Annotated in this window: 54 protein-coding genes and 1 riboswitch (2 of these 55 cut by a window edge); of the genes, 36 read left to right on the top strand and 18 right to left on the bottom strand. The window is 67.4% G+C overall.

Features of this window, described 5'->3' with window-relative positions; all coding sequences use genetic code 11:
- Positions 1-476, bottom strand: the 5' portion of a protein-coding gene (locus LDB29_RS13060) for a cytochrome c family protein (RefSeq protein WP_025548643.1). Its footprint begins 154 nt before the window's first position; the window shows 476 of its 630 coding nt (coding positions 1-476); the start codon lies at positions 474-476; the stop codon falls past the left edge of the window.
- A gap of 186 nt (positions 477-662) precedes the next feature.
- Between LDB29_RS13060 and LDB29_RS13055 the strand changes: the two genes are divergently transcribed.
- From LDB29_RS13055 to LDB29_RS13025, 7 genes are all read left to right on the top strand, one after another.
- Positions 663-1,553, top strand: a complete 891-nt coding sequence (locus LDB29_RS13055) for a prephenate dehydratase (RefSeq protein WP_025548642.1) — start codon at positions 663-665, stop codon at positions 1,551-1,553.
- A gap of 46 nt (positions 1,554-1,599) precedes the next feature.
- Positions 1,600-2,313 carry a sterol desaturase family protein gene (locus LDB29_RS13050; RefSeq protein WP_037482224.1) on the top strand — a complete coding sequence of 238 codons (714 nt, stop codon included), beginning with the start codon at positions 1,600-1,602 and terminating at the stop codon, positions 2,311-2,313.
- A gap of 33 nt (positions 2,314-2,346) precedes the next feature.
- On the top strand, positions 2,347-2,760 hold the full coding sequence (locus tag LDB29_RS13045) for a DUF2141 domain-containing protein (RefSeq protein ID WP_371873074.1): 414 nt from the start codon (positions 2,347-2,349) through the stop codon (positions 2,758-2,760).
- Positions 2,761-2,831: 71 nt separating this feature from the next.
- Positions 2,832-3,677, top strand: coding sequence for a MipA/OmpV family protein (locus LDB29_RS13040; RefSeq protein ID WP_037482221.1), 846 nt, complete (start codon positions 2,832-2,834; stop codon positions 3,675-3,677).
- 110 nt (positions 3,678-3,787) lie between these two features.
- Positions 3,788-4,699, top strand: coding sequence for a tetratricopeptide repeat protein (locus tag LDB29_RS13035; protein WP_025548637.1), 912 nt, complete (start codon positions 3,788-3,790; stop codon positions 4,697-4,699).
- 14 nt (positions 4,700-4,713) lie between these two features.
- The gene (locus tag LDB29_RS13030) at positions 4,714-5,322 is read left to right on the top strand and encodes an LON peptidase substrate-binding domain-containing protein (RefSeq protein WP_025548636.1); all 609 of its coding nucleotides are present in this window, start codon (positions 4,714-4,716) and stop codon (positions 5,320-5,322) included.
- Complete coding sequence (locus LDB29_RS13025) at positions 5,319-5,498, top strand: Trm112 family protein (RefSeq protein WP_025548634.1); 180 nt, start codon at positions 5,319-5,321, stop codon at positions 5,496-5,498. The genes LDB29_RS13030 and LDB29_RS13025 overlap by 4 nt, the downstream gene beginning before the upstream one ends.
- A 38-nt stretch (positions 5,499-5,536) precedes the next feature.
- Here LDB29_RS13025 and phoB read toward each other — a convergent pair whose 3' ends face one another.
- The 7 genes from phoB to LDB29_RS12990 all read right to left on the bottom strand — a co-directional run bounded on the left by phoB (position 5,537) and on the right by LDB29_RS12990 (position 12,872).
- Positions 5,537-6,238 (bottom strand): phosphate regulon transcriptional regulator PhoB, encoded by a 702-nt coding sequence (gene phoB / locus LDB29_RS13020; protein WP_025548632.1) that lies wholly within the window; start codon positions 6,236-6,238, stop codon positions 5,537-5,539.
- A gap of 2 nt (positions 6,239-6,240) precedes the next feature.
- On the bottom strand, positions 6,241-6,933 hold the full coding sequence (gene phoU / locus LDB29_RS13015; protein WP_025548630.1) for a phosphate signaling complex protein PhoU: 693 nt from the start codon (positions 6,931-6,933) through the stop codon (positions 6,241-6,243).
- A gap of 17 nt (positions 6,934-6,950) precedes the next feature.
- Entirely contained in the window at positions 6,951-7,751 is an 801-nt protein-coding gene (gene pstB / locus LDB29_RS13010; protein ID WP_302621753.1) for a phosphate ABC transporter ATP-binding protein PstB, read from the bottom strand.
- Positions 7,752-7,756: 5 nt separating this feature from the next.
- Positions 7,757-9,001, bottom strand: a complete 1,245-nt coding sequence (gene pstA / locus LDB29_RS13005) for a phosphate ABC transporter permease PstA (RefSeq protein ID WP_025548627.1) — start codon at positions 8,999-9,001, stop codon at positions 7,757-7,759.
- Complete coding sequence (gene pstC / locus LDB29_RS13000; protein ID WP_099186138.1) at positions 9,001-10,395, bottom strand: phosphate ABC transporter permease subunit PstC; 1,395 nt, start codon at positions 10,393-10,395, stop codon at positions 9,001-9,003. The genes pstA and pstC overlap by 1 nt, the downstream gene beginning before the upstream one ends.
- A 10-nt stretch (positions 10,396-10,405) precedes the next feature.
- Entirely contained in the window at positions 10,406-11,461 is a 1,056-nt protein-coding gene (locus LDB29_RS12995) for a substrate-binding domain-containing protein (RefSeq protein ID WP_025548626.1), read from the bottom strand.
- 154 nt (positions 11,462-11,615) lie between these two features.
- Positions 11,616-12,872, bottom strand: a complete 1,257-nt coding sequence (locus tag LDB29_RS12990; RefSeq protein WP_025548624.1) for an ATP-binding protein — start codon at positions 12,870-12,872, stop codon at positions 11,616-11,618.
- Positions 12,873-12,971: 99 nt separating this feature from the next.
- On the opposite strand from LDB29_RS12990, the gene LDB29_RS12985 reads away from it, so the two are divergent.
- The 10 genes from LDB29_RS12985 to LDB29_RS12940 all read left to right on the top strand — a co-directional run bounded on the left by LDB29_RS12985 (position 12,972) and on the right by LDB29_RS12940 (position 20,662).
- On the top strand, positions 12,972-13,388 hold the full coding sequence (locus LDB29_RS12985; RefSeq protein WP_025548622.1) for a hypothetical protein: 417 nt from the start codon (positions 12,972-12,974) through the stop codon (positions 13,386-13,388).
- A 96-nt stretch (positions 13,389-13,484) separates the two neighbouring features.
- A complete protein-coding gene (locus LDB29_RS12980; RefSeq protein ID WP_025548620.1) occupies positions 13,485-14,669 on the top strand; it encodes a glycosyltransferase in 1,185 nt (394 codons plus the stop codon).
- A 67-nt stretch (positions 14,670-14,736) separates the two neighbouring features.
- Complete coding sequence (locus LDB29_RS12975) at positions 14,737-15,018, top strand: HPr-rel-A system PqqD family peptide chaperone (RefSeq protein WP_025548619.1); 282 nt, start codon at positions 14,737-14,739, stop codon at positions 15,016-15,018.
- Complete coding sequence (locus tag LDB29_RS12970) at positions 15,015-15,878, top strand: HprK-related kinase A (protein WP_025548617.1); 864 nt, start codon at positions 15,015-15,017, stop codon at positions 15,876-15,878. Before LDB29_RS12975 ends, LDB29_RS12970 begins: the two co-directional genes overlap by 4 nt.
- Positions 15,875-16,876 (top strand): nucleotidyltransferase family protein, encoded by a 1,002-nt coding sequence (locus LDB29_RS12965; protein WP_025548616.1) that lies wholly within the window; start codon positions 15,875-15,877, stop codon positions 16,874-16,876. The genes LDB29_RS12970 and LDB29_RS12965 overlap by 4 nt, the downstream gene beginning before the upstream one ends.
- 80 nt (positions 16,877-16,956) lie before the next feature.
- Positions 16,957-18,306, top strand: coding sequence for a S41 family peptidase (locus tag LDB29_RS12960; RefSeq protein ID WP_025548614.1), 1,350 nt, complete (start codon positions 16,957-16,959; stop codon positions 18,304-18,306).
- A gap of 240 nt (positions 18,307-18,546) precedes the next feature.
- A complete protein-coding gene (locus tag LDB29_RS12955) occupies positions 18,547-19,032 on the top strand; it encodes a disulfide bond formation protein B (protein WP_025548613.1) in 486 nt (161 codons plus the stop codon).
- A complete protein-coding gene (locus LDB29_RS12950; RefSeq protein ID WP_025548611.1) occupies positions 19,029-19,580 on the top strand; it encodes a demethoxyubiquinone hydroxylase family protein in 552 nt (183 codons plus the stop codon). Before LDB29_RS12955 ends, LDB29_RS12950 begins: the two co-directional genes overlap by 4 nt.
- Before the next feature lie 8 nt (positions 19,581-19,588).
- Positions 19,589-20,173: a hypothetical protein gene (locus tag LDB29_RS12945; RefSeq protein ID WP_025548609.1), complete on the top strand. Its 585-nt coding sequence runs from the start codon at positions 19,589-19,591 to the stop codon at positions 20,171-20,173.
- A 93-nt stretch (positions 20,174-20,266) separates the two neighbouring features.
- A complete protein-coding gene (locus LDB29_RS12940) occupies positions 20,267-20,662 on the top strand; it encodes a hypothetical protein (protein ID WP_025548608.1) in 396 nt (131 codons plus the stop codon).
- A 275-nt stretch (positions 20,663-20,937) separates the two neighbouring features.
- On the opposite strand, the gene LDB29_RS12935 is transcribed toward LDB29_RS12940, so the two are convergent.
- The 3 genes from LDB29_RS12935 to LDB29_RS12925 form a co-directional block, all read right to left on the bottom strand.
- Positions 20,938-21,339, bottom strand: a complete 402-nt coding sequence (locus LDB29_RS12935) for a RidA family protein (RefSeq protein WP_025547061.1) — start codon at positions 21,337-21,339, stop codon at positions 20,938-20,940.
- A 65-nt stretch (positions 21,340-21,404) separates the two neighbouring features.
- Complete coding sequence (locus LDB29_RS12930; RefSeq protein ID WP_025547059.1) at positions 21,405-24,029, bottom strand: TonB-dependent siderophore receptor; 2,625 nt, start codon at positions 24,027-24,029, stop codon at positions 21,405-21,407.
- A gap of 305 nt (positions 24,030-24,334) precedes the next feature.
- The gene (locus LDB29_RS12925) at positions 24,335-24,910 is read right to left on the bottom strand and encodes a TlpA disulfide reductase family protein (protein WP_025547057.1); all 576 of its coding nucleotides are present in this window, start codon (positions 24,908-24,910) and stop codon (positions 24,335-24,337) included.
- Between the two features lie 43 nt (positions 24,911-24,953).
- Here LDB29_RS12925 and argH point away from each other — a divergent pair, with 43 nt between their 5' ends.
- Genes argH through LDB29_RS12900 form a run of 5 tightly spaced genes read left to right on the top strand, consistent with a single transcriptional unit; the run spans position 24,954 to position 29,622 of the window.
- A complete protein-coding gene (gene argH / locus LDB29_RS12920) occupies positions 24,954-26,333 on the top strand; it encodes an argininosuccinate lyase (protein WP_025547055.1) in 1,380 nt (459 codons plus the stop codon).
- Entirely contained in the window at positions 26,333-26,596 is a 264-nt protein-coding gene (locus tag LDB29_RS12915) for a hypothetical protein (protein WP_025547053.1), read from the top strand. Before argH ends, LDB29_RS12915 begins: the two co-directional genes overlap by 1 nt.
- Positions 26,597-26,627: 31 nt before the next feature.
- Complete coding sequence (lysA, locus tag LDB29_RS12910) at positions 26,628-27,908, top strand: diaminopimelate decarboxylase (RefSeq protein WP_025547052.1); 1,281 nt, start codon at positions 26,628-26,630, stop codon at positions 27,906-27,908.
- On the top strand, positions 27,908-28,672 hold the full coding sequence (locus LDB29_RS12905) for a bifunctional precorrin-2 dehydrogenase/sirohydrochlorin ferrochelatase (RefSeq protein ID WP_099186136.1): 765 nt from the start codon (positions 27,908-27,910) through the stop codon (positions 28,670-28,672). The genes lysA and LDB29_RS12905 overlap by 1 nt, the downstream gene beginning before the upstream one ends.
- Positions 28,669-29,622 (top strand): zinc transporter ZntB, encoded by a 954-nt coding sequence (locus tag LDB29_RS12900; protein WP_025547063.1) that lies wholly within the window; start codon positions 28,669-28,671, stop codon positions 29,620-29,622. Before LDB29_RS12905 ends, LDB29_RS12900 begins: the two co-directional genes overlap by 4 nt.
- 46 nt (positions 29,623-29,668) lie before the next feature.
- Here LDB29_RS12900 and LDB29_RS12895 read toward each other — a convergent pair whose 3' ends face one another.
- Together LDB29_RS12895 and LDB29_RS12890 are read right to left on the bottom strand one after the other, a co-directional pair.
- Positions 29,669-30,292, bottom strand: coding sequence for a response regulator transcription factor (locus tag LDB29_RS12895; RefSeq protein ID WP_025547051.1), 624 nt, complete (start codon positions 30,290-30,292; stop codon positions 29,669-29,671).
- A 53-nt stretch (positions 30,293-30,345) separates the two neighbouring features.
- A complete protein-coding gene (locus LDB29_RS12890) occupies positions 30,346-30,987 on the bottom strand; it encodes a TetR/AcrR family transcriptional regulator (RefSeq protein ID WP_025547049.1) in 642 nt (213 codons plus the stop codon).
- Between the two features lie 87 nt (positions 30,988-31,074).
- Between LDB29_RS12890 and LDB29_RS12885 the strand changes: the two genes are divergently transcribed.
- The 3 genes from LDB29_RS12885 to LDB29_RS12875 are packed head-to-tail and all read left to right on the top strand — an operon-like array spanning position 31,075 to position 35,316.
- Positions 31,075-32,619: an efflux transporter outer membrane subunit gene (locus tag LDB29_RS12885; protein WP_025547047.1), complete on the top strand. Its 1,545-nt coding sequence runs from the start codon at positions 31,075-31,077 to the stop codon at positions 32,617-32,619.
- Entirely contained in the window at positions 32,612-33,775 is a 1,164-nt protein-coding gene (locus LDB29_RS12880; protein WP_257554325.1) for an EmrA/EmrK family multidrug efflux transporter periplasmic adaptor subunit, read from the top strand. The genes LDB29_RS12885 and LDB29_RS12880 overlap by 8 nt, the downstream gene beginning before the upstream one ends.
- An 11-nt stretch (positions 33,776-33,786) precedes the next feature.
- Positions 33,787-35,316 carry a DHA2 family efflux MFS transporter permease subunit gene (locus LDB29_RS12875; protein ID WP_257554323.1) on the top strand — a complete coding sequence of 510 codons (1,530 nt, stop codon included), beginning with the start codon at positions 33,787-33,789 and terminating at the stop codon, positions 35,314-35,316.
- A 9-nt stretch (positions 35,317-35,325) separates the two neighbouring features.
- On the opposite strand, the gene LDB29_RS12870 is transcribed toward LDB29_RS12875, so the two are convergent.
- On the bottom strand, positions 35,326-36,903 hold the full coding sequence (locus tag LDB29_RS12870) for an ABC-F family ATP-binding cassette domain-containing protein (protein ID WP_025547042.1): 1,578 nt from the start codon (positions 36,901-36,903) through the stop codon (positions 35,326-35,328).
- A 187-nt stretch (positions 36,904-37,090) separates the two neighbouring features.
- Between LDB29_RS12870 and LDB29_RS12865 the strand changes: the two genes are divergently transcribed.
- The 7 genes from LDB29_RS12865 to cobA all read left to right on the top strand — a co-directional run bounded on the left by LDB29_RS12865 (position 37,091) and on the right by cobA (position 46,995).
- The gene (locus LDB29_RS12865; protein ID WP_025547041.1) at positions 37,091-37,669 is read left to right on the top strand and encodes an ANTAR domain-containing response regulator; all 579 of its coding nucleotides are present in this window, start codon (positions 37,091-37,093) and stop codon (positions 37,667-37,669) included.
- Positions 37,669-38,871 (top strand): ABC transporter substrate-binding protein, encoded by a 1,203-nt coding sequence (locus tag LDB29_RS12860; protein ID WP_025547039.1) that lies wholly within the window; start codon positions 37,669-37,671, stop codon positions 38,869-38,871. The genes LDB29_RS12865 and LDB29_RS12860 overlap by 1 nt, the downstream gene beginning before the upstream one ends.
- Positions 38,872-39,097: 226 nt before the next feature.
- Positions 39,098-40,354, top strand: a complete 1,257-nt coding sequence (locus tag LDB29_RS12855; RefSeq protein WP_025547037.1) for a NarK/NasA family nitrate transporter — start codon at positions 39,098-39,100, stop codon at positions 40,352-40,354.
- Between the two features lie 297 nt (positions 40,355-40,651).
- Positions 40,652-43,183: a nitrite reductase large subunit NirB gene (gene nirB, locus LDB29_RS12850; RefSeq protein WP_257554319.1), complete on the top strand. Its 2,532-nt coding sequence runs from the start codon at positions 40,652-40,654 to the stop codon at positions 43,181-43,183.
- Positions 43,184-43,188: 5 nt separating this feature from the next.
- Entirely contained in the window at positions 43,189-43,524 is a 336-nt protein-coding gene (gene nirD / locus LDB29_RS12845; protein ID WP_044662769.1) for a nitrite reductase small subunit NirD, read from the top strand.
- Between the two features lie 80 nt (positions 43,525-43,604).
- Positions 43,605-46,226, top strand: coding sequence for a nitrate reductase (locus LDB29_RS12840; RefSeq protein WP_257554316.1), 2,622 nt, complete (start codon positions 43,605-43,607; stop codon positions 46,224-46,226).
- Complete coding sequence (gene cobA / locus LDB29_RS12835) at positions 46,213-46,995, top strand: uroporphyrinogen-III C-methyltransferase (protein WP_099186131.1); 783 nt, start codon at positions 46,213-46,215, stop codon at positions 46,993-46,995. Before LDB29_RS12840 ends, cobA begins: the two co-directional genes overlap by 14 nt.
- Here cobA and LDB29_RS12830 read toward each other — a convergent pair.
- On the bottom strand, positions 46,986-47,537 hold the full coding sequence (locus tag LDB29_RS12830; RefSeq protein ID WP_082166005.1) for a molybdenum cofactor guanylyltransferase: 552 nt from the start codon (positions 47,535-47,537) through the stop codon (positions 46,986-46,988). The genes cobA and LDB29_RS12830 overlap by 10 nt on opposite strands.
- A complete protein-coding gene (locus LDB29_RS12825; protein WP_025547028.1) occupies positions 47,537-48,520 on the bottom strand; it encodes a threonine/serine dehydratase in 984 nt (327 codons plus the stop codon). The genes LDB29_RS12830 and LDB29_RS12825 overlap by 1 nt, the downstream gene beginning before the upstream one ends.
- Before the next feature lie 85 nt (positions 48,521-48,605).
- A riboswitch (cobalamin riboswitch) is annotated at positions 48,606-48,821 on the top strand.
- 169 nt (positions 48,822-48,990) lie between these two features.
- Here LDB29_RS12825 and LDB29_RS12820 point away from each other — a divergent pair.
- A complete protein-coding gene (locus LDB29_RS12820) occupies positions 48,991-50,829 on the top strand; it encodes a TonB-dependent siderophore receptor (protein ID WP_099186130.1) in 1,839 nt (612 codons plus the stop codon).
- A gap of 7 nt (positions 50,830-50,836) precedes the next feature.
- Here LDB29_RS12820 and LDB29_RS12815 read toward each other — a convergent pair whose 3' ends face one another.
- The gene (locus LDB29_RS12815) at positions 50,837-51,718 is read right to left on the bottom strand and encodes an ABC transporter substrate-binding protein (protein WP_373886266.1); all 882 of its coding nucleotides are present in this window, start codon (positions 51,716-51,718) and stop codon (positions 50,837-50,839) included.
- A gap of 107 nt (positions 51,719-51,825) precedes the next feature.
- Between LDB29_RS12815 and LDB29_RS12810 the strand changes: the two genes are divergently transcribed.
- Together LDB29_RS12810 and LDB29_RS12805 are read left to right on the top strand one after the other, a co-directional pair.
- On the top strand, positions 51,826-52,821 hold the full coding sequence (locus tag LDB29_RS12810; RefSeq protein WP_099186128.1) for an iron ABC transporter permease: 996 nt from the start codon (positions 51,826-51,828) through the stop codon (positions 52,819-52,821).
- On the top strand, positions 52,815-53,594 hold the full coding sequence (locus LDB29_RS12805) for an ABC transporter ATP-binding protein (RefSeq protein WP_099186127.1): 780 nt from the start codon (positions 52,815-52,817) through the stop codon (positions 53,592-53,594). The genes LDB29_RS12810 and LDB29_RS12805 overlap by 7 nt, the downstream gene beginning before the upstream one ends.
- A 46-nt stretch (positions 53,595-53,640) precedes the next feature.
- Here LDB29_RS12805 and LDB29_RS12800 read toward each other — a convergent pair whose 3' ends face one another.
- The gene (locus LDB29_RS12800) at positions 53,641-54,843 is read right to left on the bottom strand and encodes a penicillin-binding protein activator (RefSeq protein ID WP_025547021.1); all 1,203 of its coding nucleotides are present in this window, start codon (positions 54,841-54,843) and stop codon (positions 53,641-53,643) included.
- An 11-nt stretch (positions 54,844-54,854) separates the two neighbouring features.
- On the opposite strand from LDB29_RS12800, the gene rsmI reads away from it, so the two are divergent.
- A protein-coding gene (gene rsmI / locus LDB29_RS12795; protein ID WP_025547019.1) for a 16S rRNA (cytidine(1402)-2'-O)-methyltransferase crosses the window boundary here: on the top strand, positions 54,855-55,415 show its 5' portion. Its footprint extends 282 nt past the window's final position; the window shows 561 of its 843 coding nt (coding positions 1-561); the start codon lies at positions 54,855-54,857; the stop codon falls past the right edge of the window.

Here is a 55,415-nt window from a genome sequence, read left to right as displayed (position 1 = left end):
AGGTTCGCGCGGTCGGCCGGGTTGCCGAGACCGGCGAAGGTCATCTTGGTGCCGGGCGCGAATTCACGCGGGGAAGTCAGCCAGTGATCGAGATTCTCGAAGGTCCAGTTGCCGCCCTTGCTCTTGAGCGCGTCGGAGAAGGCGAAGCCGCCCTTGCCCTGGCCGATCGGTTCCCCGACCGTGGCGTAGAGATTCGGGCCGATGCCGTTGGCGCCGCCCTGGTTGACGGTGTGGCAGGCCGCGCACTTGGCGAACACCTTCTCGCCCGCCGCGACGTCCGCGCTGGCGAGCAGGGTGTTGAGGCCGGGGCCGCTGGCCGCGCCGCCTTCGCCTTCCGCTTCGACGCCCTCAATGGCGTAGCCCATTTTCTCGGGCCGTTCCTCATGGAAGAATTTGGAACTGACGATGGCACCGCCCAGTGCGATGATACCCGCGAACAAAGCCCAACCGGCAGCGGTGTTGAAACGATCGCCCATTCGCTCGGATTCCCCTGGATTTCTGTTCTGGCCGCTTGGTTCGCGTCCCCTCTAGCGCGCTGCCATAATGGCGCAAGCGCGAACGTGCAAGCGGCCTTGAACGGGATCGCGCACGCTTTTCATGGCTTTGCGGCCGGAGAGGATGCTTGCGCGGGCGCGATGAAGTGAATAAGCGCGCAGGCGCCCATGGAAAACTATCCCGCCCCCGCCCGCGATCTGGTCGCGGACCTCGCCGCGAAGGCTGCCGTCGATCCCGTTCGCGCCGTCGCCTTCCAGGGCGCGCCGGGCGCCAATTCGCATCTGGCGGCGCTGGATTATGCGCCCGATTGCGTTCCCTTGCCCTGTTTCGCGTTCGAGGATGCGATCGATGCGGTTCGGGAAGGGCGCGCCGCGCGGGCGATCATTCCGATCGAGAACAGCCTGCATGGCCGCGTGGCCGACATGCATTTCCTGCTGCCCGAATCCGGGCTGCATATCGTCGACGAATATTTCCTGCGCATCCGGCACTGCCTGATGGCGGTCGACAGCACCCCCGTCAAAAGCGCGGTCAGCCACCCGCAGGCGCTGGGCCAGTGCCGCCATTATCTGCGGGAACGCGGCATCCAGCCGGTCAGCTATGCCGACACGGCGGGCGCGGCCGCGCTGGTCGCTGAAACCCGGGTGGCCGGGGAAGGGGCCATCGCCCCCTATCTGGCGGCGGAACTCTACGGCCTGCGGCTGGTGGCGGAGAATATCGAGGACAGCGCCGACAATATGACGCGCTTCCTGGTGCTCTCGCGTGAGCCGAAGATGCCGGCGGCGGGGGTGGGCCCGGTGATGACCACCTTCCTGTTCGAGGTGAAGAACATCCCGGCCGCGCTCTACAAGGCGATGGGCGGCTTCGCCACCAATGGCGTCAACATGACGAAGCTGGAAAGCTATCAGCGCGGCGCCAGCTTCGCCGCGACGGAATTCTACTGCGACATAGAGGGGATGCCGGGCGATCCGGCCATCGACCGGGCATTGGCGGAGCTGGAATTCCACACCAAATGGGTGCGGATACTCGGCAGCTACCGGCAGGCGCGGCCGCGCACCTGAGCGCCCGGGCGTGACGGCGGGCTCCAGACCGCTTATGGTCGGGGCGATGTTCACCGCGATCCTTCTGTCGGCCCTTGCCATGAGCGTGATCGTGGGCGTGCGCTATCTGTTGGCGAGCGGCGCCTTCGCGCTGGCGACCCGTTATCGCAGGCCGGGCCTCTATGCCGGGCTGGACCGGCAGGTCAGGCGGGAAATCGCCTGGTCGCTGGCCTCCGCGCTGATCTACGGCGTGCCGGCGGGCATCGTCGCCTGGGGGTGGCAGGCGCATGGCTGGACGCGGGTCTATGCCGACGTCCATGCCTTTCCCCTCTGGTATCTGCCGCTGTCCGTGCTGCTTTACCTTGCGGCCCATGACGCCTGGTTCTACTGGACCCACCGCTGGATGCACCGGCCCCGGCTGTTCCGGATCGCCCACGCCGTGCATCATGCCAGCCGCCCGCCGACGGCCTGGGCCGCGATGAGCTTCCATCCATGGGAGGCGGTGACCGGCGCGGTGGTGATCCCGGCGCTGGTCTTCCTGATTCCGATCCATGTCGGCGCGCTGGGCGTGGTGCTGACGATCATGACGGTGATGGGCGTCAGCAACCATATGGGATGGGAAATGTTTCCGCGCTGGATGGTGCAGGGCCGGGCCGGCCGCTGGCTGATCACCGCCAGCCATCACCAGCGGCATCATGAACAATATGCGTGCAATTACGGCCTGTATTTCCGCATCTGGGACCGGCTGTGCGGGACCGACAGGGGATTGGGCCATTTTTAGGGAAGGATGGGCGTGAAGGGCAGGGCAGCGATGATGGCGGCGGTCCCGCTGGTCATGGGCGCGGCGGTGGCCGACCAGGCGCAGCCGCTCAGCATGGACGTGCAGGGCCTGCGGTCCTCCAGGGGCAATTTCCTGATCTGCGTGACGCGGCAGGCGGACCATTTCCCCGACTGCCGGGGCGATCCGGACGGGCGGCATTTCACCGTCCCCGCGACCGCCGGCATCGTGCCCCTCGGCCGGATGGAGCCGGGAACCTATGCGATCGCCATCATTCATGACGAGAATGGCAATGGCAAGCTGGACACGCTGGCCGGCATCCCGCGCGAGGGGGTGGGCTTTTCGCGCAATCCGGCGATCCGCTTCGGCGCGCCCAGCTTCCGCTCGGCGCAGTTCGCCATGGCGGGGGCGGCGGTGCGGCAGGACATCAGGGTCAAATATTTCCTCTGAATGTCGCGGTGCGGAACGGTAATGGCGTAAAAACATTATCTTGCCCGACAATCTCTTTGAACAGGCTCATCATGCATCATCGCTGTCGCCTTTCCGCGGCGTTCGCCGTCGCGGCCCTTTGCCTTGCGCCATCGGCCTTCGCCCAGCAGGATGATCGCAGCAGCCTGACCATCGGCGTGGGCGTGGCCGCCGTGCCGAGCTATGAAGGGTCCGACGACTATCGCGTCCTGCCCATCCCGCAGCTTCGCGGCAAGGTGAAGGACTTCGCCTTCTGGACGCGCGGTCCGGGCCTTTATGTCGACGCGATCCCCAACAGCGATCCCGACGGCGTCGACTTCGAACTGGGCCCGGTGGTCAACGTCCGCTTCGACCGGTCGAGCCGCAGGAACATCAAGGACGATGCCGTGCGCCTGCTGGGCAAGCGCGACATCGCGGTGGAGGTCGGCGGCTTCGTCGGCATCGGCAAGACCGGGGTGATCACCAGCGCCTATGACAATCTGTCGGCGCGCGTCGCCGTGACCAGGGATGTGGCGGGCGCGCATGGCAGCTATGTCATCACGCCCGCGGTGGAATATATGACGCCGCTGTCGCAGACGGCCTTCGTCGGGCTGGGCGTGTCGGCGGACTATGTCGGCAGGAAATATGGCCGCTATTATTATGACGTCGATCCGGCGGGCGCCGCCGCATCGGGGCTGCCGGCCTATGGCGGGGCAGGCGATGGTTCGGGGTTCAAGAAGGTGAATTTCAGCCTGGCGGGCGGCAAGTCGCTGTCGGGCGACCTGCGCCATGGCTGGGCGATCTTCGCCGCGGCCAGCTATTCGCGGATTCTGGGCGACTATGCCGCCTCGCCCATCGTGTCCGTCGCGGGCTCCCGGAATCAGTGGATCGGCGCGATCGGCATCGGCTACACCTTTTGATCTCCGGTTGATCCCCGGCCGATCTCCCTTGTTCCTATGGGGTGACGCCCCACATAAGGCGCTGTATGAGGGCGGCTTGGCAACCGCGTTTGCAGCAGGAGATAAGAGAAGTGGCGACCCTTGGACTGAGCGAGGCCGACAAGGCATCGGTGGAGGCTTTCCGCCGCGATGTGGTGGATCCTTCGCGCACCCAGTTGGTGATCGTCGATTTCTGGGCCGAATGGTGCGGCCCCTGCAAGCAGCTCGCGCCCGTGATAGAGAAGGTCTGCGCCGACTATGCGGCCAAGGGCGTCAAGCTGGTCAAGATCAACGTCGATGAGGACAAATTCATCGCCGCCCAGTTCCGCGTCCAGTCGATCCCCACCGTCTATGCCGTGTTCCAGGGCCAGCCGGTGGCCGACCTCAGCCAGGCGCGGACCGAGGGGCAGTTCAAGCAATATCTCGACCAGTTGCTGGGCCAGTTGCCGATCGAATCGGAGGAGAAGGCGCAGCTGGAGGAGATTGCGCCCCTGATCGCCATGGGCGAGGAATTGCTGGCCGGGGGCGAAGCGGAGCGGGCGCTGTCCGTGTTCCGGCAGATCGATCAGATGCTGCCCGACAATGCCGATGTGGCTTCGGGCGCGGCGCGGGCGCTGGTGGCGCTGGGACAGTTCGACGAAGCCGAAGCGGCGTTGGCCGCTCTGCCCGCCGATGTGGCCAGGGACCAGGCGGTGGAGCGCGCACGCGCCGCCATTGCGCTGGCGCGCGATGCCCGGCCGGTGGCTGACCTGTCGGGTGTGGAGGCGAAGGTCGCCGCCGATCCGGACGATCATGAGGCGCGCTTCGAACTGGCGAACGGCCTGATGGCCAATGGCGACCGCGATGGAGCGGCGGAGCAGTTGCTGGAACTGGTGCGGCGCGACCGGGCGTGGAATGACGGCGCGGCGCGGGCGCAGCTCCTCAAGCTTTTCGAGGCGACGGGGCTGGAAGATCCCTGGGTCGCGGGGCAGCGGCGCAAGCTTTCCCAGATCCTGTTTTCCTAACCGGCGCAGGCGTCATGTCGCGCGTCTCGATCTTTCCCCTGCCGGGCGCGCTGCTGCTGCCGGGCATGGAACTGCCGCTCCATATCTTCGAGCCGCGCTATCAGGCGATGATCCATGACGCCATGGCGCGGGACCGGCGCATCGGCATGATCCAGCCGCGGGAGGAAGGAACCAAGCCCGCGCTGTTCGATGTGGGCTGCCTGGGCCACATCACCCATATCGAGGCGTTGGAGGGCGGCCGGTACAACATCCTGCTGAAGGGGCTTGCGCGCTTTCGTGTGGTACGGGAACTGGACGTCCCCACCGCCTTTCGCCAGATCGAGGCGGATGTGGAGCCCATTGCGCAAGAGGATGAAATCCTCTCCGCCGTGGAGCGGGCGGCGCTGGAGCAGGAATCGCGGCGCTTTGCCGATGCGCTGGGCTATGTGGTCGACTGGACGGCGGTGTCGCGGCTCGACGACATGGCGCTGGTGAACGGGATCGCGCAGATCGTGCCGTTCGATCCGGCGGCCAAGCAGACCCTGCTGGAGGCGGATACGCTGGGCGAACGGGCCGACCGGATCATCCAGCTGATGCAGATCGTCGGGCGGATCGAACGCGACGGCGGGGCGACGATGCAATGAGCGGCAGGATCGATCCGGCGCTGCTCGCGAAGCTGGTCTGCCCGGTGACGCGCACGCCCCTGCGCTGGGATGCGGAACAGGGCGAATTGCTGTCCGAGGCGGCGCGGCTCGCCTTTCCGGTGCGCGACGGCGTCCCGGTGCTGGTCGTGCGGGAGGCGCGGTCCATAGCGGGGTGACGAACCGCTACCGGACCCTGTCTGTCCGCGACGGCCTTTTACGCGACCCCGTCCGTATCCAGCGCATAGCCCGCTGAACGCACCGTGCGGATGATGTCGTGATAGCGGCCGTCCGCATTGATCGCCTTGCGCAGGCGGCGGATATGCACGTCGACCGTGCGCAGTTCGATGTCGCTGTCCTGCCCCCATACGCTGTCCAGCAGCCGCTCGCGGGAGAAGACCCAGCCCGGATGCTCCAGGAAATGCTTGAGCAGGCGGAATTCCGTGGGGCCGAGCGGGATCACCTGGCCGCCGCGACGGACCTTGTGCCCCACCGTGTCCATCTCCACATCCGCGAAGGTCAGCGTCTCGCCCGCCAGCGCCGGGCGCACGCGCCGCAGCACCGCGCCGACGCGCGCCACCAGTTCGCGGGGCGAGAAGGGCTTGGTCACATAATCGTCCGCGCCCGTTTCCAGCCCGCGCACGCGATCCTCCTCCTCGCCGCGTGCCGTCAGCATGATGATCGGCACGTTGGCCGTGCCGTTCATGCGGCGCAGTCGGCGGCAGACCTCTATGCCCGACAGGCTTTCCACCATCCAGTCGAGCAGCACGATGTCGGGCACATTCTCCTGTGCCAGCAGCAGCGCTTCCTCGCCGTCGACCGTGTGCGCGACCTCGAAATCCTCGCGCTTGAAGTGCCAGATGAGCAGTTCGGCCAGCGCCGCGTCATCCTCCACCAGCAGCATCCTGGCCCGCGCCATGCTCAGCCCTCCGCCGCCGCGCCGCCGCGTTCGCGGTCGGGCAGGGTCTGGCCGGTCGCGGCATAATAGACCATCTCCGCCACATTGGTGGCATGGTCGCCGATCCGCTCAATATTCTTGGCGATGAACAGCAGATGGGCGCATTCGCTGATCGTCTTGGGATTTTCGACCATGAAGGTGACGAGCGTGCGGAAGACGCTATTGTAGAAATCGTCGACCACCGTATCGCGCTCCACCACCGCGACGGCCAGGTCGGCATCCCGCGCGGCAAAGGCGTTCAGCGCATCCTGCACCATCTCGCCCGCGACCTGGCCCATGGAGGGAAGAAGCGCGATCGGCTCCTGCGTCCGCTGGTTGGCGGCGATCAGCGGCACGCGCTTGGCGATGTTCTTGGCATAATCGCCGATCCGCTCCACCACGCCGACGATCTTCAGCGCGGCGATCACGTCGCGCAGGTCGTTGGCCATCGGGGCGCGCAGGGCGATGATCTCGATGGCGAGCTTCTCGACCTCCGCCTCGATCGCGTCGATGCGCTTGTCCTCCGCCACGACCTCCGCCGCCAGCACCTTGTCATGGCGTTGCAGCGCGAGCATCGCCTTCTCAATGGCGGATTCAGCGCGACCGCCCATTTCCGCGATCAGACCGCGGAGCTTGTCCATTTCCTGGTCGAACGCCTTGATCGTATGTTCTGCCATGTCTTTCCTCCCCCGGATCAGCCGTAGCGTCCGGTGATGTAATCCTTTGTCCGTTCCTGACGGGGATTGGTGAAGATGTCCGACGTCACGCCATATTCGACCAGCTCGCCCAGATGGAAAAAGGCGGTCCGCTGCGACACGCGGGCAGCCTGCTGCATATTGTGGGTCACGATCACGATGGCGTAGCGGCCGCGCAGTTCGTGGATCAGCTCCTCGATCTTCGCCGTCGCGATGGGGTCCAGCGCCGAGCAGGGCTCGTCCATCAGGATCACTTCCGGTTCGACGGCGATGGCGCGGCCGATGCACAGGCGCTGCTGCTGCCCGCCCGAAAGCGCGGTGCCGCTGTCATGCAGGCGGTCCTTCACCTCGTCCCACAGGCCGGCGCGGCGCAGCGATTTCTCGACGATCACGTCCAGGTCCGCCTTCGCATGGGCCAGGCCATGGATGCGCGGGCCATAGGCGATATTCTCGTAGATCGACTTGGGGAAGGGATTGGGCTTCTGGAACACCATGCCGACGCGGGCGCGCAGTTGCACCACGTCCATGCTGGGGGCGTAGATGTCCTCGCCGTCCAGCGTGATCGTGCCTTCCACCCGCGCGGAGGCGACCGTATCGTTCATGCGATTGAGCGTCCGCAGGAAGGTCGACTTGCCGCAGCCCGACGGGCCGATGAAGGCGGTGACATTGTCCATGTCGACATCGATCGACACGCCCTTGATCGCCTGCTTCTCGCCATAGAAGACCTTGACGTCCCGGGCCGTCATCTTGGTTTCGACCGCAGGGGTCAGCGTCTGTTGTTCATGCATCATGGCTGTCATCGCGGTCACCACCGCCTTTCGAACTTGTTGCGCAGGTAGATGGCGATGCCGTTCATCGCGAGCAGGAAGACCAGCAGGACGATGATGGCGGCGGAAGTCTTTTCGACGAAGCCCCTGGAGACTTCGTCGGACCAGAGGAAAATCTGCACCGGCAGCACGGTCGCCGGATCGGTGATCCCCCCCGGCGGCGTGGCGATGAAGGCGCGCATGCCGATCATCAGCAGCGGGGCGGTCTCGCCCAGCGCGCGGGCCATGCCGATGATGGTGCCGGTCAGGATGCCGGGCAGGGCCAGCGGCAGGACATGGTGGAACACCACCTGCACCGGGCTGGCGCCGATGCCCAGCGCCGCGTCTCGGATGCTGGGCGGCACCGACTTGATGGCGTTGCGGCCCGCGATGACGATGACCGGCATGGTCATCAGCGCCAGCGTCATGCCGCCGACCAGCGCCGCCGAACGCGGCAGGTGCAGGAAGTTCAGGAAGATCGACAGGCCCAGCAGGCCGAAGATGATGGAGGGGACGGCGGCCAGATTGTTGATCGACACTTCGATGATGTCGGTCAGCCAGTTCTTGCGCGCATATTCCTCCAGATAGACGGCCGTCGCCACGCCCACCGGGAAGCTCAGCGCCAGCGTCACCAGCATGGTCAGCAGCGATCCCTTGAACGCGCCCCAGATGCCGACCTGCGTCGGATCGGTGCCGTCGCTCGCGGTCAGGAATCCCCAGTTGATGCCGGTAGTCAGCAGGCCCGCCTTGTCGAGCCGCGCTACCGCCGCTTCCGCCTCGGGCGAACCGTTGCTCTTGGCGGCAAGGTCGATGGCGGTGGCGGCGGGCAGCTTGACCGTCACGGTCTGGGCGAGGATCTTCGGATCGGCCTTGATCGCGTCGCGCAGCACGGTCCAGGCGGTGGGCGACACCCATTCCTCGGCATCCGCGCCCAGCGCCTTCTTCACCACCGCCCCCGTCACCATCGGCAGGTTCGCATTGGCGAGCGCCTGATCCGTGATGGCATTGGGGTCGAGCAGCAGAGGGGAGGCGGGGAAGTCGACCTTCACCGCGATTTCCGTCCGGGTGAAGCCGCGCAGGCCGTTGCCCAGCATGCTGAACAGCAGGAAGGCAAGGAACGCGGCGGAGAGCGCGACGGCGAGCAGGCCCGCCGCCTTGAAGCGGCGTTCCGATGCATAGCGACGGGCGATCCGCCGGCGCATCGCGTCCGACTTCCAGTCGGTGGGAAGGCGTTCGGCACTCATTATTCGTAAGCCTCGCGATATTTCTTCACGACCCGCAGGGCCACGATGTTGAGCAGCAGCGTCACGATGAACAGCACCAGCCCCAAAGCGAAGGCCGCCAGCGTCTTGGCGCTGTCGAATTCCTGGTCGCCGGTCAGCAACTGGACGATCTGCGTCGTCACCGTCGTCACGCTGGCAAAGGGGTTCAAGGTGAGGTTGGCCGCCAGACCCGCCGCCATCACCACGATCATCGTCTCGCCGATGGCGCGGCTGACGGCCAGCAGCACGCCGCCGACCACGCCGGGCAGCGCCGCAGGGATCAGCACGCGGCGGATCGTCTCGCTGGTGGTGGCGCCCATGGCCAGGCTGCCGTCGCGCATCGACTGCGGCACGGCGGCGATGCTGTCGTCCGCCATGGAGGAGACGAAGGGAATGATCATCACGCCCATCACAAGTCCCGCCGCCAGCGCGCTTTCCGAAGAGGCGCCGTGGATGCCGATCATGACCGCGAAATCCCGCAGGGCCGGGGCGATGGTGAGCGCCGCGAAATAGCCGTAGACGACGGTCGGCACGCCCGCCAGCACCTCCAATATCGGCTTCATCCACTTGCGGAAGGTGGGGCTGGCATATTGGGTCAGGTAGATAGCGCTCATCAGGCCCAGCGGGATGGCGACGGCCATGGCGATGATCGCGCCGATGAAGATGGTCCCCCAGAACAGCGGCACCGCGCCGAAGGCATCGTCATTGCCATAGCCGAGCGCGGCCGATTGCGGGCTCCATTTCGCGCCGAACAGGAAATCGACGGGGCTGACCATGGAAAAGAAGCGGAAGCTTTCCCACAGCAGGGATGCGACGATCCCCAGCGTCGTGATGATCGCCAGCAGCGATGCGATCAGCAGGGTCGCCATCACCAGCCGCTCGACCCGCGTGCGCGCCCGGAAATCCGGGCGGACGCGGGTGAAGGCATAGGCGCCGCCGGCAAAGGCCAGCACCAGCGCCAGCGCGGCGCCGGCAAAGCCATATTGGCCGATGGCGTGCTTATAGGGTTCGACCAGGCCCTGCGAGAGCGGATTGAACGCCCCCGCCTGCATCCCCGTGGCGATCGCCCGCGCCTCGCCCAATATGGCGGAGCGTGAGAAATCGTCGGCGGGCAGGCTCTGCGCCGCCGGACTGCCCAGCACGTCCTGCGTGACGAGACCGGGCGCGACATTGGCCCAGACCGCCAGGAAGAGGCCGGCGGGCACCAGCGTCCAGAGCGCGACATACCAGCCGTGATAGCCCGGCAGGCTGTGCACGGCGTCGCGGCGGCCCGAAGCCCGCGCGGCGCTTTGCAGCCGCATCGCGCGGGCGCGGGCGCTGACCCAGGCGATGGCGCCCAGACCGGCGAGCAGCAGAAGGATTGCAGGACCTGTCATATCGCCTGTCTTATTTGAGCTGCGAACCGTCGAGCACGGCCAGCGACTTGACGGTCTCGGCGCTCGCCTTGCGCACGCCTTCCGGCGCCGCGACCATGCCGCGCTTGGTCAGCGCGCCGTTCGGGTCCCAGTTCGCGGCGAAGGTGTTGAGATAGGCCTGAAGGCCCGGAATGGCCTGCATATGCGCCTTCTTCACATAGATGAAGAGCGGACGCGCGCCGGGATATTGGCCGGTGGAGACGGTTTCGTAGGTCGCCTCGACGCCGTTGATGGAAACGTCCTTCAGCGTGTCCTTGTTTTCCTCCAGGAAGCTGTAGCCGAACACGCCGAGCGCATTGGGATTGGCGCCCAGCTTCTGGACGATCAGATTGTCGTTCTCGCCCGAGTCCACATATTTGCCGTCCTCGCGGATGCGGGTGCAGGTCGCCTTGAACTCGTCCTCATTCTTCTTCTTGAGCGCTTCCATCGCCGGGTCGGTCTCGCAACCCTTGGTCAGGATCAGTTCGGCCAGCGAATCGCGGGTGCCGCTGGTGGACGGGGGGCCGAAGACGCTGATCGGCGTGGCGGGCAGGCTGGGGTCGACATCCTTCCAGCTCTGGGCCTTGTTCGGACCCTTGCCATAGGGATTGGCGGCCAGCGCCTCATAGACGATCTTCGGGGTCAGCTTCAGGCCCGGGCCGTTCTTCGATTCCGCGAAGGCCAGACCGTCGACGCCGATCTGGATTTCGATGATGTCCTTGACGCCATTCTTCCGGCAGTCCTCATATTCCGACTTCTTCATGCGGCGGGAGGCGTCGGCGATGTCGGGATGCTGGGCGCCGACGCCCGCGCAGAACAGCTTCATGCCCCCGCCGGTGCCGGTCGATTCGACGATGGGCGACTTCATGCCGGGATTGCCCTGAACGAACATCTCGGCAATCGCGGTGGCGAACGGATAGACGGTGGAGGAGCCGACCGCGCGGATCTGGTCGCGGGTGCCGCCGGCCCCGCCGCCGGACTGCTGGCCGCAGCCTGAGAGAGTGAGTGCCGCCGCAGCGGTCGCGGCCATCAGAGCGAAATGCTTCACCGGGTAATCTCCTTCGTCAAAGGCCGCGATTCGCTTCTCGCCGCCCCCCTCTGGGCACGCGCCGTAGCCGCGGTACGTCGCGCCTTTGTGACAATGGGATTGCACTTTTATGACATTGACGGCGGAAGCCCGGCCTGTCGCTGTCTTTTTTTGATCAAGCCTTTGCCGCGACGGCCTTTTCCTCGACGGCGAAGCGGGGCAGCAGGATGGAGATGGTGGTGCCCTTGCCCAGCACGCTGGCGATGTCCAGCCGGCCGCGATGCCGCTCCACGATATGCTTGACGATGGCCAGCCCCAGTCCCGTGCCGCCCACCGCCCGGCTGCGCCCCGAATCGACGCGGTAAAAGCGTTCGGTGAGGCGCGGCAGGTGATCGGGGCCGATGCCTTCCCCCTCATCCGCGACGGTCAGCCGCAACAGGCCGCTCGGCCCGTCGGAAAGGGACACGTGGATCGGCGTGCCCGCGCGGCCATATTTCACCGAATTGCCGATCAGATTATGGAGCAGTTGCGACAGTTGCGCCCGGTCGCCCTGCACGTCGGTCAGGCTGGGCGCGATCTCCATCTCCACCTCCCGCCCGCGATCGCCATGGCTGGTGCGGAACACGCCCACCACCTCGGCCACCAGGCCGGACAGGTCGACCGCGCTGTCGGGCAGGCGATATTTCTCCGCCTCTATGCGGGAAAGGGAGATGAGGTCGTCGATCAGCCGCTGCATCCGCCGCGCCTCGCCGTCCATGATCTTCAGGAAGCGCTGCCGCGTTTCGTCGTCCTTGCCCAGATCGGGGTCGGCCAGCGTCTCGATGAAGCCCAATATGCCGGCCAGCGGCGTGCGCAGTTCATGGCTTGCATTGGCGACGAAATCGACGCGCATCTTCTCCGCCGCGTGGGCGCCGCTATGATCGGCCAGATGGACCAGCCGCCGGACATGGCCGTCCTCTCCCACCGGCGCGATCCGCATCTGCCAGCGCTGGTCGCGGGTGCCCAGGCCCACCAGCTCGATCATGACCGGTTCGGCCAGCGGCGCCTGGCTGGCGAGCCGTTCGGCAGCGGCGGGATGGCGGATGGCGATGCGGGCGTCCTCTCCCTCGATATGCGCGCCCAGCAGCCGCTGCGCGGCGCGGTTGGCGGCGATGATGCGGCCCCGTTCGATCAGCATCAGCGGGTCGGCTATGCCCTCCAGCAGGCCGCGCGCATCGGGATGGGCGATGATGTCGGGAACCTCCGCCGGCAGCGGCGACACGGCCGGTTCCGGACGGTCCGGACTGGCCGCGCAGATGACGAGCACCAGCAGCGTCGCCAGCACCGGCAGGAGGATGTCGAGCGGCCGCGCGCCTATCATCAACGCGCCCCCGGTGCCGAGCAGCAGAACGGCCAGCGAGGCGGTGATCTGGGAGGCGGTCAGGCGATTCATGGTTACCATGCTGGAAATTTGACGCATTTGCTGCAAAGTAGGGCCGCAGTAGCCGGCAATTTTTACAGTTTGGCAAGCGCGATAGCGGATCAGGATGACATGAGCGAGCCGTTGCCCCCCCAGAAGGAAGCCGAGTCGCAGGACGACGGCCTTGCCGCGCCGTCGCGCCGCCAGTTGCTGATGGGCGGCGCCGTCGCGGCCTCCGCGATCATATCCATCCGGCCGGCGCTGGCGAACACGGCCGCGTCGGTGCTCAACTGCACGATACCCGTTCCCGACCAGGGCCGGGCCGGCAATTATATCGCGCCCAACGGGCAGGTGGTGCCGGCGGGAACGCAGGGCGCCTTCCCCGCCGGCAAGAACTTCAGCGGGGAACAGGTCCGGCAGGCGCTGCGCGGCGGCCGGCTGCCGGGCGCCAGCTATGAGCAGAACCAGGCCTATCTGAACTATATCCGGCGGCTTCAGTCGGGGACGAGCGGCTTCACCTGCTACGCATCGCTGCAAATGCCCCGCTGAGCCGAGGGCTTTATTTCCACCCGAACTTATACGGTTCGCCAGCGTTGACGGCGTCGAGCCTTCGACGATCCGGTCAGGCGCAGCAAGGGCGACCCCATGTTCCATACACCCCATTGGGTGAAACAAGATTGTTCGGTCGCGATCTACCTCTATGAACCCGGCGATGGCGGGCTGGATCGGGTGGCGATCCTGCTCGCCAACCATCTGCGGCTGCGCGGCGTGGACGTGGAACTGTGGATGACGCGGACGGACGGCCCGGTGGCGGGCCTCATCCATCCCGCCGTGCCGGTCCGTCGCGTACCGGCGCCGCCCTTTTCGCGGCGGCTGTCGATGATCGCCCAATTCCCGGCGCTGGCCGCCATGGTGCGGCGGTTCCGCCCGGATATTCTCTATTCGGCGGGCAATCAGAGCAACATGCTGTGCGCGCTGGCGGCGCTGGGCACGGCGACGCGGGCGGTCGGCAGGATTTCCAACCCGATCATCCGGCCCGGCCAGCGCGGCCTGTCCGCCTGGATCAGGCGTAGCCGCTTCCGCGCCATCGCCCGGACCAGCGCCATGACCATCGTGATGGGCGAGGCGGACCGGATGACGCTGACGCAGGCCGGGCCGCTCGCGGGACGGCAGGTGACGCTGCTGCCGCGCCCGACGGTCACGCCGCTGCTGGAACGGCTGCGGCGGCAGCGCGCCGCCAGAGCCGGCGGCGGTCCATGGCATTTCCTGATGGTCGGGCGGCTGGTCGAGCAGAAGGACCAAGCGACGGCGCTTCTGGCGCTCGCCCGGCTGAAGCATCTCGACTGGCGCCTGAAGATCGTCGGGCAGGGGCCGCTGCGCCGCGATCTGGAGGCGCTTTGCACGCGGCTTGGCATCGCCGGGCGGGTCGAATTTCCGGGCTTCGTCGGTGATCCGGCGGAACTGGCGGCCCTGATGGCGGATGCCGATCTGCTGCTGCAACCCTCGCGCTGGGAAGGGCTGGTCGCGACCCTCATCGAAGCGCTCGGTTGCGGCACGGGGGTCGTCGCAACCGATTCGACGCCGAATATCCGCCCGGTGCTCGCCGCGGCGGGCCAACATGCGCCGGTGCCGGTGGGCGACGCCGATGCCTTTGCCGATGCGATCCTCTGGGCGCTCGACCATCCCGCGCCGGCTGCGCGCCTGGCGGACGCGGTGAAGGAACATGGCGTCGAAAGCGCGCTCGACGCCTATTTGCGGGCCTTTGTCCGGCTGGCGCGATCCGGCGGCATGCGGTGGCGGGGCGTCGCGCAAAATAGCCTGTCCCGTTAGGCACTTGGCTACCCCTTTGTCTTAAGGATGGCGCGACATTCCCATCCGAAGGCCAGGTTTCGCGATCATGCCAGCCCGCTATTGCCAGGACAGCCCGGACGCCATCGCATCCTGCGTGCTGGAGGATATGGTGCTGCTCTACCACCGCCCGTCGGGACAGACCCATATGGCGATCGCCCCGGTGCCGGAGATCCTGGCGGCGCTGGATGACGGCGCGGCGCTTACGGCGGGCGAGCTGTTAGGGCAGCTGGCCCAGCTTTACGATCTGGGCGAGCCGGAGGAGGCCCTGCCGCTGGTGGAGGCGCATCTGGCCGAACTGGCCGCGCTTGGACTGGTCCGCATCGCGTGAACCATGCCCTGACCCTGAAGATCGGTCCGGCGACCTTCCGCATCGGATCGGCCTGGCGCCAGCCGGTGGACGCGCTGGCGCGGCTCTACGCCGATTATCCCATGCCGGCGGGCGCGATAGCCGATTTCACCGTGCGGCTGGAGCCTGCGGGGCCGTTCCGGCGCTGGTTCCGGCCCTCCATCTTCATCACCGGCGATCATGGGCTGGCCGACGCCGCGCCGATGAGCCTTGCCCATGGGCTGCTGGCGGCGGAAATGGGGATGAACCTGCAAATGGCGCTCGGCTGGCGGCGGCACCTGCTGCTCCATGCCTCCAGCGTCGAAAAGGACGGGCGGGCGCTGGTGATGACCGGCGAGTCCGGTTCCGGCAAGTCGACGCTGGCCGCGCAACTGGGGGAGCGGGGCTGGCGGCTGATGGGCGACGAGTTCGCGCTGCTCGACCTGGAAACGGGGGCGATCTTTCCCTTTCCGCGCCTCGTCTCCCTCAAGAACCGCGCCATCGACGTCATCGCGGCGGAAGCCCCGGCGGAGCGCATGGGGCCGCTGCTCGCCGGCACGGCCAAGGGGGACATTCGCCACCTGATCCCGCGCAGAGAGGCGATCGGGCGGATGGCGGAGGGCGCGCCGCCCGCGCTGCTGCTGTTCCCGCGTTTCGGCCATGAAGCGGACGTGCGCCCGGTCGGCCAGGGGGAGGTCTTCATGCGGCTGACCCAGGCATCGACCAACTATGTCGCCCTGGGCGAAGCGGGCTTCGCGGCGTTGAGCGGTTTCGTCGGGAATGTCCCCGCGCGCGCCATCGACTTTCCATCGGGCGACGAGGCCATCGCCCTTGTCGAGCGGCTCTGGGAGGAACTGGCATGAGCGCCCGGCTGCTGGTGCGCGCCTTGCGCGACCCTGACGAGGTGGCGGCGCTGGATGCGGACGGGTGGAACGCGCTGATCGCCATGGCGAGGGCGGAGCGGCTGATCGGCACGCTCGCCCTGCGGATGGGGGAGCGGCCCGTGCCCCCGGCGGTGGGCGCGATATTGGCGGACGCCCGGCTGGATGCGGCGCGCGAAGCCCTGCAGGCCCTGTGGGAGGCGGATCGCGCGGCAGAGGCGCTTGCCGGCCTGGACGTGCCGGTCGTGCTGCTCAAGGGCACGGCCTATGCGGCGGCGGGGCTGCGCGCCGGGCAGGGGCGCTTCATCGGCGATCTCGACATATTGGTGCCGCGCGATGCGATGGATCGGGTGGAACGGGCGCTGATCGGCGCGGGATGGGAATGGGTCAAGGACGACCCTTATGACGACGCCTATTACCGGCGATGGATGCATGAGCTGCCGCCGATGATCCACGCGGCGCGGGACCGCATGATCGACGTGCATCACACCGTCCTGCCGCTGACGGCGCGGCAGACGCCGGACGCGGCGGCGATGATCGCGCAGGCGGTTCCCCTCACCAACGAATTATCCATGCTCTCGCCCGAGGACCGGCTCTGCCACGCGGCGGCGCATCTGCTGGCCGACGGCGATCTGGCCGGGGGGCTTCGCAACCTCTGGGACATATATTGCCTGCTCGATGGCGTCGACGGGACGGCGCTGGAGGCGCGGGCGGCGCACCATGGCCTGCTGCCCCATGTGCGGCAGGCGCGGCGGCTCGCCATGGCGCTCTATGGCGAAGGGAGGGGCGAAGGGGCGCGGCTCACGCTCCGGGACCGGATCGTCAAGGCCCGGCTGCTGGCGCGCGACGGGTGGGGACGGGAAAGGCGCGGGCTGCTGCGTTTCGCCTTCTACCTGCGCTCCCACTGGCTCAGAATGCCCCCCGCCATGCTGGCGCGGCACCTGTTCACCAAATGGCGCAAGGGGCATCGGCCTGTTTAGGAAGGGGCGCCAGCCAAGGTTTTTGCGTCTGCACGGAAATGCCCTATATTGCCCCTTCGATGCCAGGACTCAGGACACGCATGAAATCCAATTTCTTCCGGGGCGCCGTCGCCCTTGGCGCGCTCGCGCTCATCCCTGCCACCACCGCGGCGCTCGCCGATGGGGAGGCAAGCAGCTACAAGGCGCTCGACGAGTTCATGGACGTGTTCCAGAAGGTCCGCAGCGACTATGTCGAGAAGGTCGACGACGAAAAGCTGATCAAGGGCGCCATCGACGGCATGCTCGCCAGCCTGGACCCGCATTCGAGCTTCCTCGACGCCCGCGATTTCCAGAATCTCCGCACGCAGACGGAGGGCAGCTATGGCGGCCTTGGCCTTTCCGTCACGCAGGAGGACGGCGCGGTGAAGGTGATCGCGCCGACGCAGGATACCCCGGCCTGGCGCGCGGGGATCAAGGCGGGCGACTATATCACCCATCTCGACGGGCAGCTCATCTATGGCGGCACGCTGGACGAGGCGGTCGACAAGATGCGCGGCGCGCCGGGCACGCAGATCAAGCTGACCATCGTCCGCCCCGGCCGCGACAAGCCGATCGACCTCACCCTGACGCGTGAGATCATCCAGTTGAAGCCGGTGAAGTGGGAGGTGAAGAACGGCATCGGCGTCATCAACATCGTCAGCTTCTCGGCCAATACCGGCGCCGACGTGCGCCAGGCGATCCGCAGCATCGACAAGTCGCTGGGCCGCAAGCCCACCGGCTACATCCTCGACCTGCGGTCCAACCCGGGCGGGCTGCTGGACGAAGCCGTGTCGGTCAGCGACACCTTCCTGGAACGCGGCGAGATCGTGTCGCAGCGCGGCCGCAACAAGGGCGATGTCGAGCGCTATTATGCCAAGCCCGGCGACGATGCGAGGGGTCTGCCGGTGATCGTGCTGGTGGACGCGGGCTCCGCCTCCGCATCGGAAATCGTCGCGGGCGCGCTGCAGGACCAGCATCGCGCGCTGGTGATGGGGGAACGCAGCTTCGGCAAGGGCAGCGTCCAGACCATGCTGCCGCTCAGCAACACCACGGCGCTCAAGCTGACGACGGCGCGCTATTACACGCCGTCGGGCCGCTCCGTGCAGGAAGGCGGGATCGAACCCGATGTCAGGGTGCCGCAGCTTAGCGACCCCGATTACAAAAATCGTCCGAAATTCCGGGAAAGCGACCTGCGCCGGCACCTGATCAACGAGATCAAGACCGACAATGCGGCGCTGGAAGAGGACAGCAAGGACGATCCCCGCTTCGCCGCCACGGCGGAGGAGCTGAAGAAGAAGGGGATCGAGGATTTCCAGCTCGACTATGCGCTGAAGACCATAGCGCGCCTGGCGGCAAAGCCGGGCGGGGCGGTGGCTCAGGCCGCTCCCGTCCGCAAGCCGGCGACGCATTGATCGTTGCGGATCGACGTGCCGCGCCTGGCGGGCGGGGACCAGTTCGGGACTTGCCGGATTGCGTTGGACGGGAAGCGGACACCCGCTTTATCCCTCTCCCTTGAGGTAGGGGGCTGCGCAGACTTGGCAGCTCGCTGCCTGGTCGCAGCTGGGTGAGGGGATCGCGCGGCCCTCAGGCCGGCTCCCTTCACCCCGCAAGTTCAGCATGACGAAAGCCACGTGACGGTTTAAGCGAGCGACATGAAATCCTTGCCTCTCGCCCGCGCCCTGGCGCTGATCGTCCCGCTGGTCATGCTGGGCGGCGCCTATGCCTTCCAGTTCCTCGGTGGCCTGCACCCGTGCGAAATGTGCTGGTGGCAGCGTTATGCGCATATGGCGGCCATTCCGCTGGCGCTGATCGCCTATGCGCTGCGCGGCAAGGCCTGCGTGAGCGCGCTGTTCACCGGACTCGCCGGCCTTGCCATTGGCGTCAGCGGCGGCATCGGCCTGTTCCATGCGGGCGTCGAATATGGCTGGTGGCAGGGGCTCACCGCCTGCTCGACCAGCCCGGCCGGCGGCAATCCGGCGGACATCCTCAACCAGATCATGGCGACGCCGATCACCCGCTGCGACGTCGCGCCGTGGAGCCTGTTCGGCATTTCCATGGCAGGCTATAACGGCCTCTTGTCGGCGGCGGCGGCGCTCCTCATCTTGGTGCTGCTGCTCAGGAAAGGGAGCAAGGCATGAGCGCAAAGGACTTCCCACGCCCCGGCCGCCGCGTGACCGGGGCGGAGCGCGCCTCCATGCTGCGCGTCGATCAGGCGGGCGAGTTCGGCGCGACCCGCATCTATGCCGGGCAACTGGCCGTCATGGGGGATCGGCATCCCGATTCCCGTCTGATCGCCGGCATGGCCGCGCAGGAGGAACGGCACCGCAAGCATTTCGACGCGATGATCGCGCGCCGGGGGGTGCGGCCGACCGCGTTGCAGCCGATCTGGAATGTCGCCGGCTTTGCGCTGGGCGCGGTGACGGCGGCGATCGGGCCGCGCGCCGCCATGGCGTGCACCGCCGCGATCGAGACCGAAATCGACCGGCACTATGCCGAGCAGCTCGAGCAATTGGGTCAGGACGATCCGGAACTCTCCACCGTCATCGCGGATTTCCAGGCGGAGGAGGTCGAGCATCGCGACGCCGCCATCGCCCATGGGGCGGAGCAGGCTCCGGCCTATCCCCTATTGTCGGGCGCCATCAGATTGGGCTGTCGTGCCGCCATCGCCCTTTCCAAGCGTATCTGAGGAGAAGCATGATGAAGACCAGCCTGATTGCCGCTATGCTTTTGCTGGGCACGGCTTCCCCCGTGCTGGCGCAGCAGGGGCCCAGCGTGCCGCAGGAACAGGCGCCCGCCGCGCAGGCGGGGTCGGAACGCGTCAATCTGGTCATCGTCTATGGCGACGATCCCTGCCCGCAGAGCCAGGGCAGCGACATCGTCGTCTGCGCCCGCAAGGGCGAGGAGGAGCGCTACCGCATTCCCGAGCCGTTGCGCGGCGATCCGAACCAGCCCAGCCACCAGGCATGGGGCGAACGGGTGAAGTCAATGGAATATGTCGGGCGCAGCGGCACCGAAAGCTGCTCGCCGGTGGGCGGCGGCGGGGCCACCGGCTGCTTCGCGCAACTGGCGCGCCTCGCCAAGGCGGAGCGGCAGGCCGCGGACAATGCAAGCTGGAAGGATCTGGTCGAGGCGGAGCGGACCCGGCGCCTTTCCACCATCGACGCGGAAAGCAAGGCGATCGAGGCGCAGGCCGTGGCGGAGGAAAAGGCCCGTGCCGCCCAGCAACAGCAGCCGGCTCCGGCGCAGGGACCGCAACCGGGAACGCCGCCGCAGCAGTGACGGCATTTGCCGCGGCGCGGCGTCTGGAAGAAGGCTGCCGGAAACCGGGCAATCCGGCCGGCGGGACAGGGGACGAACAAGGATTATGGATCGATGCGTCTCCTCACTGCCCTTTCCCTCGCCGCCGTCGCGCTGGCTCCCCTGATTTTCGGCGGCGCGGCCCATGCCGAGCCGCCGCAGAAAATCTTCAACCTGGTCGTCTATGGCGACGATCCTTGCCCAAAGGGCGAGGGCGACGAGATCATCGTCTGCGCCCGCAAGCCCGAATCCGAACGCTATCGCATTCCCAAGAAGTTGCGCGAAAAGCCTGAACCGGCGGGCGGCCCCGGCTGGGGCAGCCAGGTCGCGACCATGGAGCAGGTCCAGCGGCAGACCCTGCCGGGCAGTTGCTCCGCCATTGGCAGCAACGGCTTCACCGGCTGCACCGCCAAGGCGCTGGAGCAATGGTTCGCGGAGCGGCGGATGCAGGAGTCCAAGGGCGAGCCTTGAGCGGCGCGCCATCTCTAGGCGGCGTGGATAAATTCGAGACTCGCCGGACTGAGTGATTTGGGTGGTTTCCTTTCATTCCCCCTCCCGCAGGCGGGAGGGGGCTAGGGGGTGGGCTGGCGCGACATCAGCGGGGATTTTCAAAGGCTGAGCTGGAAGCTCGCTGCGCTCGCGCCCACCCCTAACCCCTCCCGCCTGCGGGAGGGGAATGTCTTGGATTGGCCATTTCCCGACATTCCGAACTTGTCCACGCGGCCCAAAAGCCGGACGGCCTTCGCCTATTTGAAGCTCGCGATGCATTCGATCTCCAGCGGCGCGCCCATCGCCAGCCCGTCCGCGCCGAACGCGCTTCGGGCGGGCAGCCGCTTGCCCTGGAAATAGCTGACATAGGTGCCGTTGAATCGTGGCCAATCCGCCATGTCGTCCAGCATCACCGTGCATTTGACGACATGGCCGAAGTCGAGGCCATTGTCCTTCAGGATCTTGCCGATGGAATCCATGGAATTGCGGACCGCGGCATCGAAGCCCTCCTTATGGGGGTCCATGCCATCCGGCACCCGGCCGATCTGGCCGGAAAGATACAGGGTATCGCCTGCCCGCACGGCAGGGGAGAAGGGAGGCTGCTGCGCGGCCAGCGGAGTGGCGCCAACAGCCAGGACCAGGGCGAACCATTTCTTCATATGCCTATTTCCCCGATGCAAAAAGGGCCGGTCCTTTGGCGGACCGGCCCTTCCTTCGTGACGCGTCAGAATTTGAAGTCGAGCCGGGCGTAATAATAGCCGCCCGACGTGCTGTAGGGTCCGTGGCCATAATAGCTGTTATAGGCCCCGGCGCCGTTGATATAGGGCGAGACGCCAGCGCCCGGCGTGACGCCTTGCATTAGCGCGGGCACTTCCGGCCGCTTGTTGAACAGGTTGTTCGCACCCACAGAGAAGGTGACGGCATCGGTGAAGTCGTAGCTTGCCTCCAGATCGGTGAGCGCGGTCGCCTTGACCACGCCGTTGAAGTAGAGCTGGTTGGCGTTGATCCCGTTGACGATGGCGCCGTCCGCGATCAGGAAGCCGCCATTGGGGATGAAGCCGCCGCCGGGTGTGAAGGCCGGGCGGACCAGGACGCTGGTCTTGCCGTAAAAGGTCTCACGCAGGTTGAGCGCGAACTTCCCGCTCTTGAACAATGCGCCGGCCACGATCTTGTAGTCGGGGTTGGAGCGTTCGATATTGCTTTCCGACGCCGCGTTGAAGATGGGGTAGCCGACCTTGTTGTCGGTGATCTTCGTCTTGTTGTAGTTCGCCGTCAGCGACAGGTTCAGCGTGCCGAAGTCGAGCGCCACCGGATAGGCGGCCGAGAAGTCGATGCCCCAGGTGCGGGTGTCGATGCCGTTGGTGAAGCTCGACACGCCGATGGTGCCGTTGGTGAACAGGGCGCTGTCCAGGACGATGCCGGCGGCGTTCAGCGCGTTCAGGATGTCGGCGCCGCCCGGTTGCGGCACGCCGTTCAGGACGGCGTTGCGGGCCGCCGTGCCGGTGATGCGGTCCTTGATCTTGATGATATAGCCGTCGACCGTGATGGCCAGCTTCGGCACCGGCCGCAGCACGACGCCGGCCGAGAAGTTCTTCGACTTTTCAGGCTTCAGCGAGTTGAAGCCCAGCAGCGCGGCGGCAGGCGTGCCGGCGGGAAGCTGCGCGACGGCGCTGGTCGGACCGACGTTGATGGTCGAATATTTCTGTTCCGCCAGCGTCGGCGCGCGGAAGCCGGTGCTGACCGTGCCGCGAATCGCGAAGGCGGGGCTGAAGTCGTAGCGCGTGGTGATCTTGCCGATGGTGGTGTCGCCGAAGTCGGTATAATCCTCGTAACGGCCGGCAAGGTCGACGGACCAGTTTTCAACCGGCTCCGCGATCAGGTTGATGTAGCCCGCGCGCGAACTGCGGCGGAACTTGCCCGCGTCGGTCGCCTTGTATCCGGGGAAGGACTGAACGCCGGTCTTGTAGGTCGAATAATAATCGCCCGCGACGATCTCATAGGTGTCGCGGCGATATTCGCCGCCGAACGCCAGGGTCAGCGGCCCCGCCATGCCGGCGTCGAATTCCTTGCGGATGTCGGCGGTGACGGTGGTCTGGCTCAGGCGGAAGCCGCCGTCATAGGCCTTGTCAACCGTATTGGGCCTGCCGATGCCCTGCAGGGAGGCGGCATAGCTTTCCTGCCAGACTTCGCGATGGGCCGACGCTTCGGTCCAGATGTCGTCCTTCTGATAGCCGTAGGTCGTGCTGATGTCGTAATTCCAGTCGCCGCCGAAATCGCCCTTGGCGCCGACCGTGAAGCTATATTCATCCTCGATCACATGCTGGAGCGGCACCATGCCCCAGGTGCCGGTGTCGCCATAGCAGATATTGGGATTATATGCCGCGGGCGTGATGCTGCCGCCCAGATTGCCGGTTTCGTAGCAGATGCGCTTGGGATGGCGGTAGCCCTGCTTGGCATAGCCGATGCGGCGGGCATAATCGCCGAAGCTGTAGAGTTCGATGCCGCCGAAATCATAGCCCATATTGTAGAAGGCTTCGGTCAGATAGGTCTTGGGCTGGCCGCCGTTGATGCCCGACAGCGCGTCGCCCGCCAGGTTCGACCATTGGGCGGGCGTGTTGGGCTGAAGCGTGCCGTCCGGCCTGGTGATCTGGACCTGCCCGGTGCCCACCGTGGTGTAATCCTGGCGGCGGTGGAACAGGCTCAGGTTGAAGAAGCCGTCCTCGCCCAGCTTGAAGCCCATATTGCCGGAGGCGGAGAACAATTCGCCTTCGCTGTCATAATATTGGCCGCCCGTGACCTTGAAGCTGCCGCCTTCGTTATTGTCCTTCAGGATGAAGTTGATGACGCCCGCGATGGCGTCCGTGCCATAGACGGCGGCCGCGCCTTCCTGGAACACTTCGACGCGGGCGATGGCGTCCGGCGGGATCAGGTCGATGCTGGGCGCCGCCGAACCCTGGAACGCGCCGGAGATCACCTGGAGGATGCCGTTGCCGTGGCGGCGCTTGCCGTTGACCAGCACCAGCGTGTGGTTGGGGCTGAGGCCGCGCAGACGGGCGGAGAGCGAGAAGCTGGAAAGGTCGGTGCCCTGCGTCTGGGCGGTGAAGCTCGGTACGATCTGGGTCAGGACCTGGTTGAGATTCGGCTGGCCGACATGGCTGATCGCCTCCTGGCTCAGCACCTGGATCGGCGCGGCGCTTTCGGCCGCCTGCATGCCGACGGCGCGGGTGCCGGTAACGATGATGGCGGCGCCATCATCGGCTTGCGCGGTCTGCGCCTCCTGCGCCATCGCACAGGCCGACCAGGACGAGGCCAGCACCAATGAAAGGCGAAGAGCGGATAATCTTGTCATCTATGCCCCCTGTTTTGCATTTATCCATGACAGGGGGATCAACGAACTTTTAGGATGAAACCTCTACCGCATCGCACAAAATAATAGAAAAATTAAATATTTCTTCTTTATTTCTGGGAGGAAAATCAGACCAGATTGCGATGCCATGAGGCAGAATCGCAATTGATTAGGGTGCATGTGGCGCGGCGCATTTTGCAAGCAGCGCATATGGCGGATTTTTGACGGAAGTTCGTTTCAGGGAAACCTTGCCCCTGTTCGTCATGCCGAACCTATCGACATGACGAGTGGACAGGGGGAGCAGGGGATCAGCTCGCCATCGCCGCTTCGATCAGCGCGCGGCCTTCCCTGCTGGCCCAATCCATCGCGCCGACCACCCGCACCATTTCCTTGCCCTGCGCATCATAGATGACGGTCGTCGGCAGCATGCCGGTGTTGTAGTGGAAGCCGAACTGGTTTTCCGGGTCGATCCAGCCCTTCAGATGGGGCAGGGGATGTTTCTCGAAGAAGGGCTTGATCACCGTCTCCCCCTGGCTGTCCTGGGAGATGGTGAGGACGGCGAGCCCCTTCCTGCCATAATCCGCCGCCACTGCATCCAGCGTCGGCATTTCCGCCACGCAGGGCGCGCACCAGGTCGCCCAGAGGTTGACCAGCACCGGCTTGCCCGCGAAATCCTTGAGGCTGGCATCGCTGCCGTCCGGATTCTGGAAGGTGAAATCGGGGGCAGGGGTTCCGGCCTTCGACCTGTCGAGCGTGTAGCTGAACGCGCCTTTCCCGCTTTGCGCCGGTCCCGTCGCCTCGCCGCTGGTGGCGTTCTGGCCTTGCCCGGCGGGCGGGGATTGCTTATCGCACGCGCCAAGGCCGGCCAGCAGGAGCAGTGTCATTACGCAGCGTAAGGATGATCGCACGGGGAAAAGCTCCAACAGCATGTGGGGCGGACGCTTCGCGGCCGGTCCGGCTTCGGTCATGCGGGAGATAAATGCGTCGATCCCGTTCGACAAGCGCCTGTGGAAGCAGGACATCGCCGGGTCCAAGGCCCATGTCGCGATGCTCGCCAAACAGGGCATCGTCGACGGAGAGGACGCGCAGGCGATCACCGAGGGGCTGAACCGCATCGCCGCCGAATATGAAGCCGACGGCGTGCCGGTCGATCTGGACCTGGAAGACATCCACATGGTCACGGAGTCGCGGCTGGCCGAACTGATCGGTCCTGCGGCGGGACGGCTGCACACGGCGCGCTCGCGCAACGATCAGGTGGCGACCGATTTCCGCCTCTGGGTGCGCGACGCCATCGATGAGGTGGAGGCGGGCCTGCAGGGCCTGTCCGCCATGCTGCTCACCCGCGCCGAGGAGCATGCCGACGCGGTGATGCCCGGCTTCACCCATCTCCAGTCCGCGCAGCCGGTGACGCTCGGTCATCACCTGATGGCCTATCATGAGATGGTCCGCCGCGACCGCAGCCGCTTCGCCGACGCGCGGGAGCGGCTGAACGAGTGCCCGCTGGGCGCGGCGGCGCTGGCCGGGACCGGCTTTCCCATCGACCGCCACGCCACGGCGGCGGCGCTCGGTTTCGCCAAGCCGACCGACAACAGCCTCGACAGCGTGTCGGACCGCGACTTCGCGCTCGATTATCTGATGGCGGCGACGCAGTGCAGCCTGCACCTCTCGCGGCTGGCCGAAGAGTTCATCATCTGGGCTAGCCAGCCCTTCGGCTTCGTGAAATTGCCCGACGCCTATTCGACCGGCAGCTCGATCATGCCGCAGAAGCGCAATCCCGACGCCGCCGAACTGGTGCGCGGCCATGCCGGGCGGATCATGGGCTGCATGAATGCGCTCTGCGTCACGATGAAGGGCCTGCCGCTCGCCTATTCGAAGGACATGCAGGACGACAAGCCGCCGGTGTTCGAGGCGCATGACCTGCTGGGCCTGTCCATCGCGGCGATGACCGGCATGATCGAGACGGTGACGTTCCGCACCGACCGGATGCGCGGCCTGGCGGAGAGCGGCTTCGCCACCGCGACCGACCTCGCCGACTGGCTGGTGCGGGAGGGCGACATTCCCTTCCGCGAGGCGCATCATATCACGGGCCGCGCGGTCGCGGCGGCGGAGGCGGCGGGCGTTCAGCTTGCCGATCTGCCCATCGAAACGCTCAAGGCCATTGATGCGCGGATCGATGAGCGTATCTATGCGGTGCTGACGGTCGACGCCTCGGTCGCCAGCCGCAGGAGCCATGGCGGCACCGCGCCCGATCAGGTGCGTGCGCGGATCGCTGAGGCCCGGAACGACGCGAAAGGGCAGAAGAAGTGATGACGGCACGGATCGCCAAGGGAGTTGCGCTGGCGGCGCTTGCGCTGGCCTTGGCGTCCTGCGGCGGTCGCCAGCCGCTGAAGCCGGTGCAGGGGCAGCGCCTGCCCGCCGTGCCGGTGGGGGCGGCGACGGCGCCCACCGCAGCGCAGCTCACCACGCCCACGATCCAGGCGCGGCCGGAACGGAATGTCGAACTGCTGACCCAATCGAAGGTGCGCGGCGACGACCCGTTCGACCTGCCGCCCGAAAGCGACCCCCGCTGATTTTGGCGCTCAGATTCTAGGATAGACTGACTTGGACCATTTTACCTATGTCGACGGCGCGATGCTGGTGGAGCAGGTGCCGATGGCGGAGATCGCCGCGCAGGTCGGCACGCCCGTCTATATCTATTCGACCGCGACGCTGACCCGCCATGTCGGCGTGTTCCGCGAAGGACTGTCGCAGCTCCATGATCCGCTGATCGCCTTCGCGGTGAAGGCCAATCCCAATGCCGCCGTGCTGGCGACGCTGGCGAAGCTGGGCCTCGGCGCCGACGTCGTGTCGGTGGGCGAACTGCTGCGCGCCATGGCGGCGGGCATTCCGGCGGACCGCATCGTCTTTTCCGGCGTCGGCAAGACGGCCGACGAAATGCGCATCGCGCTGGAAAAGGGCATCTACCAGTTCAATCTGGAGAGTGAGCCCGAAGCGGAAATGCTCTCCGAAGTGGCCCTGTCGATGGGGAAGAGGGCGCCGGTCGCCTATCGCATCAACCCCGATGTCGACGCGGGAACCCATGCCAAGATCTCGACCGGCAAGTCGGAAAACAAGTTCGGCATCCCCTATGACCGGGCGCTGGCCAGCTATGCCGCGGCGCGCGACCTCCCCGGCCTCGACGTGCAGGGCGTGGCGGTGCATATCGGCAGCCAGCTCACCGATCTCGCGCCCCTGGAAGCCGCCTTCGCCAAGGTCGGCGCGCTGATCGAAAGGCTGCGCGGCGAAGGCCATGACATCCGCACCGCCGATCTCGGCGGCGGGCTGGGCGTGCCCTATGATCCCTCGCAGCCGCTGCCGCCCAGCCCCGCCGATTATGGCGCGATGGTGACGAAGGTGACGCAGGGCTGGAACGTCCGCCTGATGTTCGAGCCGGGCCGCCTGATCGTCGGCAATGCGGGCGTGCTGCTGTCGCAGGTGGTGCGGGTGAAGCAGGGCGCGCAGGCCCCCTTCGTGATCGTCGACGCGGCGATGAACGACCTGCTGCGGCCCAGCCTCTACGACGCCTGGCACGACATCCGCGCCGTGCAACCGAAGGGCGAGCGCGCCGCCGCCAATGTGGTGGGCCCGGTGTGCGAGACGGGCGACACCTTCGCCATGCACCGCGACATGGATGTGGTGGGGGCGGGCGATCTGGTCGCCTTCATGACCGCCGGGGCCTATGGGGCGACCATGGCGAGCACCTATAACAGCCGCGCGCTGACGCCCGAAGTGCTGGTGTCGGGCGACAAATGGGCCGTTGTCCGCGCCCGTCCGCCGGTAGAGGCGCTGATCGAGGGGGACAGCATTCCGGCCTGGGTAGCGTCGAAGGATGTGCAGGACTGATGCACAGCCTGCCCGTCTTCCTGCGGTTGCAAGGGCGGGCCGTCATCCTGACCGGCGAAGGGGAGGCGGCGGACGCCAAGCGGCGCCTGCTCGAACGGGCGGGGGCGCGGATCGTGGGGGAGGCGGCTGAGGCCACGCTCGCCATCGTCTCGGATGGCGATGCGGCGACCGTGCAGCGGCTCCGGGCCCGGGGCATATTGGTGAACGCGACCGACAGGCCGGAACTTTGCGACTTCACCCTGCCCGCCATTGTCGACCGGGGGCCGGTGCTGATCGCCATCGGCACGGGCGGCGCTTCGGCGGGTCTCGCCAAGGCGCTCAGGCAACGCATCGAAGCTTTGCTGCCGGCCCGTCTGGGGCTGCTGGCGACGGCGCTTCACGATGCGCGCGCCGCGATCCGCCAGCGCTGGCCCGATGCCGCGGCAAGGCGGCGGGCGATCGACGCCGGCCTTGCCGTGCGCGGGCCGATCGATCCGCTGTCCGACAAAGCCGTGGACGCCGTGCCGCACTGGCTTTCCGAAGGGGCCGGGCTCGGGACCGGGGCCGACAGGCTGGAAAACATCCGGCTGCTGTCGGGCGATCCCGACGATCTCAGCCTGCGCGCCGCCCGCCTGCTGGGCGAGGCGGATCGCGTCTATCACGCGCCGGACGTGCCTGCCGCGATATTGGACCGGGCGCGGGCCGATGCCGTGCGCATCCTGGCAGACGCGCCGCCCGACGATCCGGGGGCAGGCCTGTCGCTCTGGATGGAGATGACGCCATAAGCCGGGTCTTCCTCTTCGACGGCGCTCGGGCGCAGGAAATCTCGCTCGACGATTTTTGCGCGCGGACGCAGGACGCGCCGTTCAGTTGGGTCCATGCCGATGGCTGGAAGGAGGATGCCCGCCACGTCGCGTCCCGCTGCGACCATATGCCCGAAGCGGCGCTGTCCGCGCTGCTGGCGCAGGAGACCCGGCCGCGCTGCACGCTGATGGCCCATGGCGCGCTGGTGAACCTGCGCGGGCTTGGCGCGGCGGATGACGATGGGGGCGACCCGCTGGTGTCGATCCGCCTCTGGGCCGAAGAGGCGCGGGTCATTTCCGTCAGCTATCGGCCGCTCGCGGCGATGGAGCCCGTCATGCAGCAGATGCTGCGCGGTCTGATCCGCGATCCGGGCGACCTGATCGCCGCCTTCGCGCAGCAGATCACCGAAGCGCTCGACCCGGAAGTTGGCGAGCTGGGCGACGGCCTGGACGAGATCGAAAGCGCGCTGACCGAACATGGCCCGGCGGAGGCGCGGCGGCGCGTGTCGGAAATCCGCGCGACGGCGATCGGCTATCGCCGCTTCATCGCGCCGCAGCGGCAGGCATTGGAAAGACTGTCCGCCGCCGATGCGTCATGGCTGGAACCCGACGACCGGTTGCACCTCCAGGAAGCGGCCGACCGCTGCGCCCGCATGGCGGAGGAGCTGGAAGCGGTGCGCGAACGGTCGGCGCTCGCCCATGAAGAACTGACCGACCTGCGCGCGGAGCAGATGAACCGGCAGGCGCTGATCATCTCGGTCGTGGCGCTGGTGTTCCTGCCGCTGACCTTCCTGACCGGGCTGCTGGGGATGAATGTGGACGGCATACCCTATGCCCATGAACCCTGGGCCTTTTGGGGCGTGGTCGGTGTGTGCATGGCCATGGCGGCCGGCATTGCCGGCTGGTTCGCGGCGACCCAGTGGCTGAAGTGATTCCGGCCCGTCATTCCGGCCTGCGCCGGGATGACGGCCTCAGGCCCTAGTTCCGTGCCGCGTTGAGCCGGGCGATCTCGTCATGCAGCGCCTGGATCGAGGACACCAGCCGCGCCCGGTCCGCCTGCATCTCCGCCAGCGCATCGCGCGTTTCGCCCAGTTCCAGCGCGCGGCGGGCGATCCGCGCGTCCAGTTCCGCATTATGCCGCGCCAGCGCACCGACCTGCTCCGCCCTTGCGCACAAATGGCGAAGCCGCGCATCCAGCAGGTCGAAATCGAAGGGCTTCACCACATGGTCGTCGGCCCCCGCATCCAGCGCGTCGACCGCGGACACCCTGTCGTTCCGCCCGCCGATCATGACGAAGCAGGCATTTTCGGCCAGTCCCGCCGCGCGGATCTTCCGCATCGTCGTCAGGCCGGGCAGCAGCGCCAGTCCCATGTCGATCAGGATGATGTCCACCGGCCGCGTGACCAGCATGTTGAGCGCGGTGAAGCCGCTTTCCGCCAGCGCGACGTCATAGCCCAGATGCGACAGCCGCCGCGCCACGACGCCGCGGGACGTGGCGTCTTCATCGACCAGCAGAAGGCGCAATCGCCGGGGCGCGCGTCCGCCGTCCGGACCCTGCGCCTGTTGCGGCCTGCTGATGCTGTCGCGTTTCCAGAATTGCATGACGTCCCACCTCTTGCCACCGCGCAGCATAGGATCGGCGGGCAAAGAAATGGTTAACGCGGCTCCGGCGCATAGGCGCGCAGGAAACAGTCCAGCCCATTGTCGACATCGGCCTCGATCTGCTCTGCCGTCGCCCGCTCGATCTGTCCCCAGACCAGCGACTGGTGACAGCCCGTAAGCATCAGCATCGTGAAGGTGCGCGCCGCCAGTTCGGGATCTGCCCGGCGCAAAAGGCCGCGATCCATCGCCCTTTCCAGGAATTCGGCCACCAATCGCCGGGTATTGCCCGGCGCATGTTGGTAGAAGATCGCCCCCATTTCGGGAAAGCGGCCCGCTTCGGACGCCACCAGCCGGTATAGCGCGACGCTTTCGGGCGATGTGATCTTCGTCAGCAGGTTGACGCCCAGGGTCCGCAACGTGCCTGCAAGGTCGCCGTCGGGATCGAGGATTTCAGCGAGGCGCGATCGATAAGCGGTGGTCGCGTCGTCCAGAACGGCGGCGAACAGCTCTTCCTTGGACGGGAAATAGCTCCACAGGGTGCCCTTCGATCCGCCCAGCGCCGCGGCGATCCCCGACATGGTCGTCGCGGCATAGCCCTTTTCCATGAAGGAACGCGACGCGACCTTCAATATGGTCTTGCGCCGGTCGCGGCGCCGCGCTTCGCGGCGGCTGATCGGGGGAATGGGCTCCGTCATGAAATCGTACCATATAGTACGCTATTTTGGTTGACAAGGATTCGCATCAGGCGCAAAGGCTCATTTCATACTATTTGGTACGGTTTTATGCCCGTGAGTCGCCTTCCAAATCCCTTTCCCCCTTCCGCTCGCGCCGGGCTTCTTGCCGGGGGCGTGGCGCTGCTGTCGGCCTGTGCGGCGGTGCCCGACCTTGGCCCCCAGCCGGTCGTGCGCGCGCCCGCCAGCATCGCGGCGGATCGCAGCCTTCAGGCCGACGGTTCCGCGCAATGGCCGTCCGAAGGCTGGTGGAAGGGCTATGGCGATCCGCAACTGGACGCGCTGATCGAGGAAGGGCTGAAGGGTTCGCCGGACGTCAGCGCCGCCGCCGCCCGCTTCGCCCAGGCCAATGCCGCCGCGCAGCAGGCGGGCGCGCCGTTGCTGCCTTCGGTCGATCTGGACGCCAGCAGCGGCGTCACCAAATCCAGCTATAATATGGGGATGCCCAAGGAGTTCGTTCCCAAGGGCTGGCTGGGTACCGGCCGCGTGGCGCTGGATTTCGGCTTCGACCTCGATCTGTGGGGCAGGAACCGGGCGGCGCTGGCGGCGGCGACTTCGGAAGCCCGCGCGGCGGAGATCGATGCGCGGCAGGCCCGGCTGGCGCTGGCGGCCGGCGTGGCCGATGCCTATGCCGATCTCGCCCGGCTCTATGACGAGCGTGACATTCAGGCCCGCGCGCTGGAAATCCGCACCGCCAGCCGGAAGCTGGTGGCGGACCGCCGCGCCAACGGGCTGGAAACGCGCGGCAGCGAGCGGCAGGCCGACGCCACCCTATTCTCCGCCAAGGCGCAGCTCGCCGCCGCCGACCAGGCGATTGCCGTCCGCCAGCATCAGATCGCCGCATTGATCGGCGCCGGACCCGACCGGGGTCTCGCCATTGCAAGGCCCCGGCTCGGCAGACCCGGTCCGCTCGGCCTGCCGGCGGACGTCACCACCAATCTGGTCGCCCGCCGCCCCGATGTCGCCGCGGCGCTCGCCCGGACCGAAGCGGCGGCCAAGCGGATCAAGGTGGCGCGGGCCGACTTCTTTCCGGCCATTCGCCTGAGCGCGCTGATCGGCGTGCAATCGCTCGGCTATCAGACGGTGCTCCAGAACGGCGCCTTCTCCGGCGGATCGAGCTCCTTCGCGGACACGCTGTTCAAGAAGGATTCGCTGTTCGGCAATGCGGGGCCGGCGGTCAGCCTGCCGATCTTCCATGGCGGCGCGCTCAGCGGCCAGTATCGCGGCGTCCGCGCCGCCTATGAAGAGGCGGTGGCCAGCTATGACCGGACCGTGCTCGGCGCCTATCAGCAGGTGGCCGACGCCGTGACCGGACGGCGGACGCTGGACCAGCGGCTGACCGATGCCCGCGCGGCGCTGACCGCGTCGGAAGAAGCCTATGACATCGCCCGCCAGCGCTATGAAGGCGGGCTCAACACCTATCTCGACGTGCTGAACGTGGAGGACCAGCTTCTGGCCGCCCGCCAGACCGTCGCGGAGCTGGAGGCCAGCGCCTTCACGCTCGACATCGCCCTCATCCGCGCGCTGGGCGGCGGCTTTGCCGCCAGCGATGCGCAGAACCCGCTCCAGTTGCCCAAGGATACGCCCCATGGCTGACGCCAAGCCCGAATTCACGTCCGAAGCGAGCAAGGCCGACGATGCGGCCGATGCCGCCGCCCGGCGCATGGAAACCCGCAAGAAATGGCTCGTGCGGCTGGCGCTGGTCATATTGGTCGTCGGCGCGGCCTATGCCCTCTGGTACCTGCTGGTCGGCCGCAATCATGTCAGCACCGACAATGCCTATGTGAATGCGGAAGTGGCGCAGGTGACGCCGCTCATTTCCGCCCAGGCGGTCGAAGTGCTGGTGACGGATACCCAGGCGGTCAAGCGCGGCGACATATTGGTGAAGCTCGACCCCACCAACGCCCGCATCGCCGTGGCGCAGGCGGAGGCCGACCTTGCCGAAGCCCGCCGCCGCTTCCGCCAGACCCTCGCGACCAGCGGCTCGCTGGCGGCGCAGGTGGAGGCGCGCGGCGCCGACATCAACCAGGCGCGGGCCCAGCTCGCGACGGCGCAGGCCGATTTCGACAAGGCGCGCATCGACCTCCGTCGGCGGGAGGCGCTGGCCCCCAACGGCGCCGTCTCGGGCGAGGAACTGACCAGCGCGCGCAAGGCCTATGCCGCGGCGCAGGCGGCGCTCGACCTGGCGAAGGCCGGGGTGGCGACGGCCGAGGCGACACGCGGCGCGGCCAGCGGCCAGCTTGCCGCCAATGACGCGCTGGTGCGCGGGTCGACCGTCGACACCGATCCCGCCGTGCTGGCCGCGAAGGCGAAGCTCGACAATGCCCGGCTCGACCTTGACCGCTCCATCATCCGCGCCCCGATCGACGGCGTCGTGACCCGGCGGTCGGTGCAGGTCGGCCAGCGCGTCGCGCAGGGCAGCCCGATCATGAGCATCGTGCCGCTCGCGCAGGTCTATGTCGACGCCAATTTCAAGGAACGCCAGCTCGGCCGGGTGAAGGTCGGCATGCCCGCCAAGGTCACTTCGGACCTTTATGGCGGCGACGTCGTCTATCATGGCAAGGTGATCGGCTTCGCCGGCGGCACCGGCGCGTCGATGGCGCTGATCCCGGCGCAGAACGCCACCGGCAACTGGATCAAGGTGGTGCAGCGCCTGCCCGTGCGCATTGCGCTCGATCCCAGGGAACTGGCCGAACATCCCCTGCGCATCGGGCTTTCCATGGAAGCCGAAATCGACCTTTCGGGCGAATAGGGAGGCCCGTGGTGAGCCGCCCGGCCGAAACCTTCACGCTACTGTCGCCCCGTCATCGCCTGCTGGCGGGGCTGACGCTGGCGCTCAGCAATTTCATGGTCGTGCTCGACCTTACCATCGCCAATGTCTCGGTGCCGCATGTCGCGGGCAATCTGGGCATTTCCGCCGATCAGGGCACCTGGATCATCACCAGCTACGCCGTGGCGGAGGCGATCTGCGTGCCGCTGACCGGCTGGCTGGCGCAGCGTTTCGGCGCCGTGCGGCTGTTCACCTTCGGCATGCTGGGCTTCGGCCTGTTCTCCCTGCTGTGCGGCCTGTCCATGACGCTGGGCATGATCGTCGTCTGCCGCATCGGCCAGGGCCTGTGCGGCGGGCCGCTGATGCCGATGTCGCAGACCCTGCTGATGCGCATCTTCCCGCCGGAACAGCGCGGGCGCGTCATGGGGCTGTGGGCGATGACGACGCTGCTTGGCCCCGCGCTCGGTCCCATCGTCGGCGGCTATATCAGCGACAACTGGAGCTGGCACTGGATCTTCTTCATCAACCTGCCCATCGCGGCCCTGTGCGTCTTTGCCGCCATGGTGCTGCTGCCCCCGGTGGAGACGGATCGGATGAAGCTGCCCATCGACTATATCGGCCTTGCGCTGCTCATCTTCTGGATCGGCTGCCTTCAGATCATGCTGGACATCGGGCGCGACCATGACTGGTTCGGCGATCCGCTGATCGTCGCGCTGGCGGTGCTGGCGGCCATCGGCTTCTGCGTCTTCCTGATCTGGGAACTGACCGAGGAACATCCCATCGTCGACCTGCGCGTGTTCCGCCATATCGGCTTCACCTCCGGGGTGTTCACGCTCGCGCTCTGCTTCGGGGCCTATTTCGCGGGTATCGTCGTCATCCCGCAATGGCTGCAGATTTCGATGGGCTATACCGCCGCCTGGGCGGGGCTGGCGACGGCGTTCACGGCGATGACCGCCATGCTCGTAGCGCCCATTGTCGGGCGGCTGGTGAGCAAGGTCGACGTGCGCCTGATGATTTCGACCGGCGTCGCCTGGATCGGGCTGATGACGCTTTGGCGGGCGCACTGGACCACCGATGCGGACTTCTGGACGATCTCCCTTCCGCAACTGGCCCAGGGTTTCGGCATGCCCCTGTTCATGATCCCGCTGACGACGCTGACCCTGGGGTCGGTCCGGCCGGAGGAAACCGCCTCTGCGGCGGGCATGCAGAATTTCCTGCGCACGCTGGCCATCGCCATTTCCACGTCGATCGTGCTGACCGGCTGGGGGAACGGGCAGCGGGTGTGGCGCAATGAGGTGGTCGGGACGCTGCATGGCGACGCGACCATGGCCGACCTGGCCAGCCGCGGCTTCACGCAGGAACAGGCGCGGCAGACGGTGGGCAATCTGGTCGACGCCCAGTCGCAGGTGGTGTCGATGAACCATGTCTTCTTCATCGCCGCGCTGGTGCTGTTCCTGGCCGCCGCCGTGGTGTGGCTTGCCCCGCGCCCCACCGGCAATGTCGATCGTTCGGCGGCGCACTGACCGGCGCGCCTATTCCAGGCTGACCTCCCGGCCGATGCCGACCGCTTCCAGAAAGGCGGCGTCATGGCTGATCACGATCAACGCGCCGTCGAAGGCGGCAAGCCCCTGCTCGATGGCCGCGACGGAATCGAGATCGAGATGATTGGTCGGCTCGTCCAGCATCAGCAGCGGCGGCAATGTGTCGCCGCCAAGCACGCAGGCGAGCCCGGCGCGCAACAACTGCCCGCCGCTGAGCGTCCCCACCCGCTGCAGCGCCAGATCGGCGCGGAACCGGAACCGCGCCAATGCCGCGCGCACGGCATTTTCGGTGGCGCGGGGGTGCAGCCGGGCGAAATTGGCGGCAATGCTGGCCTGCGGGTCGAGCAGGCCGACGCCCTGGTCCAGCAGCGCGCAATCGACCGATAGCTGCACCGTGCCGGACAGCGGCGGGATCAGACCGGCAATCAGCTTCAGCAGCGTCGATTTGCCCGCGCCATTGGGCCCGGTGACGGCAATCCGCTCCGGCCCGTCGATCCGCAGGCTGAAGTCGCGCAGCACCGGCGCATCGGCGCGATAGCCCGCCGACACCCTGTCGATCCGCACGATCTGCCGGTCCGCCTGCAATCCGGTCGAGGGCAGGGCGACGGTCAGGCTTTCGACGATCTCGATCCGGCTGCGCGCCGCCTGCGCCGCCTCCTCCGCCTCCCGGCGCAGGCGGTCGGCCAATCGCGCGGCATCGCCGCCGGACCCTTCCGCCCGGTTCTTCCGCATGCCGATCAGGATGCGCGGCATGTCGCCCTTCGCACCCTTGCGCGCTCCGGCGGCGTCCCGGCGCTGCTTGCGCTCGGCTGCGATCTGCGTCCGGCGGGCGATGTCCGTCATGCGCCGTTCGGCCTGTTCCAGTTGCTGGCCCGCCGCGGCGAGTTCGACCGCCTTGCGCTCGCGATAGGCGGTCCAGTTGCCGCCATAGCGCTGGATGCCAAGGCTCGTCAGTTCCGCAATCGCCTCCATCTGCTCCAGCAGCGCGCGGTCGTGGCTGACGACGATCGCGCCGGCCTTCCATCGCGAAAGCAGGTCGGACAGGGCAGCGCGCCCCTCGGCATCCAGATTGTTGGTCGGCTCGTCCAGCAACAGGAAGTCGGGCCGGGCAAAGGCCGCTCCGGCCAGCGCGGCGCGGCTGCGCTGGCCGCCGGACAAGGCCAGCAATGGCGTGTCGGGATCGGCCGCCAGCCCGACGGAGGCCAGCGCTTCCTCGATCCGGCCGGGCAGCGTCCAGTCGCAGGCCTCCAGCTCCGCCATATCGGCCTCGCCGCGCTCCGCCTTGCCGAGCAGGGCCAGCGCCTCCCGCGCGCCGAACAGGTCGGCAATGCGTTCCTCCGGGGCGACCTGAACGGTCTGGCGCAGCGTCGCGATGCCGCCGTCGATGCGGATCGTGCCGCTGGCGGGCGCGCGTTGCCCGGCGATCAGGGCGAGCAAGGTCGACTTGCCGACGCCATTGCGTCCGACAAGGCCGAGTCGTTCGGCGGTGAAACGAAAATCGAGCCCGGAAAGGACGGCCGTGCCGTCAGGCGCGGACCAGCCGAGCTGGGAAATGACGATGGAGGGCATGGACGGCAACTTTCCTGAGGGCAGAGCGATTGGGCTTTGCGATCAGATAGTTGTCCATGACGTCATCCTCCGGGAAACGGGACCGGGCATACAGCGGCGCGCCATCCTTGGCAATTGTCGTCGGTCGCGCCCGATTGACGCGGCGCAACATCGCGGCCACTGAGTGGCGAAAAAGGCTTGGGGTCTCATGCGAATCGTCATCATCGACGACAGCGGCCTGCGCGCGACGGTTCTGGAGGAAGGGCTGCGCGAGGCGGGCTATGACGATATTCATATCGTCCCCCCGCGCGGCGGATTCGTCGCGCGGCTGGAACGCATGGCCCCGGACGTCGTGCTGATGGACCTGGGCAGCCCAAGCCGCGATACGCTGGAGGAGATGCTGACGGTCAGCCGGGCGCTCGCCCGTCCCATCGCCATGTTCGTCGACCAGTCCGACGAGGCGATGATCGGCGCGGCCATCGACGCGGGCGTATCCGCCTACGTCGTCGACGGGCTGCGGAAGGAGAGGGTGAAGCCGGTGCTGGAACTGGCGGTGCGGCGCTTCAACGCCTTCGCGAAATTGCAGTCCGAACTGGACGAGGCGCGCACCGCGCTGTCCGACCGCAGGATCGTCGATCGCGCCAAGTCCATCCTGATGAGCCAGCGCGGCCTTTCGGAGCCGGACGCCTATGCGCTGCTGCGGTCGAGCGCGATGAATCAGGGAAAGAAGATCGTGGACGTCGCCCAGGCCCTCATCACCGCCAGCGACCTGTTGGGAGGGATGTGATGACGACCGACCTGCGCATCGCCTTCCTGCCGCTGACCGACGCCGCCGTATTGGCGGTGGCGCGGGAAAGGGGCTTCGCGGAGGAGGAGGGGCTGCATCTCGACCTCGTCCGCACGACTAGCTGGGCGACGTTGCGCGACCGGCTGGTGTTCGGCCAGGTGCAGGCCGCCCATATGCTGGCGCCGCTCGCCGTCGCCGTGACCCTGGGGTTGAGCCAGCAGGCCGCGCCGCTTGCCGCGCCCTACAAGCTCAACGTCAACGGCAACATGCTGGTGATGGCGAGCGCGTTCGCGCAGGCGCTGGACCCGGACATAGCGGCGCGGCTGGACGATCCGCTGGGCACCGCGCATGATTTCGCGGCGGCCATCGGCCTCTGGAAGCGCAAGCCGGTGATCGGCGTCGTCCATCGCTTTTCCAGCCATTCCGTCATGCTGCGCTACTGGCTGGCGAGCGCGGGGGTCGATCCGGATCGCGACGTCATCCTGCGCGTGCTTCCCCCCTCGCTGACGGTGGAGGCGATCGGGGCGGGGGAGATTGACGGCTTCATCGCGGGCGAACCCTGGGGCAGCGCGGCCGTGGATGCCGGGCTGGGCGAAGCCGTGGCCATTGGCGAGCGCATCTGGCGGCGCGGGGTGGAGAAGGTGCTGGCTTTCCGCACGCCCTGGCTGGAGGAGAATCCCGACAGCGTCGACCGGTTGCTGCGGGCGTTGGTGCGGGCGGCGGGCTGGTGCGACGACCCGGAAAATCAGGAGGCGCTGGCGCATCTTCTCTCACGCTCCCAATATGTGGACCAGCCTGCGGAGGTGATCCTGCGCGCGCTGTCGGGCAGGATCGTGCCCCGCATCGACATGGCGCCGCTCTCCATGCCCGATTTCATGCTCTTCTCGCGGGAGGCGACGCCCTTTCCGTGGCGCAGCCAGGCGCTGTGGATCTATTCGCAGCTCGTCCGCTGGAAGATGGTGGACCATAGCGCGGACAATGCCGCCCGGGCCGCGTCGGTGTTCCGGCCGGACATCTTCCGCCGGGCGCTGGCGGACAGCGACGTCGCGATGCCGGGCGCCAGCATGAAGGTGGAAGGGGCGGTGGCCTCTCCGCTCGCGGTGGGATCGAAACGGGGCGAACTGACGCTGGGGCCGGACCGTTTCTTCGACGGCCGGATATTCGATCCGGAGCGGATCGAGGATTTCCTCGCCAGCTTCTGAAATCCCGCCCTCGCGCTCGCCAATTTGTGCCTTGCAACATGGATCGAATCGCGAGATAAGATGAGAGTCGCGCGACGAGGCGCGTTTTCCGGGATGAGCCCTTCCCAAGGTCGGGATCGCGTTCTCCCTCCGATCATACAGCAAAGCCGCTGGCCGAATTTCGCAGGAGCGAGGTCCGGAAGCGGCTTTTTTCGTGCCCATTTCACAAGATTCGAGGGACGTCATCATGGCAACTGCATATTGGGAGCGTCCGGAGGACCAGGCTCCGGGGGTTGAAGGAGAAGCCGGCCAGACCAGTTTCTGGAAGGCCGGGCACACGCCCACGCTCATCGCCGCTTTCCTCTATTTCGACCTTGCCTTCATGGTGTGGGTGCTGCTGGGGCCGCTGGCCCCCTCCATCTCCAAAAGCCTGGGCCTGACGCCGGCCGAAAAGGGGCTGATGGTCGCCGTCCCGACTTTGGCGGGCGCCGTGCTGCGGGTCGTCAACGGCCTGCTGGTCGATCGGATCGGCTGCAAGCAGGCGGGGGCGATCAGTCAGGCGATCGTCATCCTCGGCCTCTTCACGGCATGGCTTCTCGGCGTCGACAGCTTCGGCGGCACGCTGGCGCTGGGCGTGATCCTGGGCTTTGCCGGGGCCAGCTTCGCGATCGCGCTGCCGCTCGCCAGCCGCTGGTATCCCGCCGAACATCAGGGCAAGGCGATGGGCCTTGCCGGCATGGGCAATTCCGGCACGGTGCTGGCGTCGCTGTTCGCGCCGATGCTGGCCAGGCTGTTCGGCTGGAACGCGGTGCTGGGCCTTGCCTGCATTCCGCTGACCATCGTCTTCATCCTCTATATGGTCATGGCCCGCAACGCGCCCGATGCGCCCGCGCCCAAGCGGCTGGTCGATTATTTCCATCCGCTGAAAAGCGCCGACGCCTGGTGGCTGATGGGCTTCTACTCGGTGACCTTCGGCGGTTTCGTGGGACTGGCCGCCTCGCTGCCGATCTACTTCACCGATCAATTCGGCCTTACCCCGGTGGTCGCGGGCTATTGCACCGCCGGCTGCGTCTTCGCCGGGTCGCTGGTGCGCCCGATGGGCGGCGCGCTGGCCGACCGGATCGGCGGCGTCAAGGCGCTGATGATGGTCTATATCGCTGCCGCGCTGGCTCTGGCGGGGGTCGCCTATGCGCCGACGCTGCTCTCCGCCCTGGGCTTCTTCGTCGCCGCGATGCTGGCGCTGGGCGTCGGCAACGGCGCGGTCTTCCAGCTCGTGCCGCAGCGTTTTCAGGCGGAAATCGGCGTTATGACCGGGCTGGTCGGCATGGCGGGCGGCATTGGCGGCTTCTATCTCGCCTCGTCGTTGGGCATCGCCAGACAGTTCACCGGCAGCTTCGCGCCCGGCTTCCTGATCTTCGCGGGCCTTGCGCTGGCCGCCTTCCTCGGCATCACGCTGGTCCGCGCCCGCTGGCGCGCGACCTGGACCGGCGCGGCGCGCATCTGATCGGCTTACGGCAAGGAGAGGGAGGCGGCGGCCCACGACAGGCCGCCGCCCTTTTCGCGCCTGCGGCAAGGCGCAGGGGCGCCGCAACAAAAATACATCGTGCTGCGAGGAATCGCTTGACCCGAATCGTCAAGAGCATATGCTGCAATGCAAGGGACAGGGTTGTCCTTCTTCCATAGCCGCGGTGGTCCACAGACGGACGATCAAGGCGCTTATGATGGCAAGGCCGCCATCCAGACTTCCGGTTTCAGGACCGGGGGTCCGGATGGCGGCCTTTTTCTTTTCTGGAGTCGAAGGATGGATTTTCAGAACAACGCCGGACCGGAAACGGCCAGTGAAGAGGCGCTCTTCACGCCTTCGAACGATGTTCGCGAACATCTGGTGGTGGTGGGCAACGGCATGGCCGGCTGCCGCGCGGTCGAGGAACTGCTGGCGCGGGACAGGGACCGTTACCGCGTCACCATCTTGGGCGCGGAGCCCCATGTAAATTATAACCGCATCATGCTCTCGCCGGTTCTGGCCGGGGAAAAGAGCTTCGACGACATCATCATCAACAGCCGCGACTGGTACAGCGACAACAATATCGAACTGATCGCGGGCGATCCGGTGACGGCGATAGACCGCGCCGGAAAGACCGTCACGAGCCAATCGGGTCGCACCGTCGGCTATGACAAGCTGCTCATCGCCACCGGGTCGGACCCCTTCATCATCCCGGTTCCGGGGAAGGACCTGCCCGGCGTCATCAGCTTCCGCGACATGAAGGATGTCGACGCCATGCTGGAGGCCGCCGGAAAGGGCGGCGACGCGGTGGTGATCGGCGGCGGCCTGCTCGGCCTCGAAGCCGCACATGGCCTGACCCTGCGCGGCATGAAGGTGACCGTCATCCACCTCATGGACACGCTGATGGAGCGGCAGCTCGACGAAGCGGCGGGCTGGCTGCTGAAGTCGGCTCTGGAGGGCCGGGGCCAGACCATCCTGACCGGCGCCAACACCGAATCTATCTATGGCGACGGCAAGGTCGAGGGCGTCCGGCTGAAGGACGGCCGCGACATCCCCGCCAGTCTGGTGGTGATGGCGGTGGGCATCCGTCCCTCGACCGCTCTCGCCCGCGAAGCCGGGCTGGAGGTCGATCGCGGCATCAGGGTCGACGACCATATGGTCACCAGCGACCCCGATATTCTCGCTGTCGGCGAATGCGTCGAGCATGACGGCAATGTCTACGGCCTCGTCGCTCCGCTGTGGGAGATGTGCCGCAGCCTCGCTGACGGCCTGACCGACCGGCATAGCGGCTACAAGGGTTCCGTCACCTCCACCAAGCTCAAGGTCGCGGGCCTGGACGTCTTCTCCGCCGGCGACTTTTCGGGCGGAGAGGGGTGCGAGGACATCGTCCTGCGCGACGCCTCGCGCGGGATCTACAAGCGCGTCGTCGTCAGGAACGACAGGATCGTCGGCGCGGTGCTCTATGGCGACACGGTCGATGGCGGCTGGTATTTCGACCTGCTGAAGCGCGAGGAGGATGTCAGCGGCATTCGCGACCTGCTGATCTTCGGTCAGGCTTATGCCGCCCTTGGCGCCTCGGGAGGGGGCGCGCTGGACCCTAAGGCGGCCGTTGCGGCGCTCTCGGACGATGCCGAGATCTGCGGCTGCAACGGCGTAGCCAAGGGCCAGGTCGTCGCCTGCATCGAAAAGGGCGCATGCAGCCTCGACGCGGTGCGCGCCACCTGCAAGGCGTCGGCAAGCTGCGGCTCCTGCACGGGCCTTGTCGAAAATCTGCTGAGCGTCGTGCTGGGCGATGAGGTCCAGTCCGGCCCGAAGACCCTGTGCAAATGCACCAGCTTCACCCATGACGATGTCCGGCGGGAAATCGTGGCGCAGAATATGCGCTCCATCCCGGAAGTCATGCAACTGCTGCACTGGTCGACGCCGGACGGCTGCTCCTCCTGCCGCCCCGCGCTGAACTATTATCTGCTCTGCGCGCTGCCCGGCGAATATCGGGACGACCAGCAGAGCCGCTTCGTCAACGAACGGATGCACGCCAACATCCAGAAGGACGGCACCTATTCGGTCGTGCCGCGCATGTGGGGCGGCCTCACCAGCCCCAGGGAACTGCGCGCCATCGCCGACGTGGTCGAGAAGTACAACGCGCCCATGGTGAAGGTGACGGGCGGCCAGCGGCTCGACATCTTCGGCATCAGGAAGGAAGACCTGCCCGCCGTCTGGGCCGATCTCAACGCCGCCGGCATGGTGTCGGGCCATGCCTATGGCAAGTCGCTGCGCACGGTGAAGACCTGCGTCGGGTCCGAATGGTGCCGCTTCGGCACGCAGGATTCCACGGGCTTGGGGGTCAGGATCGAGCGGATGACCTGGGGATCGTGGATGCCCCACAAGTTCAAGATCGCGGCGTCGGGCTGCCCCCGCAACTGCGCCGAAGCGACGATCAAGGACTTCGGCGTGGTCTGCGTCGACTCGGGCTATGAACTGCATGTCGGCGGCAATGGCGGCATCCATGTCCGCGCCACCGACCTGCTCTGCAAGGTCGCGACCGAGCAGGAGGCGCTCGATCATTGCGCCGCCTTCATCCAGCTCTACCGCGAGGAAGCACGCTATCTGGAGCGCACCGCGCCGTGGATAGAGCGCGTCGGCGTCGACTATGTGAAGAGCCGGATCGTCGAGGACGAAGCAGGCCGCGAGGCGCTCCGCAGCCGCTTCCTCTATTCGCAGAGCTTCTCCCAGGATGATCCCTGGGCGCAGCGCGCAGCCGGTGCGGACAGCGAACTGCACCAGCCCCTCGAACCCCCAATGCCCTTTGGCGCCATCGCTGCGGAGTGAACGACATGACCGACTGGATCGACATCGGAACGCTGGCCGACATTCCCCAGCGCGGCGCCCGTACCCTGCAGATCGCAGGAGAGAAGGAAATCGCGGTGTTCCGCACCGGCGACGACCATGTCTTCGCGCTGGTCAATGAATGCCCGCACAAAAAAGGCCCGCTCAGTCAGGGCATCGTCCACGGCCACAGCGTCGCCTGCCCGCTGCACAACTGGACCATCGCCCTCAGAACGGGCGAGGCGCAGGGCGGGGATAAGGGCTGCACCCCGACCATAGCGGTGCGGATGGAAGGAGACCGCATCCTAATCGCACCGCCGGAGCAGGCGAGGGCGGCGGCGTGAACCGGCACAGCAAAAACCCCCTTCCCTTCAGGGGAGGGGCCGGGGCAGCCCCCACAGGCGAACCCGAAGGGGAGGGGTGAATGGAGCGCGCCATCCGCACCACCTGCGCCTATTGCGGCGTCGGCTGCGGCATCTCCGCGACGCCGACCGGCCCCCGCTCGGTCACGATCAGGGGTGACGAGACTCACCCCGCCAATGCCGGTCGCCTCTGTTCCAAGGGCACGCATCTGGGCGAGACGACAGGGCTGACCGGCCGCCTGCTGCACCCGATGGTCGGCAACAGGCGGGCAGGCTGGGACAAGGCGCTGGACCTTGTCGCCCGGCGCTTTCGCGAAACCATCGATCGTCATGGCCCGGACAGCGTGGCCTTCTACGTCTCCGGTCAGCTCATGACGGAGGATTATTATGTCGCCAACAAGCTGATGAAGGGCTTCATCGGCTCCTCCAACATCGACACCAACAGCCGCCTCTGCATGTCCAGCGCCGTCGCCGGATACAACCGGGCCTTCGGCGAGGATGTCGTGCCCGCCAGCTATGACGATCTGGAGCAGGCAGACCTGATCGTGCTGGTGGGTTCCAACACCGCCTGGTGCCACCCCATCGTCTATCAGCGCATCCAGGCGGCCCGCGCCGCGCGCGGCACGAAACTGGTCGTCATCGACCCGCGCCGCACCGAAACCTGCGAAGGGGCCGATCTGCATCTGCCGGTGAAGCCCGGCACCGACGTTGCCCTGATGAACGGCCTGCTGGCTTGGATAGCGCAGCAGGGGCTTACCGATCCGGCCTTCCTCGCCGATCATGTGAGCGCGCCGGAAGGCTTTTGGGAGCATGTCCGCACCGGGCACGATCTCTGGACGACCGCGAAGACCTGCGACGTCGCGCCCGCGTTGCTGGAGCAGTTCTACACGCTGTTCGCCGCCACCCCGCGCACGGTGACGCTGTTCAGCCAGGGCATCAACCAGTCGATCCGCGGCACCGATCAGGTGAACGCGATCATCAACGTCCACCTCGCCACCGGCCGCATCGGCAAGCCGGGCGCGGCGCCCTTCTCGATCACCGGCCAGCCCAACGCCATGGGCGGGCGGGAAGTCGGCGGCCTTGCCTCCAGCCTTGCCGCCCATATGGATTTCGCGCCGGAAAATGTAGAGCGGGTGGGCCGCTTCTGGGCCGCCCCCGCCATGGCCACCAAGCCGGGCCTGAAAGCCGTCGACCTGTTCCGCGCCATCAACGAAGGCCGGATCAAGGCGCTCTGGATCATGGCGACCAACCCCGCCGTCTCCATGCCCGACGCGGGCCGCGTGCGCGAGGCGCTGGAGGCGATCCCCTTCCTCGTCGTGTCGGACATCATGGCCGACACCGACAGCAGCGCGCATGCCCATGTCCGCCTGCCTGCCGCCGGCTGGGGGGAAAAGGACGGCACCGTCACCAATTCGGACCGCACGATCAGCCGCCAGCGCCCCTTCCTGCCGCTGCCCGGAGAGGCGAAGCCGGACTGGTGGATCGTCAAGGAGGTCGCGCGCCGCATGGGGTGGCGCAATGCCTTCGCCTATGATCGGCCCGCCGACATCTGGCGCGAACATGCGCGCCTCACCGCTTATGGCAATGATGGGCAGCGGGTGCTGAACCTGCGCGCCTGGGCCGCCATCGGCAATGATGCCTATGACGCCATGGAGCCGTTCCGCTGGGGCGGCACGCCCTTTGCCGACGGCCGCTTCCCGACGCCGGACGGCCGGGCGCGGCTGGTCCTGACGAAGCAGATGGACATGCAGGAGCCGCTGAAACAGTGGCCGATGACGCTCAACACCGGCCGTTATCGCGACCAGTGGCACACGATGAGCCGCACCGGCCTGTCCCCGAAACTCGCCCGCCATCGCGAAGAGCCGCTGGTGGAAATTCACCCGCGGGACGCGGCGGCGCTGGGGATTGCCGACCGCGACCTTGCCCGCGTCGAGACGGCGCAGGGCAACAGCATCTTCCGCGTCAGCCTGAACGAAGGCCAGCGGCGCGGCGAAATCTTCACCCCGATCCACTGGACGGACCAGACGTCCAGCGGCGGGCGCACCGGCCTGCTCCCGCGTCCGCTGGTCGATCCCCATTCGGGCCAGCCCGGCTTCAAATCCACCCCGGCCAGCATCGGGAAGGTCGCGACCGAGTGGAGCGGTTTCCTCATCCTGCGCGATCGGGAAGGGATCGGGCAGCCGGTGAAGCTGCCCTGCCTCTGGTCCACCCGGATCGCCGTGCCGGGCGGCGCGCTCTACGAAATCGCCGGCAATGGCGACCCCGCCCGCCTCGACGCCTTTCTTCCGAAGGGCGACCGCGTCGAGGCGATGGACGCATCGCGCGGCACGCGCCGCATCGCGACCATCGGCGAAGGCAGGCTGAACGGCGTGCTGTTCGTGACGCGCAGCGGCATGCTGCCCTCGCGCGACTGGCTGATCGGCCAGTTGCAGGCAGAGGGGGTGGGCGGCTCCGTCCTCGCGGCGCGGGGACCGGGCGCCGCTGGAGACAAGGGCGCGACCGTCTGCGTCTGCTTCGACATCGGCCTCAACCAGATCGTCGCCGCGATCCGCGAACGGCAACTGGTCGATGTGCCCGCCATCGGCAGGGCGCTGGGCGCGGGCACCAATTGCGGATCGTGCCGGCCCGCGCTCGCCAATATCCTTGCCCAAAACATGCAGGAGACGCTTCATGCAGCCGAATGATCTCATCGCCCCCGGACAGGTCTGGCTGGTCGGCGCGGGACCGGGCGATCCGGACCTGCTCACCCGCAAGGCCGAAAGGCTGATCGCGGCGGCGGATGTCGTCTTCCACGACGCGCTGGTCGGGCCGGGCGTGATCGACCTCATCCCCCCAGGCGTCGAGCGGGTCAGCGTCGGCAAGCGTTCGGGCCGCCATTCGAAGGCGCAGGGCAGCATCAACGACCTGCTGCTCGCGGCCGCCAGGGCGGGCCGCCGCGTCGTCCGCCTCAAGGGCGGCGACCCCTCGGTCTTCGGCCGCTCGGCGGAGGAGATCGCCCATCTGGCGGAGGCGGGCGTTGCCGTGCGCATCTGCCCCGGCGTCACCACGGCCAGCGCGGCGGCGGCGAGCGGGCATGCCTCGCTCACCCTGCGCGGGGTGGCGCGGGGATTGACGCTGGTGACCGCGCATCTGAAGGCGGGCGAGCCGCTGCGGCTCGACTGGGAAGCGCTGGCCCGTCCGGGCGGCACGCTCGGCATCTATATGGGCCGCGCGGCGGCGGGCGAGATCGGCCGCTGCCTGATCGCCGCCGGACGCGATCCCGAAACGCCGGTGATGGTGGCGGTCAACGTCTCCCTGCCCAATGAACGCCTGATCCGGGGCAAGCTGTCGGCGCTCGCCTTTCTGGTGCGGACGATCAGCGACGACGACCCGACCCTGCTGCTGATCGGGGAGGCGGTGGCCGGAACGCATGCGCCTGCCGACCTCGCCGCGCATGTTGGCCTTCACGCCTGACGACCGTCTCGACCCGGCCGGGTGAGTCTCTCCAGATCCTCGGGCCGGTTGATGTTGGGCAGCACGAACTCCGGCCGCTCCACGATCCGCGCGCCCACCCGCTCCAGCCAGCCACGGATCGACCGGTTATTCTCCTCCGCCAGATGCGCGTCCAGCTCGCCAGCCAGCGAAGCAGGCCAGAAGCCGATCAGCTGCTGCCCCTTGAGGATGGCGGCTCCCTGTCCGATCAACGCCTCCGCCAGCCCGTCCGGATAGGCGGGCACGTCGCATCCGGTCGTCAGCACCGCGTCATAACCCAGCGCCCGCGCATGATGCAGCGCCGCGTTCAGGCCCCCCAGCGGCCCCATGTCCGCAGCCGGCCGATCCGCCAGCCCGATCATCCCCTCCACCTGCCGGCCGCAGACCGCCACGGTTTCGACCTGCCGCCCCAGCGCCGCCACCGCATGCTCCAGCAGGCTGCGCCCATCCAGCATCGCCCGCGCCTTGTCGCTGCCGAACCGGCTGGACCGCCCGCCGGCCAGAACCGCCCCCATCAGCCGCATCATGCGCCGCCCGCGATGATCCGGGCATAGCTGTCGGGATCGACATTGCTGCCGGAGATCACCACGACGCTCGCCCCGTCGGCATCCGGAGCCAGCCCGGCCAGCATCGCCGCCAGCGACGCGGCCCCGCCCGGCTCCACCACCAGCTTGAGGGCCGAAAAGGCAAAGCGCATCGCGTCGCGCACCTGATCGTCGCTCACCGTAAGGCCGCCCGACAGATAGGCCCGGTTGATGGGAAAGGTCAGCGCCCCCGGCGCGGGAGACAGCAGGGCGTCGCAGATCGACCGCGCATCGGGCGATACGCTTTCCCGCACGCCGCTCGCCAGCGAGCGCGCCGTATCGTCGAACGCTTCCGGCTCCACCGCCAGGATCGCGACGCCGGGCTGGCGCGCCTTCACGGCGGTCGCAATTCCCGACACCATGCCGCCGCCGCCGCAATTGACGAGGATCTGGCCGATCTCCGCCCCCGCTTCGGCGGCCTGTTCCATGATCTCCAGCCCGATCGTCCCCTGGCCGGCCATGATGAAGGGATCGTCGAAGGACGGCACCAGCACCGCGCCCCGTTCATTCGCCAGCCTCGTGGCGATTTCCTCCCGGCTTTGGGTGAAGCGGTCATAGGGCACGACATCTGCGCCCAGCGCCCGCGTATTCGCCGTCTTGATCGCGGGCGCGTCGGCCGGCATCACGATCGTCGCCGCCATGCCCAGCAACCGCGCCGCAAGGGCCACGCCCTGCGCATGATTGCCCGAAGACCAGGCGACGACCCCCGCCTTTCGCTCCGCCGCGTCCAGGCGGGCCAGCCGGTTGTAGGCGCCGCGGAACTTGAACGATCCGCTGTGCTGCGCGCCTTCGAACTTCACCAGCACGCGCCGGCCGCAGCGGGCGTTGAGCGCCGCATTTTCCAGCAGCGGCGTGCGGATGGCGGCAGGGGCGATGACCCGCGCCGCATCCTCGACATCGGCGGGGCTGATGGCGAACGGCATGCAATCTCCTTCCATGGCTGCCTCTTGGCATGGCCGCCGCTTTCCCTTATGGCGCGGGACGCGGGCGGGGCAATGCCTTCGCGCGCAAAAAGAAGATCGCGCCGGTGCCCCGAAGGGGGCTGAAAACGGGAATGCGGTGCGGACGGGAAACCGTCCTATTCCGCGGCTGTCCCTGCAACTGTAAGCGGTGAGCGCGATGCACTTCGGCCCAGGGGCCGGCCACTGGACGCAAGTCCGGGAAGGCGTGCATCGCCGCATTGACCCGCGAGCCAGGAGACCTGCCGGCGCATGGTCGCTCTTGCCTTGGTCCAGGGTATGGCCATGGCACGGTGTTCTCCGTCTGAGCGACGAAGCGGCGCAGGGCCGCATCGGTGCGGGGGGAGGGCGCGGGCGCCGGCCATTTCCCCCGTCCGGCCGCGCAAGCGGACGCCCTGAGCCATGTTGCACCGGCGCTCAGGGGGAATATAGACATGTTGAGGATTTCCATTTCCATCGCCGCCTTGCTCGCGGCCGCTCCCGCCCTGGCGGAGGATGAGATCATCGTCACCGCGCTGGGCATCGAACAGCCGCGCGACGAGGTCGGCCAGGCAGTCACGGTCATCGACGCCGACACCATCCGCACCCGCCAGAGCGTCAGCGTCGTCGACCTGCTGGCCACCACGCCGGGGGTGCGCTTCAATCGGGCCGATGCGGTGGGCGGGGTCACTGGCGTTTCACTGCGGGGGGCGGAAACGACGCAGACGCTGGTGCTGATCGATGGCGTAAAGGTCAACGATCCGAGCGGGATTGGCGATGCCTATGATTTTGGCAATCTGCTGACCGGCAACATAAGGCGGATCGAAGTGCTGCGCGGTTCCAATTCCGTGGTATATGGCAGTCAGGCGATCGGCGGTGTCGTCAACATCATGACGGGCGCGCCCGCAGAGGGTTTGGCCGGCAACGCCTCGGTCGACTTTGGCTATGCCGACACGCTGAATGCAAAGGCAGATATTTCCGGTGCCACTGGCATGGTGTCCGGCGGCATCGGCATCGCCTATTTCAACACCGACGGCATTTCCGCCGCCGCCAACGGCACTGAAAAGGACGGCTACGAAAATCTCGCGACCAACGCGAAGCTGAAACTGGCCTTTGCCGACAATCTCAGCCTCGACCTGCGCGGCTATTATATCCATGCCGATCTCAACACCGACCTGTTCTTCGGTGCGCCGATGGAATCGAGCGATGTCAGCAAGCTCGACCAATATATCGGCTATGCGGGTCTCAACCTGTCCTTGTTCGACGGCAAGTTGACCAACCGCGCCGCCGTCACCTGGTTCCGCAATGACCGCGATTATATGCTCCAGCGGGGCGAGGCGCCGGATTACGGCTTCTCCGGCACCAATCTGCGCTTTGAATATGAAGGCGTCTATCAACCGGTCGATCAGGCCCGGCTCATCTTCGGTTACGAGCATGAACGGCCGGACTATGATTTCTTCTATCATGATTTCTTCACGGGCGACAAAGTCGTGGGCAAGGCAAAGGCCGACATCGACAGCGTCTATGCCCTCGCAGTCGTGAAGCCGTTTGCGGGCCTCGCATTGACCGGCGGCGTCCGGCATGACGATCACAGCCAGTTCGGTGGCGCGACGACCTTCGGTGCAAATGCGAACTACACCCCCAATGGCGGCTCCACCAATTTTCGGGCCAGCTATGGTGAGGGTTTCAAGGCACCCTCCCTCTATCAGCTTTACGACAGCTTCAGCGGCAACCGCGCACTCAAGCCCGAGCGGTCGAAAAGCTATGACATCGGTTTCGACCAGAGCCTGGCGGGCAGTCGGGCGATGCTCTCGCTGACGGCGTTCCGGCGCGTTACGCGCAACCAGATCAATTTCGATTATGCGACTTCGCTCTACGGAAATCTGGACCGCACCCGCGCCAAGGGCGTGGAGGCGATGCTGACGCTGCGGCCCGTCGATGCGCTGACCGTCACCGCCGCCTACAGCTATGTCGATGCGCGCGACCGCAATACCGACGCCCGGCTGCCGCGCCGCGCCGCCAATGCGGTCAGCGTTTCGGCGGACTATGTCTGGCCCTTCGGCCTGTCGACCGGCGCGACGGTGACGATGGTAGGCGACAGCTTCAACGATGCGACCAATATGGTGCGGCTGGACGGCTATGCGACGGCGAACGTCCGGGCGTCTTTCCCGATCCGGGAAAATCTGGAAATCTACGGCCGCATCGACAATCTGACCGATGAGAAATACGCCACGGTCCATGGCTATAGCACTTATGGCCGGTCGGCCTTCGGCGGCGTGCGTGTGCGCTTCTGAAAATAGCCTAATGACGCGGCGCGGCGTTCACCCGCGCCGCGTCCTTGCGCTGCGCTGTGCCCTTGTGCGCAGCGCCGTCAAGCTGCGCTGTGCCCTTGTGCGCAGCGCCGTCAAGCTGCGCTGCGATGCCCCGCGCCGCCTCGACATAGGCGGGGCCGCCGCACACCGTCCACGCCTGCGGCACGCGGATGCGCGGGATGGCGCGCAGTATGGGGTGGTGCAGCATTTCCGTCCCATGATCGACCACCTTCTCGCTGCCGCTCTCCACGATCAGCCAGTCCGGACGGGCGGCGATCATCTCCTCCAGCGACAGTTGCGACAGCGCCGGCTTGCCCAGCCTGCGGGCCAGATTGATCAGGCCCACCCGCTGCATCAGGTCGTCGACCAGCGTGCCGGTGCCGGTCATATAGCCGCGCCGCTGATAATAGGCCGCGACGCCGCGACGCTTCGGCGGGGGCAGGGCGGCGAGGTCGCGGTTCATCCGGGCGATCATCGCTTCGCCCCGTTCGGGATGGCCGACCGCCGCCGCCACCTGCCGGATCTGCGTCAGGATCATGGCATAGCTGTCCGCGCTCGCCAGCCCCAGGGTCCGCCACTGGCCCGGCGGCGCGCCGACGACGCTGCCGCCGGAAGGAAAGCCGATCAGCAGGTCGGGGCGGATCGCCAGCACTTCCTCCGCCGGGCGCTTGAGGGTGCGGAAGGCGCGGGCCCTGCCGACCGCCGCCGACAGTTCCGGGTCGTGCCCATAGGGGCTGAGCGCGGCGATCTGCGCCGGGTCCGCCAGAGCGAGCACATATTGGTCGGCGCAGGTGTTGAGCGACACGATGCGCCGGGGTTGGGCGGGCGCCGCGCCGGTCAGGGCCAGGGCGCAGAACGTTGTAAAGATCATTCTGCACCGCACGCTGCTGCTCCCGGATCGTGCCTCAACAAACCAATGTGCTCCCGCCTTCGCAGGAGCACGGCACGCTGTAGCAAGCAGGGAAGGACGCGCAAGCCATGAGCGCCCGGCGCCATCCGCTGCTGATCCCCACGCTGACGGCGCTGGCGCTGCTGGCCGCCCTTGCTTCCCTCACTCTGGGCGCGGTTCCGCTCTCCCCGGCGCGCATCTTCGCCGTCCTCGGCGGCGGCGGCGATGACGTCGCCCGCGCCATCCTTCTCGACCTGCGCCTGCCCCGCATGCTGCTTGGCCTGATCGTCGGCGCGATGCTCGGGCTGGCGGGCGCGGCGCTTCAGGGCTATCTGCGCAACCCGCTGGCCGAACCTTCGGTCCTGGGGGCATCCAACTGCGCCGCGCTGGGCGCGGTCGGCGCGCTCTATTTCGGGCTGGCGCAGGCGCATCCGCTGGCGCTTCCCGCGCTCGCCATCATGACCGGCCTGATCGGCATCGCCGCGCTGTTCCTGCTCGCGGGCCCCGCGGAAAGCCCGCTCACGCTGATCCTTGCCGGCATCGCCATCGCGACGCTGGCGGGGGCGGGGATCAGCCTGTCGCTGAACCTGTCGCCCAATCCCTTCGCCGCCATGGAGATCATGAGCTGGCTGATGGGCAGCCTGGAAAACCGCGCCTACGGCCATGTCTGGATCGCGCTGCCCTGCGTCGTGGTGGGGGCGGCGCTGCTGATCGCGGACGGACGGACGCTGGACGCGCTGACGCTGGGGGAGGATGGGGCGCAGGCGCTCGGCATCGACCTTCGCCGGGCGCGCATCCGCCTGATGCTGGGCGTCGCCATCGGCGTCGGCGGCGCGGTGGCGGTGTCCGGGGCGATCGGCTTCGTCGGCCTGATCGTGCCGCATCTGGTGCGGCCGCTGACAGACCGCTCCCCCTCCGCCATATTGCTGCCCTCCCTGCTGGGCGGCGCGGCGCTGCTGACGCTGGCGGACATCGGCGTGCGGCTGATACCGACCGGCAGCGAACTCAAGCTGGGGGTGCTGACGGCGCTGCTGGGCGTTCCGGTGTTCCTGATGCATCTGATGCGGGAGAGGCGGCTATGGTGACGATCCGCGCACAGGGGCTTTCCGTCAGGCTGGGCCGCCATCCGGCGGTAAGCGGCGTCGATCTTGCGCTCGGGCCGGGCGAGCTGGTCGGCATCATCGGTCCCAATGGCGCAGGGAAGTCGACGCTGATCCGCGCCATGCTGGGCCTTGTGAAACGGGAAAACGGCTCCGTCCTGATCGACGGCGCCGATAGCGCGCGGCTCAGCCGGCAGCAGATCGCCCGGCGCATCGCCTATCTGCCGCAGGGACAGACGCTGCACTGGCCGCTGGCGGTGGAGCGGCTGGTGGCGCTGGGCCGCCTGCCGCATCTGGGGCCGCTGTCCCGCCTTTCCGTGGAGGATGAGGCGCTGATCGACGCCGCCCTGATGCGCGCCGACGCACTGCATCTGAAGGGCAGGGTGGCGACCGAATTGTCGGGGGGCGAGCGCGCCCGCGTGCTGCTGGCCCGGGCGCTGGCGGTCGGCGCGCCCGCGCTGATCGCGGACGAGCCCTTGGCCGCGCTCGATCCGGGGCATCAGATCGACGTCATGGACCTGCTCAGGGCGGAGGCGCGGGCGGGATCGCTGGTCGTCACCGTGCTGCACGACCTGGGCATGGCGGCGCGCTATTGCGACCGGCTGGTGCTGATGGATCGCGGCGCGCCGGTGGCCGACGGCGCGCCGCTGGACGTGCTGACGGCGGGGAATCTCGCCAAAGTGTACGGCATTTCGGCGCGCATAGAAACGGACGGCGACTGGCCATTGATCCTGCCGACCGGGCGGACCGCGTCCTGACCGTCATCTGCCGCGTGCTCCCGCCGTTGCAGGAGCACGCGGCACGCTATTCGGCAAAGGCGCGTGGCGCGGGCGCGACGACCGTGAAGGTGCCCGCGCCGATCTCCGACACTTCCAACGCCCGTTCCGCAATGCCGTCCCGGCCGAAGCGGAACGCGCCGTCGATCCCGGCAAAGCCCCCCGCATCGCGCAGCCGCGCCGCCGGGAAGGTCGTCCCCGGCTTCCAGTCGCGCGCGATCCGCACGGTCAGCAGCACCGCGTCATAGCCGAGCGCCGACAACCGGAAGGGCGCATTGCCGTAGCGCGCCCGATATTTGGTCGCGAGCTGGCGGTAGAGGCCATCCGACACGCTGGCGAACCAGGCGCCGCGCAGCACCGGGCTGGACGCCAAGCCGCTGTCCGTATTCCACAATTCGGTGCCCAGCAGCCGCGCCGTCGCGCCGCCATTCTTCCGCACGATCGGCGCGACCTGCACCGCCACCCGGCCGCTGTCCGCGATCAGCAGCGCGTCATAGCTGGAGGAGGCCTGCAATTTCCTGACCGCCGCCGTGATGGAGGCGGGGCTGCGGTCGAAGGTCTGCATCGACACCACGGTCCCGCCCGCACCCTCGACCGCGCGCAACAGGGCGGTGCCAGACCGCTCGCCATAGGTTCCCTTGGGCACCAGCGCGGCGAATTTGGACAGGCCCTTGCCCCTGGCGAATTCCACCACCCGTTCGATCGACTGGTTGGGGTTGTAGCCCATGATGTAGACGCCGTTCCCGGCGACGCTGGTGTCGTTGGAGAAGCTGATGACCGGCACATTGGCCCGCGCCGCGATGGGGCCGACGATCCGCGCATCCTCCGCCAGCAACGGCCCCAGGATCAGCTTGTTGCCGTCCGCCAGCGCCTTGTTCGCCGCCGCCGCCGCGCCGACCCCGGTGTCGTAGGTGGTGATGCGCACCTTGTCGGCCTTGGTGTCCAGCAGCGCCAGCGTGGTCGCATTGGCGATGGACTGGCCGACCCCGGCATTGGGACCGCTCATCGGCACCAGCAGCGCGACGCGATGGCGCAGCGTGTCGGTGGGCAGGCCTTCGGTGACGTCGGGGCCCGTCTGCACCGGCCCGCTGGGCTGCGCCGGACCGGGGCCCTTGGGCACGATCGACTGACAGGCGGCGACCAGCAAAGCCGTCGCGGCGAACAAAATCCGCCCGGCGCGTCGCATCGAAGCGAACAAGTCCGCTTGCCGGGGGGCATCCGTCTCTGTCATCTGGCATCCTTATGGAAACTGAACCGTCTAGGCTTGAACCGGGGCTTTACATCGTTGCGGGGCCGATCGGCAACCTTGCAGACCTAACCCCCCGCGCGGCCGAAGTCCTGCGTCTGGCCGATGTGATCGCCGTGGAAGATACACGGGTCAGCGCACGACTGCTGCGCCATGCCGGGTCCGACCGGCCGATGGTCCCCTATCACGACCACAGTGCGGAGGGGGTGCGGGCCCGCCTGATCGAGCGGATGGCGCGCGAATCGGTGGCGCTTCTCTCGGACGCGGGAACCCCGCTGATCTCCGATCCGGGCTACAAGCTGGTGCGCGACGCCCGCGCCGCCGGACGCAGGATCACGACGCTGCCCGGCCCCAGCGCCGCCATCGCCGCGCTCACCCTGTCGGGCCTGCCCACCGACCGCTTCCTCTTCATGGGCTTCCTGCCGTCGAAGCAGAAGGCGCGGGGCGACGTCCTCGCCGAAGTCGCTGCCCTGCGCGCCACGCTCGTCTTCTACGAAAGCGGCCCGCGCCTGTCGGAAAGCCTTGCCGCCATGGCGGAGCATCTGGGCGACCGCGAA

Origin of the sequence: Sphingobium sp. CFD-2, from assembly GCF_024611135.1 — a bacterium.
Taxonomy (GTDB): Bacteria; Pseudomonadota; Alphaproteobacteria; order Sphingomonadales; family Sphingomonadaceae; genus Sphingobium; species Sphingobium fuliginis.
The sequence above is the reverse complement of the archived record's forward strand: the minus strand, read 5'-3'. Positions and strand labels throughout refer to the sequence as shown.

Bases quoted from the DNA above. Each gene is read 5' to 3' on its own strand.
- cobA (WP_099186131.1), top strand. From the start codon at position 46,213: ATGCAGCCGAATGATCTCATCGCCCCCGGACAGGTCTGGCTGGTCGGC.
- LDB29_RS13025 (WP_025548634.1), top strand. From the start codon at position 5,319: ATGAGCGGCAGGATCGATCCGGCGCTGCTCGCGAAGCTGGTCTGCCCG.
- LDB29_RS12885 (WP_025547047.1), top strand. From the start codon at position 31,075: ATGCCCGTGAGTCGCCTTCCAAATCCCTTTCCCCCTTCCGCTCGCGCC.
- LDB29_RS12935 (WP_025547061.1), bottom strand. From the start codon at position 21,339: ATGAAGAAATGGTTCGCCCTGGTCCTGGCTGTTGGCGCCACTCCGCTG.
- nirD (WP_044662769.1), top strand. From the start codon at position 43,189: ATGACCGACTGGATCGACATCGGAACGCTGGCCGACATTCCCCAGCGC.
- LDB29_RS12810 (WP_099186128.1), top strand. From the start codon at position 51,826: ATGAGCGCCCGGCGCCATCCGCTGCTGATCCCCACGCTGACGGCGCTG.
- LDB29_RS12960 (WP_025548614.1), top strand. From the start codon at position 16,957: ATGAAATCCAATTTCTTCCGGGGCGCCGTCGCCCTTGGCGCGCTCGCG.
- pstC (WP_099186138.1), bottom strand. From the start codon at position 10,395: ATGACAGGTCCTGCAATCCTTCTGCTGCTCGCCGGTCTGGGCGCCATC.
- phoB (WP_025548632.1), bottom strand. From the start codon at position 6,238: ATGGCGCGGGCCAGGATGCTGCTGGTGGAGGATGACGCGGCGCTGGCC.
- nirB (WP_257554319.1), top strand. From the start codon at position 40,652: ATGGATTTTCAGAACAACGCCGGACCGGAAACGGCCAGTGAAGAGGCG.
- LDB29_RS12870 (WP_025547042.1), bottom strand. From the start codon at position 36,903: ATGCCCTCCATCGTCATTTCCCAGCTCGGCTGGTCCGCGCCTGACGGC.
- LDB29_RS12800 (WP_025547021.1), bottom strand. From the start codon at position 54,843: ATGACAGAGACGGATGCCCCCCGGCAAGCGGACTTGTTCGCTTCGATG.
- LDB29_RS13050 (WP_037482224.1), top strand. From the start codon at position 1,600: ATGTTCACCGCGATCCTTCTGTCGGCCCTTGCCATGAGCGTGATCGTG.
- LDB29_RS12930 (WP_025547059.1), bottom strand. From the start codon at position 24,029: ATGACAAGATTATCCGCTCTTCGCCTTTCATTGGTGCTGGCCTCGTCC.
- LDB29_RS12840 (WP_257554316.1), top strand. From the start codon at position 43,605: ATGGAGCGCGCCATCCGCACCACCTGCGCCTATTGCGGCGTCGGCTGC.
- LDB29_RS12990 (WP_025548624.1), bottom strand. From the start codon at position 12,872: ATGAATCGCCTGACCGCCTCCCAGATCACCGCCTCGCTGGCCGTTCTG.
- LDB29_RS13040 (WP_037482221.1), top strand. From the start codon at position 2,832: ATGCATCATCGCTGTCGCCTTTCCGCGGCGTTCGCCGTCGCGGCCCTT.
- LDB29_RS12965 (WP_025548616.1), top strand. From the start codon at position 15,875: ATGAGCGCCCGGCTGCTGGTGCGCGCCTTGCGCGACCCTGACGAGGTG.
- LDB29_RS12855 (WP_025547037.1), top strand. From the start codon at position 39,098: ATGGCAACTGCATATTGGGAGCGTCCGGAGGACCAGGCTCCGGGGGTT.
- LDB29_RS12940 (WP_025548608.1), top strand. From the start codon at position 20,267: ATGCGTCTCCTCACTGCCCTTTCCCTCGCCGCCGTCGCGCTGGCTCCC.
- LDB29_RS12975 (WP_025548619.1), top strand. From the start codon at position 14,737: ATGCCAGCCCGCTATTGCCAGGACAGCCCGGACGCCATCGCATCCTGC.
- LDB29_RS12860 (WP_025547039.1), top strand. From the start codon at position 37,669: ATGACGACCGACCTGCGCATCGCCTTCCTGCCGCTGACCGACGCCGCC.
- LDB29_RS12950 (WP_025548611.1), top strand. From the start codon at position 19,029: ATGAGCGCAAAGGACTTCCCACGCCCCGGCCGCCGCGTGACCGGGGCG.
- LDB29_RS13030 (WP_025548636.1), top strand. From the start codon at position 4,714: ATGTCGCGCGTCTCGATCTTTCCCCTGCCGGGCGCGCTGCTGCTGCCG.
- argH (WP_025547055.1), top strand. From the start codon at position 24,954: ATGTGGGGCGGACGCTTCGCGGCCGGTCCGGCTTCGGTCATGCGGGAG.
- LDB29_RS12905 (WP_099186136.1), top strand. From the start codon at position 27,908: ATGCACAGCCTGCCCGTCTTCCTGCGGTTGCAAGGGCGGGCCGTCATC.
- pstA (WP_025548627.1), bottom strand. From the start codon at position 9,001: ATGAGTGCCGAACGCCTTCCCACCGACTGGAAGTCGGACGCGATGCGC.
- LDB29_RS12945 (WP_025548609.1), top strand. From the start codon at position 19,589: ATGATGAAGACCAGCCTGATTGCCGCTATGCTTTTGCTGGGCACGGCT.
- LDB29_RS12830 (WP_082166005.1), bottom strand. From the start codon at position 47,537: ATGCGGCTGATGGGGGCGGTTCTGGCCGGCGGGCGGTCCAGCCGGTTC.
- pstB (WP_302621753.1), bottom strand. From the start codon at position 7,751: ATGACAGCCATGATGCATGAACAACAGACGCTGACCCCTGCGGTCGAA.
- LDB29_RS13055 (WP_025548642.1), top strand. From the start codon at position 663: ATGGAAAACTATCCCGCCCCCGCCCGCGATCTGGTCGCGGACCTCGCC.
- phoU (WP_025548630.1), bottom strand. From the start codon at position 6,933: ATGGCAGAACATACGATCAAGGCGTTCGACCAGGAAATGGACAAGCTC.
- LDB29_RS12980 (WP_025548620.1), top strand. From the start codon at position 13,485: ATGTTCCATACACCCCATTGGGTGAAACAAGATTGTTCGGTCGCGATC.
- LDB29_RS12955 (WP_025548613.1), top strand. From the start codon at position 18,547: ATGAAATCCTTGCCTCTCGCCCGCGCCCTGGCGCTGATCGTCCCGCTG.
- LDB29_RS12805 (WP_099186127.1), top strand. From the start codon at position 52,815: ATGGTGACGATCCGCGCACAGGGGCTTTCCGTCAGGCTGGGCCGCCAT.
- LDB29_RS12865 (WP_025547041.1), top strand. From the start codon at position 37,091: ATGCGAATCGTCATCATCGACGACAGCGGCCTGCGCGCGACGGTTCTG.
- LDB29_RS12895 (WP_025547051.1), bottom strand. From the start codon at position 30,292: ATGCAATTCTGGAAACGCGACAGCATCAGCAGGCCGCAACAGGCGCAG.
- LDB29_RS12815 (WP_373886266.1), bottom strand. From the start codon at position 51,718: ATGATCTTTACAACGTTCTGCGCCCTGGCCCTGACCGGCGCGGCGCCC.
- LDB29_RS12925 (WP_025547057.1), bottom strand. From the start codon at position 24,910: ATGACACTGCTCCTGCTGGCCGGCCTTGGCGCGTGCGATAAGCAATCC.
- LDB29_RS12890 (WP_025547049.1), bottom strand. From the start codon at position 30,987: ATGACGGAGCCCATTCCCCCGATCAGCCGCCGCGAAGCGCGGCGCCGC.
- LDB29_RS12985 (WP_025548622.1), top strand. From the start codon at position 12,972: ATGAGCGAGCCGTTGCCCCCCCAGAAGGAAGCCGAGTCGCAGGACGAC.
- LDB29_RS12820 (WP_099186130.1), top strand. From the start codon at position 48,991: ATGTTGAGGATTTCCATTTCCATCGCCGCCTTGCTCGCGGCCGCTCCC.
- LDB29_RS12915 (WP_025547053.1), top strand. From the start codon at position 26,333: ATGACGGCACGGATCGCCAAGGGAGTTGCGCTGGCGGCGCTTGCGCTG.
- LDB29_RS12825 (WP_025547028.1), bottom strand. From the start codon at position 48,520: ATGCCGTTCGCCATCAGCCCCGCCGATGTCGAGGATGCGGCGCGGGTC.
- LDB29_RS12880 (WP_257554325.1), top strand. From the start codon at position 32,612: ATGGCTGACGCCAAGCCCGAATTCACGTCCGAAGCGAGCAAGGCCGAC.
- LDB29_RS13045 (WP_371873074.1), top strand. From the start codon at position 2,347: ATGGCGGCGGTCCCGCTGGTCATGGGCGCGGCGGTGGCCGACCAGGCG.